Origin of the sequence: Maritalea porphyrae (genome assembly GCF_030159895.1) — a bacterium.
In the GTDB taxonomy this organism is placed as follows: domain Bacteria; phylum Pseudomonadota; class Alphaproteobacteria; order Rhizobiales; family Devosiaceae; genus Maritalea; species Maritalea porphyrae.
The window spans coordinates 632,187-675,991 of the sequence record NZ_BSNI01000001.1 but is presented as its reverse complement, the minus strand read 5'-3'; the positions used below and the strand labels follow the sequence as shown (position 1 = coordinate 675,991).

43 protein-coding genes and 1 tRNA gene are annotated in these 43,805 nt (G+C 50.1%); 25 read left to right on the top strand and 19 right to left on the bottom strand.

Annotated features, from left to right (window positions below; all coding sequences use genetic code 11):
- Nucleotides 1–240: 240 nt before the first annotated feature.
- The 3 genes from nirK (at nucleotide 241) to QQL65_RS03385 (ending at nucleotide 2,941) form a co-directional block, all read left to right on the top strand.
- The gene (gene nirK, locus QQL65_RS03395) at nucleotides 241–1,347 is read left to right on the top strand and encodes a copper-containing nitrite reductase (protein WP_284362037.1); all 1,107 of its coding nucleotides are present in this window, start codon (nucleotides 241–243) and stop codon (nucleotides 1,345–1,347) included.
- Between the two features lie 76 nt (nucleotides 1,348–1,423).
- Nucleotides 1,424–2,338 carry an SUMF1/EgtB/PvdO family nonheme iron enzyme gene (locus QQL65_RS03390; protein WP_284362036.1) on the top strand — a complete coding sequence of 305 codons (915 nt, stop codon included), beginning with the start codon at nucleotides 1,424–1,426 and terminating at the stop codon, nucleotides 2,336–2,338.
- Nucleotides 2,339–2,398: 60 nt separating this feature from the next.
- Nucleotides 2,399–2,941 carry a hypothetical protein gene (locus QQL65_RS03385; RefSeq protein ID WP_284362035.1) on the top strand — a complete coding sequence of 181 codons (543 nt, stop codon included), beginning with the start codon at nucleotides 2,399–2,401 and terminating at the stop codon, nucleotides 2,939–2,941.
- On the opposite strand, the gene QQL65_RS03380 is transcribed toward QQL65_RS03385, so the two are convergent.
- Together QQL65_RS03380 and QQL65_RS03375 are read right to left on the bottom strand one after the other, a co-directional pair.
- Nucleotides 2,907–4,121, bottom strand: a complete 1,215-nt coding sequence (locus tag QQL65_RS03380) for an MDR family MFS transporter (protein ID WP_284362034.1) — start codon at nucleotides 4,119–4,121, stop codon at nucleotides 2,907–2,909. The two genes, QQL65_RS03385 and QQL65_RS03380, sit on opposite strands and share 35 nt — an antisense overlap.
- Nucleotides 4,122–4,308: 187 nt before the next feature.
- Nucleotides 4,309–5,247 carry an SMP-30/gluconolactonase/LRE family protein gene (locus tag QQL65_RS03375; RefSeq protein ID WP_284362033.1) on the bottom strand — a complete coding sequence of 313 codons (939 nt, stop codon included), beginning with the start codon at nucleotides 5,245–5,247 and terminating at the stop codon, nucleotides 4,309–4,311.
- A gap of 65 nt (nucleotides 5,248–5,312) precedes the next feature.
- Between QQL65_RS03375 and QQL65_RS03370 the strand changes: the two genes are divergently transcribed.
- Entirely contained in the window at nucleotides 5,313–5,660 is a 348-nt protein-coding gene (locus QQL65_RS03370) for a winged helix-turn-helix transcriptional regulator (protein WP_284362032.1), read from the top strand.
- 9 nt (nucleotides 5,661–5,669) lie between these two features.
- On the opposite strand, the gene QQL65_RS03365 is transcribed toward QQL65_RS03370, so the two are convergent.
- Nucleotides 5,670–6,572: a LysR family transcriptional regulator gene (locus QQL65_RS03365; RefSeq protein ID WP_284362030.1), complete on the bottom strand. Its 903-nt coding sequence runs from the start codon at nucleotides 6,570–6,572 to the stop codon at nucleotides 5,670–5,672.
- Between the two features lie 137 nt (nucleotides 6,573–6,709).
- On the opposite strand from QQL65_RS03365, the gene QQL65_RS03360 reads away from it, so the two are divergent.
- The 3 genes from QQL65_RS03360 to QQL65_RS03350 all read left to right on the top strand — a co-directional run bounded on the left by QQL65_RS03360 (nucleotide 6,710) and on the right by QQL65_RS03350 (nucleotide 8,997).
- On the top strand, nucleotides 6,710–7,114 hold the full coding sequence (locus tag QQL65_RS03360; protein ID WP_284362028.1) for a DUF427 domain-containing protein: 405 nt from the start codon (nucleotides 6,710–6,712) through the stop codon (nucleotides 7,112–7,114).
- A 141-nt stretch (nucleotides 7,115–7,255) separates the two neighbouring features.
- Nucleotides 7,256–8,182: a pirin family protein gene (locus QQL65_RS03355; protein WP_284362027.1), complete on the top strand. Its 927-nt coding sequence runs from the start codon at nucleotides 7,256–7,258 to the stop codon at nucleotides 8,180–8,182.
- A gap of 170 nt (nucleotides 8,183–8,352) precedes the next feature.
- Nucleotides 8,353–8,997: a nucleotidyltransferase family protein gene (locus QQL65_RS03350; protein WP_284362026.1), complete on the top strand. Its 645-nt coding sequence runs from the start codon at nucleotides 8,353–8,355 to the stop codon at nucleotides 8,995–8,997.
- Here QQL65_RS03350 and QQL65_RS03345 read toward each other — a convergent pair.
- The 7 genes from QQL65_RS03345 to QQL65_RS03315 all read right to left on the bottom strand — a co-directional run bounded on the left by QQL65_RS03345 (nucleotide 8,965) and on the right by QQL65_RS03315 (nucleotide 14,241).
- Nucleotides 8,965–10,092, bottom strand: coding sequence for a DNA alkylation repair protein (locus QQL65_RS03345; protein WP_284362024.1), 1,128 nt, complete (start codon nucleotides 10,090–10,092; stop codon nucleotides 8,965–8,967). The two genes, QQL65_RS03350 and QQL65_RS03345, sit on opposite strands and share 33 nt — an antisense overlap.
- Nucleotides 10,093–10,095: 3 nt before the next feature.
- Nucleotides 10,096–10,593: a lysozyme inhibitor LprI family protein gene (locus QQL65_RS03340; protein WP_284362022.1), complete on the bottom strand. Its 498-nt coding sequence runs from the start codon at nucleotides 10,591–10,593 to the stop codon at nucleotides 10,096–10,098.
- A 1-nt stretch (nucleotide 10,594) separates the two neighbouring features.
- A complete protein-coding gene (locus tag QQL65_RS03335) occupies nucleotides 10,595–11,272 on the bottom strand; it encodes a DUF599 domain-containing protein (RefSeq protein ID WP_284362021.1) in 678 nt (225 codons plus the stop codon).
- A 70-nt stretch (nucleotides 11,273–11,342) separates the two neighbouring features.
- A complete protein-coding gene (locus QQL65_RS03330; RefSeq protein ID WP_284362020.1) occupies nucleotides 11,343–12,089 on the bottom strand; it encodes a hypothetical protein in 747 nt (248 codons plus the stop codon).
- Complete coding sequence (locus QQL65_RS03325) at nucleotides 12,086–12,787, bottom strand: fluoroquinolone export ABC transporter permease subunit (RefSeq protein WP_284362019.1); 702 nt, start codon at nucleotides 12,785–12,787, stop codon at nucleotides 12,086–12,088. The genes QQL65_RS03330 and QQL65_RS03325 overlap by 4 nt, the downstream gene beginning before the upstream one ends.
- Nucleotides 12,784–13,629, bottom strand: coding sequence for an ABC transporter ATP-binding protein (locus QQL65_RS03320; RefSeq protein ID WP_284362018.1), 846 nt, complete (start codon nucleotides 13,627–13,629; stop codon nucleotides 12,784–12,786). The genes QQL65_RS03325 and QQL65_RS03320 overlap by 4 nt, the downstream gene beginning before the upstream one ends.
- Nucleotides 13,630–14,241, bottom strand: coding sequence for a TetR/AcrR family transcriptional regulator (locus QQL65_RS03315; RefSeq protein WP_284362017.1), 612 nt, complete (start codon nucleotides 14,239–14,241; stop codon nucleotides 13,630–13,632).
- Nucleotides 14,242–14,617: 376 nt separating this feature from the next.
- On the opposite strand from QQL65_RS03315, the gene QQL65_RS03310 reads away from it, so the two are divergent.
- Entirely contained in the window at nucleotides 14,618–16,261 is a 1,644-nt protein-coding gene (locus QQL65_RS03310; protein ID WP_284362015.1) for a hypothetical protein, read from the top strand.
- 28 nt (nucleotides 16,262–16,289) lie between these two features.
- On the opposite strand, the gene QQL65_RS03305 is transcribed toward QQL65_RS03310, so the two are convergent.
- On the bottom strand, nucleotides 16,290–16,886 hold the full coding sequence (locus QQL65_RS03305; RefSeq protein ID WP_284362014.1) for a TetR/AcrR family transcriptional regulator: 597 nt from the start codon (nucleotides 16,884–16,886) through the stop codon (nucleotides 16,290–16,292).
- 101 nt (nucleotides 16,887–16,987) lie between these two features.
- Between QQL65_RS03305 and QQL65_RS03300 the strand changes: the two genes are divergently transcribed.
- Entirely contained in the window at nucleotides 16,988–18,025 is a 1,038-nt protein-coding gene (locus QQL65_RS03300; RefSeq protein ID WP_284362013.1) for an alpha/beta hydrolase family protein, read from the top strand.
- On the opposite strand, the gene QQL65_RS03295 is transcribed toward QQL65_RS03300, so the two are convergent.
- Nucleotides 18,026–19,066, bottom strand: coding sequence for an aldo/keto reductase (locus QQL65_RS03295; RefSeq protein ID WP_284362011.1), 1,041 nt, complete (start codon nucleotides 19,064–19,066; stop codon nucleotides 18,026–18,028).
- A gap of 224 nt (nucleotides 19,067–19,290) precedes the next feature.
- On the opposite strand from QQL65_RS03295, the gene QQL65_RS03290 reads away from it, so the two are divergent.
- The 7 genes from QQL65_RS03290 to QQL65_RS03260 all read left to right on the top strand — a co-directional run bounded on the left by QQL65_RS03290 (nucleotide 19,291) and on the right by QQL65_RS03260 (nucleotide 27,744).
- Nucleotides 19,291–19,367, top strand: a tRNA-Met gene (locus QQL65_RS03290).
- Between the two features lie 142 nt (nucleotides 19,368–19,509).
- Complete coding sequence (gene hrpB, locus QQL65_RS03285; protein ID WP_284362010.1) at nucleotides 19,510–21,981, top strand: ATP-dependent helicase HrpB; 2,472 nt, start codon at nucleotides 19,510–19,512, stop codon at nucleotides 21,979–21,981.
- 132 nt (nucleotides 21,982–22,113) lie between these two features.
- Nucleotides 22,114–23,523, top strand: a complete 1,410-nt coding sequence (locus tag QQL65_RS03280; protein WP_284362008.1) for a sigma-54 interaction domain-containing protein — start codon at nucleotides 22,114–22,116, stop codon at nucleotides 23,521–23,523.
- A gap of 264 nt (nucleotides 23,524–23,787) precedes the next feature.
- Nucleotides 23,788–24,864, top strand: coding sequence for a TRAP transporter substrate-binding protein (locus QQL65_RS03275; protein WP_284362006.1), 1,077 nt, complete (start codon nucleotides 23,788–23,790; stop codon nucleotides 24,862–24,864).
- Between the two features lie 73 nt (nucleotides 24,865–24,937).
- Nucleotides 24,938–25,546: a TRAP transporter small permease subunit gene (locus QQL65_RS03270; protein WP_284362004.1), complete on the top strand. Its 609-nt coding sequence runs from the start codon at nucleotides 24,938–24,940 to the stop codon at nucleotides 25,544–25,546.
- 2 nt (nucleotides 25,547–25,548) lie between these two features.
- Nucleotides 25,549–26,916, top strand: a complete 1,368-nt coding sequence (locus tag QQL65_RS03265; protein WP_284362003.1) for a TRAP transporter large permease — start codon at nucleotides 25,549–25,551, stop codon at nucleotides 26,914–26,916.
- A gap of 15 nt (nucleotides 26,917–26,931) precedes the next feature.
- A complete protein-coding gene (locus tag QQL65_RS03260) occupies nucleotides 26,932–27,744 on the top strand; it encodes a 3-hydroxybutyrate dehydrogenase (RefSeq protein WP_284362002.1) in 813 nt (270 codons plus the stop codon).
- On the opposite strand, the gene QQL65_RS03255 is transcribed toward QQL65_RS03260, so the two are convergent.
- Nucleotides 27,741–28,967, bottom strand: coding sequence for an APC family permease (locus QQL65_RS03255; RefSeq protein WP_284362001.1), 1,227 nt, complete (start codon nucleotides 28,965–28,967; stop codon nucleotides 27,741–27,743). The two genes, QQL65_RS03260 and QQL65_RS03255, sit on opposite strands and share 4 nt — an antisense overlap.
- A gap of 256 nt (nucleotides 28,968–29,223) precedes the next feature.
- Here QQL65_RS03255 and QQL65_RS03250 point away from each other — a divergent pair, with 256 nt between their 5' ends.
- Genes QQL65_RS03250 through QQL65_RS03235 form a run of 4 tightly spaced genes read left to right on the top strand, consistent with a single transcriptional unit; the run spans nucleotide 29,224 to nucleotide 32,683 of the window.
- Nucleotides 29,224–30,174 carry an MBL fold metallo-hydrolase gene (locus QQL65_RS03250; RefSeq protein WP_284362000.1) on the top strand — a complete coding sequence of 317 codons (951 nt, stop codon included), beginning with the start codon at nucleotides 29,224–29,226 and terminating at the stop codon, nucleotides 30,172–30,174.
- Nucleotides 30,175–30,210: 36 nt separating this feature from the next.
- Nucleotides 30,211–31,821 carry an FAD-dependent oxidoreductase gene (locus QQL65_RS03245; protein WP_284361998.1) on the top strand — a complete coding sequence of 537 codons (1,611 nt, stop codon included), beginning with the start codon at nucleotides 30,211–30,213 and terminating at the stop codon, nucleotides 31,819–31,821.
- 11 nt (nucleotides 31,822–31,832) lie between these two features.
- On the top strand, nucleotides 31,833–32,024 hold the full coding sequence (locus tag QQL65_RS03240) for a DUF2783 domain-containing protein (RefSeq protein WP_284361996.1): 192 nt from the start codon (nucleotides 31,833–31,835) through the stop codon (nucleotides 32,022–32,024).
- Nucleotides 32,025–32,062: 38 nt separating this feature from the next.
- Nucleotides 32,063–32,683, top strand: a complete 621-nt coding sequence (locus QQL65_RS03235; protein WP_284361994.1) for a GyrI-like domain-containing protein — start codon at nucleotides 32,063–32,065, stop codon at nucleotides 32,681–32,683.
- On the opposite strand, the gene QQL65_RS03230 is transcribed toward QQL65_RS03235, so the two are convergent.
- A complete protein-coding gene (locus QQL65_RS03230; RefSeq protein WP_284361993.1) occupies nucleotides 32,672–33,040 on the bottom strand; it encodes a nuclear transport factor 2 family protein in 369 nt (122 codons plus the stop codon). The genes QQL65_RS03235 and QQL65_RS03230 overlap by 12 nt on opposite strands.
- A 147-nt stretch (nucleotides 33,041–33,187) precedes the next feature.
- Here QQL65_RS03230 and QQL65_RS03225 point away from each other — a divergent pair, with 147 nt between their 5' ends.
- Together QQL65_RS03225 and QQL65_RS03220 are read left to right on the top strand one after the other, a co-directional pair.
- The gene (locus QQL65_RS03225; RefSeq protein ID WP_284361992.1) at nucleotides 33,188–33,841 is read left to right on the top strand and encodes a TetR/AcrR family transcriptional regulator; all 654 of its coding nucleotides are present in this window, start codon (nucleotides 33,188–33,190) and stop codon (nucleotides 33,839–33,841) included.
- A 99-nt stretch (nucleotides 33,842–33,940) separates the two neighbouring features.
- Nucleotides 33,941–34,891 (top strand): oxidoreductase, encoded by a 951-nt coding sequence (locus QQL65_RS03220; protein WP_284361991.1) that lies wholly within the window; start codon nucleotides 33,941–33,943, stop codon nucleotides 34,889–34,891.
- Nucleotides 34,892–34,952: 61 nt separating this feature from the next.
- On the opposite strand, the gene QQL65_RS03215 is transcribed toward QQL65_RS03220, so the two are convergent.
- From QQL65_RS03215 to QQL65_RS03205, 3 genes are all read right to left on the bottom strand, one after another.
- On the bottom strand, nucleotides 34,953–36,308 hold the full coding sequence (locus tag QQL65_RS03215) for a phosphohexomutase domain-containing protein (protein ID WP_284361990.1): 1,356 nt from the start codon (nucleotides 36,306–36,308) through the stop codon (nucleotides 34,953–34,955).
- A 155-nt stretch (nucleotides 36,309–36,463) separates the two neighbouring features.
- Nucleotides 36,464–37,867, bottom strand: coding sequence for a diguanylate cyclase domain-containing protein (locus tag QQL65_RS03210; protein ID WP_284361989.1), 1,404 nt, complete (start codon nucleotides 37,865–37,867; stop codon nucleotides 36,464–36,466).
- 86 nt (nucleotides 37,868–37,953) lie between these two features.
- The gene (locus QQL65_RS03205) at nucleotides 37,954–38,412 is read right to left on the bottom strand and encodes a MarR family winged helix-turn-helix transcriptional regulator (protein WP_284361988.1); all 459 of its coding nucleotides are present in this window, start codon (nucleotides 38,410–38,412) and stop codon (nucleotides 37,954–37,956) included.
- Nucleotides 38,413–38,512: 100 nt separating this feature from the next.
- Between QQL65_RS03205 and hmgA the strand changes: the two genes are divergently transcribed.
- From hmgA to maiA, 3 genes are read left to right on the top strand one after another with little or no spacing between them, the layout of a single operon-like run.
- Nucleotides 38,513–39,832: a homogentisate 1,2-dioxygenase gene (hmgA, locus tag QQL65_RS03200; protein WP_284361986.1), complete on the top strand. Its 1,320-nt coding sequence runs from the start codon at nucleotides 38,513–38,515 to the stop codon at nucleotides 39,830–39,832.
- Nucleotides 39,833–39,836: 4 nt separating this feature from the next.
- A complete protein-coding gene (locus QQL65_RS03195) occupies nucleotides 39,837–40,850 on the top strand; it encodes a fumarylacetoacetate hydrolase family protein (protein WP_284361984.1) in 1,014 nt (337 codons plus the stop codon).
- Between the two features lie 18 nt (nucleotides 40,851–40,868).
- The gene (maiA, locus tag QQL65_RS03190) at nucleotides 40,869–41,513 is read left to right on the top strand and encodes a maleylacetoacetate isomerase (protein ID WP_284361983.1); all 645 of its coding nucleotides are present in this window, start codon (nucleotides 40,869–40,871) and stop codon (nucleotides 41,511–41,513) included.
- A 10-nt stretch (nucleotides 41,514–41,523) separates the two neighbouring features.
- Here the strand turns inward: maiA and QQL65_RS03185 are convergent, their stop codons facing one another.
- Nucleotides 41,524–41,901: a DUF4189 domain-containing protein gene (locus QQL65_RS03185; protein WP_284361981.1), complete on the bottom strand. Its 378-nt coding sequence runs from the start codon at nucleotides 41,899–41,901 to the stop codon at nucleotides 41,524–41,526.
- Between the two features lie 74 nt (nucleotides 41,902–41,975).
- Nucleotides 41,976–42,938 (bottom strand): alpha/beta hydrolase, encoded by a 963-nt coding sequence (locus tag QQL65_RS03180; RefSeq protein WP_284361980.1) that lies wholly within the window; start codon nucleotides 42,936–42,938, stop codon nucleotides 41,976–41,978.
- Between the last annotated feature and the right edge of the window lie 867 nt (nucleotides 42,939–43,805).

The following is a 43,805-nucleotide window of genomic DNA, read 5'->3' as shown; positions in this document are numbered from 1 at the left end:
GGTCGTCGCCAAGTCTGCTAAAAACAAAGAAATTCTCTTCACGATATTAAATAACAAAACGCCCCGTTGGTTCGCCAGCGGGGCGTTTCTGCGTCAAAAGGGGAGTTTGCGAAAACGCAAACAACAATCATTTTCTTGATACGTTGCGGAGCCCTGTTTGCGAAATGGCAAAGAAGGTTGTGATGAGAAGCCTAGCGTTTCGGCCGTGAAGAAGACCGATACAGCTTACAGGAGAATGTTATGGTCACTCGTCGCCAATCAATCGTGGGAGCAATGGGCGTAGTATTCGCTTTAGCCTCTGCCACCAGTTTCATTCCAACAGCATTTGCACAAGATATTGCAGATCAACTTGAGCGACGAACGGTCGAGTTGGTTGCGCCGCCATTTGTTCATCCGCACGATCAGGTTGCAACGGGCCCGGCACAGGTCGTTGAGTTCACCATGGTCATTGAAGAAAAAGAAATGGTGATTGATGACGACGGCACTGTCGTTCGGGCGATGACTTATAATGGTTCGGTGCCGGGGCCAATGATGGTGGTACACGAAGGGGATTATGTTGAACTTACCCTCGTGAACCCCGAAACCAATGAAATGCCGCATAATATTGACTTCCATGCAGCGACTGGTGCGCTCGGTGGTGGGGCGTTGACTGAAATTAATCCGGGTGAACAAGTTGTCTTGCGCTTTAAGGCGACCCGTCCCGGTACATTTGTTTATCACTGTGCCCCTGGTGGTTCCATGATCCCATGGCACGTGGTTGCCGGGATGAGCGGTACGATTATGATCTTGCCGCGTGACGGACTAAAAGACGAGGTGGGCAATCCCCTTCGTTATGATCGCGTCTATTATGTCGGCGAAAATGACTTTTATATCCCTAAGGACGAGGACGGCGAATATATGCGGTTTGACTCAGTGGGTGAGTCCTTTTCAGACACGATAGAAACGATGCGCGGTCTAATTCCGAGCCATGTGGTGTTCAATGGCGCGCGCGGTGCCTTGACCGGCGATAATGCAATGACAGCATCTGTGGGTGAGGCTGTGTTGATCGTTCATTCACAAGCCAACCGCGATAGCCGCCCCCACTTGATTGGTGGCCATGGCGACTATGTTTGGGAAACTGGTAAGTTCAACAACCCGCCAGAAAAAGACCTAGAAACATGGTTCATTCGCGGCGGTTCTGCAGGTGCAGCGCTCTATACATTCTTGCAACCAGGTGTTTATGCCTATGTCAATCACAACCTTATTGAAGCGGTGGAATTGGGCGCAACCGCTCACTTTATCGTTGATGGTGAGTGGGATGATGACTTGATGAAACAGGTGCAAGCGCCAGCGCCGATCGCTGAATAGGACTTGATCCGTTTGATCGATTTGGCTCGCGTTTTGCTTTGCAATCTGCGGGCCATTTTTGGTTTGTGAGGCGATGATGACAGTTACACAGACATATGGATTACGCCAAGTCATCTCCCTAGTTGTGCCGCTTTGCTTGCTCTGTGTTTTGATTTGGGTCATCACACAACAGTTGCGCGGCACCACCTTTTCAGGGATGCCGGAGACGGTACTGCCGTTTGAGATTGAAACTATTATTGTGCCAGCGCGGCGCTATTCTTATCGTCAGTCCGGCAAGTTTCAGACAGATAGTCATCAAGTTGCGGCCCCTTTGATATCAGTGACGGCGAGTGGGCCAATTGAAATTATGAAATATGGCGTGCAGGCACGCCATTTTGCCCATTGTGTTGAGAGTGGCGCGTGTCGCAAGACAAATAGATCGCAATCAAATGTGGCGGGTGCGCCCGCGACTGGCATTAGTTTTAATGATGCGCAGGATTATGCTGCATGGCTATCAGATCAAACGGGCGAAGTGTGGCGCTTGCCAACGGATATGGAATGGGCACAGGCCGCTGGTAGTCAATTTATTGACGATGTGGTTGATGGTGCGCGCGGCGAAAATGACCCTTCAGCGCTTTGGCTCAGCGCCTACACCAAAAATGCGGAATTGCGCGCGGCAGCGGACCCCCTTGTGAAGGTGCAGGGCTTTTACGGGGAGAATGAATTTGGCGTGGCTGATATGCATTCCAATGTGTGGGAGTGGACCAGCACTTGCTACAATCGTACAACATTAGATGCCAATGGTGCGGTGGTTAGCGTTGTGGAGAATTGTGGCGTTCGCGCTGTGGAGGGCGCACATCGCGCCTACGTAAGTGGGTTTATCCGTGATCCAAAAGGTGGCGGATGCTCTGCGGGCGTGCCGCCAGATCATTTGGGGTTCCGGTTGGTGAGAGATGAACAGCATCATTTTTTCCTAGACTGGGCAGTTGGATGGATCCGCAGGAATGAGTAAAGTGACAATGTGTGAAATGCTGGCCGCATACATGCGGTGAACATTTGGTATTAGGGGAATATGACATTGATTGTTGGGCTGGTTCTTCTGCTTCTCGCTGTCGTCCTTTGCCTAACTGGCTCTCCAATTTGGTGGTACAGTTTCTACCTCGCCGCTATATATATATTCGCCAAAGGCGATCAAAATGCATGGCTTCCAAAGTATCGTTTGGGCGGCGTTTTGCGCTTTTATTTGGTAACTGTTGTGACTGGCGTTATCGTTGAAAGCACTCGTGTTTCTTTGGATTTGTGGGATTACCATCCCCTGCTAAATGGTGTTTGGGGCGTTTTGGCGTTCGTGTTGTTTGGCTACTTTTTTATGATGTTGGCGATGGCGTCCGCGTACGCCGTTGCGCGTAACGCTGTGAAGCACCGTATTTTTGCTGCAGTTCTTGTTTTGGGTGTGCTCGTCGTTCCCGCAGAAATTGCGAACAGATATGTACCTGTTTGGTATGAACCAACGAATGATTGGGTGTTGTTGCTGTTTGTCGTTGGCTACATTTTGGAAATGCTGATTGCCATCTTTGCATTCAATCGATTTTTAGTGGGCGGCTCGCGGGTCTGATCCTTGCAGCCAATCCATACAAACTAGCGACGACTAATGCCAATGCGGCCATCGACAACCAAAGTGTAAAGCCGCCAAATTGGTGGAGAAAAAAACCACCGACAATTGGCGCTGATACAAAGCCCATTGATGCCAAGGATGCCGCGCCGACATAGCTTCCCTTCAGGTGGTCTGGGGCCATTCGATCTGTAATAATATTGAGGGTCGGGAATAGAATGGTTTCACCTAAGCTTAGGATGAACATTGCGCCAAATAGCCAATAACCAGGGTCGGTTGGGGCGAATGCAAAGCCCAAAAATCCTGCCGCAAAAAGGACAACGCCGCCCATTGCCCGCAATAGAGGGCGAACATGTTCTAGCAATTTTAGGAATGCGAATTGGAAGACGATAATCGTTGCGCCGTTGATGAAGATCAACGTTGCATAGAGCGTCGCTAAGTCCACCACATTTTCTTGTCGAAGATATTGAACTAAGCCGGCATCTATTTGACCATAGGCGATATGGGAAATAAGCGTGGCGGCCACAAACAACATGAAGGCACGGTCTTTGCGCAATACATGTAGCGCGTCGACAAAACGGAGGGCTGTTCCAGCTTTTGTTCGTTTGAGTGGACGCTCAATGCGAAAGACTATTGCGGCAATGAGGAAGTAAACGACATAGAGTGCCGAGACGATTAGAAATGTTGATTGCTGGCCGGTTGCGCCCACAAAGGTACCCAGCAATGGCCCGGTTGCTGCGCCAATATTAAGGAAGAAATAGCGCATATGAAGCGCCATATCTTTAACTTCACGGTCTTCCACCATGTCTGTCATCAGGGCTCGGCCTGGGCTCTCCACCATGCCGCGCCCAAAACTTTGCAGCACAGTCCCCGCGAAAATCCACCAAAGTTGGTCTGAGATACCCAAGACAAACATGGCAACAATGTTGAGGACCAACCCGATTAGAATGATCTTGCGCCGCCCCACAATGTCGGAGAGGAAACCGACATAAAAGCCAAAGAAGACGCCAACAGCCGCGGAACCCGCCAAGAACATGCCGATTTGAAATTCGTTTAGGCCAAACTTTTGGTACAGCAAAATGGCAAGGAACGGCCACACCATGAACAGAACAAAGCGCGATGCGAATGTGGCAAAGATGATCAACCAAATGGTTTTATTGAAATGGCGCACTGCGGCAAACATGGCCGATTATCCAATCAAATATAAATCTCAAACAAACTTGGCACGGTGCGCCAAACAAAGGGGAGGAAAGCGCGAGTGCGCCTGCCCTTTAATTATGCATTTGAAATGTGGGAATTTCAATAGAAAAAGTGTTTGCTTGTTAAAATATTCATTGTCTCGCTGATCGGTTGAAACAAACGCTAGTGATTCATCGGCTTGCTGGTCGTGCAAAATCTGAGATACCTGATACGGGAAGCAAGATGCAATAAAGGCTGGACGATGCTGTGATGAATAGTTTGTTAAGCTTGGGACCACCAAAGCATAGGTTGGAGACTTCTTCTGGAATGTGGATCTTACCAATCAAGGTTCCGTCAGGGTCGTAACAATGGACCCCATCCTGTGCACTTGTCCAAATGCGGCCCTTGTTGTCCAGTCTTAACCCATCAAACACACCGGTTGTGCATTCGGCAAATACATCGCCTCCCTCCAACATGCCATCGTCACTAACAGTGAATTTGCGCATGTGGCGTTGACCGGAAGGGTATTTGGAGCCGCACGAGTCAACGATGTAGAGAAATTGTTCGTCGAGTGAAAATGCCAAACCATTTGGGCATGCAAAATCGTTGGTAACTTGCTTGATGGTGCCGTCTTTGGGATCGATGCGATAAACATGTTCGCCGTCCACTTCTCGCGGTGCTTCAAATCCCTCATAAGGACTATCAATGCCATAGGCAGGGTCAGTGAACCAGATGGAGTTATCTGATCGGACCACCACATCATTGGGGCTGTTAAAGCGCTTGCCGTTAAAATGTGACGCGAGGGTTGTGATGGTTCCATCATGCTCGATGCGCACAACAGACCTTGTGCCTTGCTCACATGTGACCTGACGCCCTTGTCGATCCATAGTTGCGCCGTTTGTGTAGCAGCCAAGGTTGCTACGGAAATCTGATACTACGCCCGAAAGCTCGTCCCATCGCATACGGCGATCATTGGGGATGTCGCTGAAATAAAGGCATCTATGGGCGGCTGAGTAAACAGGACCCTCGGTCCATTTGCCGCCAGTCCATAATTGCTCAAGTGGCTCGTCTGTTTGCACGCAGCGCTTAAAGCGATCATCAAGGATTTCAAAATGTTTGATCTTTGTCATTGTGGTTGTCCGTATTTGCTATATAATTTGAAGCATCGATAACACGCTATAGAAAGTATAGCAATATGGTAGATATTCCTCGCCCAGGGCAGCCGGTACGCGGTTCGAAAACGGGCGCGCCAATTATGGCGTTGTTTGATTTGTTGGGTCGAAATTGGTCGATGGGTATTGTTTGGGTGCTCAGCGAAATCGGACCATGCACATTCAGGGAGTTGCAGGCTCATTGCGAGTCAATTTCACCTGCTGCACTCAATATGCGATTGAAAGAACTGCAAGTGGCGTGTTTTGTTGAACGCGTGGCAGATGGTTACGTGCTTACCCCTTTAGGTAAAGAGCTTTACGAAGACCTTGTGCCGCTTGGTGCGTTAGCAAAAAAATGGGGCGAAGAGCTATTGTCTCAACCCAACAAATGAACCGAGCGGTCAAACAATGCCACGGAATGTCGCTTTGTCGGCTAAAATTCGGTCCGCTAAGTAATCAACGAATGCGCGAATACGACCAGTGCCACGCAAGTCATTGTGCAACAACAACCAGATTGATCGGTCTGGCAAAGGCGCACTGTATGGCGCGCGGATAAGGCCAGGATATTGATCAGCGATAAAACATGGCAGCATCGTCAATCCCAGCCCAGAACTTGCCAGGGTGAGTTGCGGTGCAACTTCGTTGGCGCGGTATTTAAGCGTTGCTTTGGGGAAAGCTGACTTTAGGGTCCAAGGGACATGTTGTGCCCCCACTTCTTCTGCCCAACCGATCCAGTGCAATCCATCGCCTTGGTTGTCGAGCACCTTTTCTGCATATTGCGGGGTGCAATAAACAGCCTTGTTGCAGCGCACCAATCGGCGGCCCACCAGGTCATCGGTGACTTCTTGTGCATATCGCAAAGAAACGTCTGCCTCACGTTTATGCAGCTTTGCAAACGCATTTGAGAGGTGCAGCACCACCTCAATTTGCGGATATTCACGGGCAAAGTCTGCCAAATATTGACTGATTGGCGAAAGCACCAAGGACGGCGGAAGTGAGAAATACACAACCCCTTCGTGACGATGATCCCGACCTGTCACCAAGCGCGATGCCGCAGCGATCTCGGCCTCAATGTTTTGAGCAAAAGGCAATAATTCTTCGCCAATTGTGGTCAGGTTCAAGCCGGTTTTTGTGCGGTCAAAAAGGCGGGCACCAACTTGATCTTCCAGGGTATTGAGGTGACGCGCCATTGTGGCATGATTGATCCGCAACTCTTCTGCGGCGCGACGAAGGCTGCCGCCTCGTGCGATGGCGAGGAAGATTTTGATGTTTTCCCAATTCAGGCGTTGGATGGCAGTCGTCATTGATGGGGTCTCGCATTGTCTGGTTCATATTTGAACCATAGTGCATTTTTGTTGCATATTCCAACCGAGAGCGCACGCTTGTATTCTGGCCCTTAGATTATGAATTAAGAAGATACGGATAGGCATAGGAGCGCCTAATGATCAACGATATCGCACCGAACGCGCGCAGTGTTTTTGCTGACGCAATAGTTCGTAATCCGCGCAACCGAGATCACTATATGCATATTCAGCCGGTTGGTGTGTTGGTTGAGATTTATGTGGTCGATGAATTGATTGCGCAAAGTGAACAGGCAGTTTGGTTGCAAGAGACTGGGAAGACCATTTATCCGCCCCGCATTTATTTGCCGAAGACAGATTTGCGCCAGGAATTGTCGGTATTGGACAAGAAAACGCATTGTCCACTGAAAGGTGATGCATCCTATTATAGTTATTACGGCAAAGAAATCGCGTGGAGCTATGACATTCCCTTCAACTTTGCGCGAACCATCAAAGGTTTAGTCTCGTATTGGCCCGAGCGGGTTCGTATGGAAATTGGCGTTTAACGCGACAAAGGCACATTTTTGTTTCCACCTAATCTGGGAAAAGACTGTTTCCGTTTTGGCGGTTAATCTTATTTATTGTGCACTTATATTGACCGATAACAGGGGCGGCGCATGGACTGCCCCACATATCGGGAGACAAAGATGTCTATTCGACCAGTAAAGAAAACAGTTTCCGCGCAACCCACGATGGAAGGCGCAGGCGTTAAGTTGCATCGGGCGTTTGGCTTTCATCAGCCGCGCGAGCTAGATCCGTTCTTGTTGTTCGATGATTTCCGCAATGAACATGAAGAAGACTATATTCAGGGCTTTCCTTGGCATCCGCACAGGGGCATCGAAACCATTACCTATGTCCTTTCCGGTTCCGTGGAGCATGGCGACAGCTTAGGCAACAAGGGCGAGCTAAACGCCGGTGATGTGCAATGGATGACCGCTGGCTCTGGCATCATGCATCAAGAAATGCCGAAAGGTAACGAGAATGGGCAAATGCATGGGTTTCAATTGTGGGCTAACTTGCCCGCTTCAATGAAAATGACAGCGCCACGCTATCAAGATGTGGAAGCAAGCGACGTTCCAACAATTGTCGATGATGATGGTACATCCGTACGGGTGGTTGTTGGCGAATTTTGGGGCAAAAAGGGCCCTGTGGATGGCATTGCCGCTGATCCACAATATCTTGATATTTCTGTGCCCGCGGGCGTGAGGAAAACGTTCAAAGTTGATACATATCGCAATACTTTTGCATATGTGTTTGCCGGCTCCGGCAGTTTTCGTGACGCCTCCAAACCTGTTGGTGTGCTTACTGAAAAAGAAGTGGCAGGTGAGGAGCTACATATTCGCGACATGAGCGGCGATCGTACCCTTGTTTATTTTGACACCGGCGACGAGGTGGTTGTGCAAGCTGGTGACGAAGGTGTGCGCTTTTTGCTGATTTCGGGCAAGCCGCTGCAAGAGCCGGTGGCGTGGCATGGGCCAATTGTTATGAATACACGGCAAGAGCTCATCGATGCGGTAAATGAATTGCAGGCGGGCACATTCATTAAACAAAGTGGTGCCGATTGGCGCGGCTAATGCGAATAATCATGCTCTGACGGGACCAAAGTTTGTTCCGTCAGGGTCGAATTACTCACTTCGAAAACTTACTTTGGAATCAAAGGCTTTGCATTTTTCAAGGTCTAAAACTGCAAAATCGTCAAATTTGTTCTCTATGTGTTCTTTGTGAAATATGCCATATGGTGGCCATGAAACATTTGAGATTTGCTGATTTACCATTTGATGAACAGAGCTGCGCGCTCAAGGAAATTATTCGTTCTTATCCTTTGATGATGGACGTTCTAAAGCGCGCACGCGATATGGAATTGCCCGATCATTGGATTGTATCGGGTGCAATTTACAATAATATTTGGAATTATTTGACCGACCGTCCTTTCATGCAGGGCGTGAAGGATATTGACCTATTTTACTTTGATCGCTCAGATTTGAGCTATGAAGCCGAGGATTTGGTGATTAAGCGAGCAGAACAAGTTTTTGCTGGCATCAATCCGCCGGTTGAAGTGCGCAATCAGGCGCGGGTGCATCTTTGGTACAAAGATCATTTCGGTCAGGACTATGCGCCACTGACTTCTGCTGAAGAGGGGATTGACCGTTTTGCGTCGATTACCCACGCAGTGGGTGTCCGCATGCGGCAGAACGATCAGCTGGAGCTTTACGCGCCATATGGATTGAACGAAATCTTTTCGTTCCGCGTGACGCCGAACTATGTTCTGGCGAATGAGAAAACACACATCACTAAAGGAGTGCGTGCGTTGCAGCATTGGCCTGAATTGACGATCGTACCCTGGGATGAAGAAGCGTCACAGGGCGAGATCAAACGACAGGCGTCCTAGCGTTTCGCCATTGCACAATATTTCGATGGCGTGCTCGCCAGCATAGAAAGTGCGTGTCGTGATCTGTTTGATCTTGTGCGCCTTTTCAACCTGCATTTTCTGGCCGGCATCTAACGTTCCGGTTTTTAGTTTGAAAACTTTTGGCGAGAGCGAGCCGTTGGCCATTTTGAAATAGATGGCATAGTCCAGAATAATGGGCTGTGCGACATCACTTTTGCTTTCCAATTCGAAGCTAAAGTTCAGGTTCTCGCCTAGTTTGAGTTGATCGGCTTTGAGCTGAAAGCTATTAAAATCTGCTTTGATTTCGCCATAACCTAGGGCAGTGAGAGTCGGTTTATGTCCCTTTTTGATCAGCGTCCGGCACGCGTGACGGACGAGGCGTTCGCGGTTTTTGTCCGCGCCTTTCAGCCATTGTTTGGCGATTTGCGCCACCAATTCGGGTTGGTTTTTGGCAATGTCATTGATGTTGTTCGCTACAGAACGGCGCACATATTCTGTTGGGTCGTCTTTCAACTTTTCCAATATTGGCAGAATTGGCGTGGGGTCTTTGACGAACTGCTGAATACGCAGGCCCCAGGGCAACAAAGGTCGACACCCTTCTGATGCAAGGCGGCGCACATGTGGGTTATCATGCGTTGCCCAGCGGGCGAATTGCTTCATGGCTGCATCAGGGTTGGCGATGATGAATGGGCGCACGGCAAATTCAGCGCTAAAGCGCTTGGTGAGCTCCTCAAGAACGGCGAAACTCTTGTCAATTTCATCGTGCCCAATTTCAGCAACAAAGTCAGCCATTGGCATAATGGCAAAACCGCTTAGGCCCTTGGCGCCTTCTTGGGTTGTACCGCCATCAACTGGCGCTTCGGGGCCCAAGGATTGGACTAAAATCGGGCCCGCAACGTCAATATCATTTGGCAAAGTTGCCACCATTGCGTCGCGAATTTGATTGGATCTTTGTTTGAGCTCAAGCGCTTCAAAGTCTTTGGTGGCAAGCTCAACAAATTGCGCTTGGTCAAATGTAGGGTCGGCAGCGCCAAACAGCGCTGCCATCTTTTCAATCAATGGAATATTGAAAAAATTCTTGAACGGTTCTGGCATAGGTTAGAGGTTTATCCATTCCAAGTAACCTTCAAGCTCAATCGCACGGCTCGCTGTTTTGTCCAGAACGCAGCTTGTGTAGAAAGTTGAGCGGATCGTGCCTTCTTTCCAATATTCATAATTGAAGTCGCAGTCTGCATCACGGAACTTGATCCAAGCGCGCTGAGCGTCCCGCAGTTTGGTGAACTGTTCGCTGGTTAGATTGTCTTTGAGATCTTGATAGAGGAAGTTGAGGTGCTGATCCCACCACGCATTTTCGTGCATGGTACATTCACTCATGCCCACTGTGCTGCTGCCACCTGGTTCGTCCATGCAAACGCGCGAAGCCGCACCAATGCATTCCCGCATGGAGATGTTTTCACCATCCGCTTGGTATTGATGCACGGTCTCAATGCATTGCTGCATGTTGATTTCGTCTTCGGTGGTAAATTCTTGCGCATGGCTTGTGTTGGTCATGCTTAGCGCTGCAATGGCCGCGAGCGGCAATATCAGTTTGGTCATTTTAGTCCTCACTTGAGTTATTGGCGCCTGGCAATAAAGAAATTGCGTTGCGCGCGGCAGAAAAATATTCGCGGTAAATAATGAAGCCAATCGTGCCGATGGCCATGATCATGCCGATTTCACTGGAAAGAAACCAGCCCACATTGGCGAGAGAAAAATAGTAGGCTCGAATGCCATTATTGAAGTGTCGCGCGCCTTGCGCGTTTAGGTTGGCCATAGCTTCAACTTCTGCCGGATCGCTATTGACTGAGTGATCAGCGGCGCCGAGCAAAATACAGAAATGGTTGAAGTGGCGGAGCGACAAGGTGAAGGATAAAAATGCCATCACCGTCATGACAAGCATCACCACGAAGTGGAACTGATAGTCAAAGTCCGTGTATGCCTCGCCCCAACTCATTGACCGGATCGTTGGCAGCAAATCGTTGAGTTGGCCAATGACCGCAAACATCGCCAAAATCAACAGCACAGATGTTGATGCAAAGAATGATACGGCACTCATGATGTTGCCTGTCAAAATGCCGTCAATCGGGGTGTCGCGGCGCACTGCATTTTGAACCCACCGCAAGCGTTGCGTGGCCATAAGAGCTGACATTGAAGCACGGCGTCGGCCTATAATCCGGCTAAACAGCCCGTAAAAGGCCCAAAACAACAGGGGCAGTAGTGTCGATAAGAGCGTCATGCGCTTGTGGCCTCACCATCTTTTTTGCCCGATCATAGCGCAAAAATTGAATGTGGCGAGGTCATTTTGGCTATAAATGTTCATAGCGGCGGATCGAAATGGTCAGCATTGCCGCAAGCCAAATTAGATGCACCCCAAATGCGATAAAAATTGAGATTGCTGTTGGGATGTAAGTTGCTGTGGAAAGCATATAAATTTCACCAATCCAATAGCTGGGGAACACCCCGCCAAATAGTCGCCAAGGGCTGGGGAAGGCGGCAATGATGGGGAAGAGTATGCCCATGTTAAGCAGCTTTGAAAGCGCCAAGCCCTCAACCTTGTTGCTGGCCAATGCCAACAAAATTAGCGCAACAGTTGCTGTTTGTGCCCCAACAAGGCCGCAGATCAAAATGGTCAACTCAATGGGTTGGTTGGGAAAAATCAGAAACGACGTGAACCAAGTAAGCCCGCCGCCAACCATTGCCGCGAGTATGAGGCGGTAGCTAAAGAAGCCGATTTTGCCAAAAGACGTGGTTTCGATGGCTAGAAGTGTGTGATCATCTCTGTCTTCAAGCAATAAGAAGCCGGAAACCCAACCAAGCAAATAGGCAGGCAGCAAAAGGGCGCACGGGGCAAGAAATGTTGACAGGGTTTCAACGGAGAAATGTGTTTGTCCAAACTGGTCTAGGTCTGTTGAAAATCGCGCGAAAAGTAGCGGCGGGATGACGCTCAAAATCGTCACCATCAGCAAAATTGGATCGCGTGAAATGTTGAGTGCGTCTGATTTGAATAGATGCCAAATGCGGTTTGGAAATGGTGTTTTTTGCAACGAGTTCATTTGTCACCTAGCTCAGATTTAAGAAGGTGCTGCGTGAAACAAAAGCTGCCTATAGCACCACTCATGCAGCTCAACACGCAGACAGTTATCACCGCCAAGCTCGCGCTGCCGACACTAAATCCGACAAGCAATAATTTGAGTTGTGCGGTTGGCGGCAGGATGAAGGCATAAAGCGGTAAAGGGTCAATCAGGTTGAGAGCAGCGGGGGCGATGAGTGGCGTGACAAATGGCACCGAACCGATCAGATATCCATTGATGGTTTTGAAGCGTAAGGCAACAATCGCCCCAATTGAAATAAACATGATGGATGTGGTTGCCGTTGCAAACAGGATTATAGGCATCGCCTGGATCGGCGTTTTTGCGCACAGCGCAATCACCACCACTGCACCTAGTGCAATAATGGTGAGGCTTATTGATTTTGCGGCAAGATATTGTGTTGGTGAGATCGCTGACATGGCCAGCGCGGTGCGCACATTTTCTCCCTTTTCGAGCATCATCAAGCCGCCAAGAAAGAAGAAACCTAAAACTGCTGGATCAGAGTAGATCAGAATGGCGATTGCCCAGTTTGGCAACGCATCCTGGGCCGAAATGATGATTGTGGCATAAAGGGCGACAACGACAATATAGGCGGCGATAATGCGATATCGCCATTGCAGGCGAAAGTCATTTTGGATTAGGGCGACAAGTTTCGGGGTCATTGGTTGACGACCTTGATAAAAACATCGTCCAAGCTGGCTTCCTTGGTGTGCAAGCTTAGAATGTCGTCATTGTGCATGAGCTCCAAGAACTCTTGGTTGCGACCAATATCCTGCATTGCAAATTCATAGATTTGGTTTGGCTGCGCACTAGCCGTGGTAACTTCTAATGTGCGTTTGCCGAACCTGTGTTTTAAGTCCGCCGGACTTCCAATCAGTGGAATTCTGCCATTGTGCAAGAACGCGACCTGGTCGCATATTTCATCTGCTTCTGCCATATTGTGTGTGGTCAAGAAGATGGTTTTTCCTTGTGCCTTTAGACGCAGAATCAGATCGCGCGTTATGCGTGCCCTTGCAGGGTCTTGCCCGGTTGTTGGCTCATCAAGAAACAAAAACTCGGGATCGTGCAATAAAGCGCGGCACAGATTGAGCCGCATTTTCATTCCCTTGGAAAAACTCTCCACTCGTTTGTCTGCATCTTCCTCAAGGTCGACCAGTGCAAGGCATTCATTCACTGGCATGGTTGCCCCGCTATAAAGTGCACTAAACAGTTGGAGATTTTCGCGCGCCGTTAAGCGCTGGTATAGAGCGGGCAGTTCAAAACTCACCCCGATCCGATCGTAAAATGTACGGTCAAGGTCCGTAATGTTTTGGCCAAACATTTGCACTTTGCCATCATAGCCGCGCAATTGGCGCATCAATATGCGTTGGGTTGTGCTTTTGCCTGCACCTGAAGGTCCAAGTAGCCCGAACACCTCGCCCTTATCGATTGAAAATGTGACGTCATGCAGCGTTGGTTCGCTGGCCTTTGCATAGCGAAATTTGAGATGTTCTACGTTCAGCATCTAGTTTCCACCCTTGTCTACAAGTTTGAACTGGAACAAATCGCGTAAGTGAGAAAGGGACGTGTTGAACATCTCTTTGGGTAAGAGGTCTCTTTGCATAAAGGTGCAGAACACCAGCACGGACAGTTCGGTGATTAAGGTTGGGCTTGCTGACTTGAAGTAGCCGCGGGTTTGCAGATCAGCGGTAAGAGAGGCGAAAAACTCAATATCACCCTGCTGATGCGCGGCCATCTGTTCTGGGCCAATTTTGCGTGCGAGATGTTCCATCTCGCCTGGTTGCATCATCACAGCAATGAATGGATCGGTTTCGATTGAACTTGAAATTGCGTCAAATATGACGCCGATTAGGTCCGTTTCTTTGCCGCTAAAATCTTGTGCAAGGCGGGTGAGTTTATCGCGGTGCACGGCTTCGCGTTTTTCAATTATGGCAAGAAACAACTGCTCTTTAGCTGGAAAGAAGTTGTAGAATGACCCCTTGGAAATACCTGCGGCGCGGCAAATGTCTTCAATACGTGCAGCGCGGAGCCCGCGCAAGGTGAACTCCTTGTGGCCGATTTCACAAAGCTGTTCAATAATTTGGGCGCGCTCTTTTTCGCTAAAGTGTTTCGCCATTTTTTTTTGGTGTCCAACGGTTATGTTTGTTCATCGCGTTTGGGCGCTTCAGCTTTGCCTTTTTCAAAATCAGCCGGTCGCCCAAGCGAGTTTTGCGGCTGTTTCAGTTATCCTGCACCTGTGTTCTTGAGGGCAAGAGTTGTTATCACTCACATAAACAAGCAAGCACAATTGCAACGCCTGAGTCAATGACCAAATAAATCATTTGGTCATTGTGGTAGGGTTGTGGGGGCTTTATCGCGGTGTAGTCGACTGGCGTTCGGTGTGGACGCTGCGGGTAGCGTTGTCGGAAACCGCACGGCGGTGCCAGTTGAAGGAAAAGTAATTTTAAACTAGGCTTTGCTGGATTTTACACTCTAGTTTCAGCGGTTACAAAATGCGCTTTCTCATTGCCTTCGTTCTATTATTGTCTGCTCCTTCTATCGCACTTGCGCAAATTTCCAATTTTGCAAAAAGCGGCAATTGGACGATAAATCACTACGCATCAAATGATAGCTGCGAGGCATTTTCTAACGGAGCGAGCGAATATCTCACCTTCGCGGTGCGCCCAAACGGCAGTCGGAATTTCTATTTCACCAGTAAGAAGCTGAGCTGGGTCGACAAGGACAAAAGCTACAAGGTCAAAATATCGACCGATAAATACTATTGGAACGGTACGCTTTCAGCTTATCGCAGTGATGATGGCACAGGCACTCTATATATGACTGCCGTGAAGGCAGAGTTCTTCTCCGACCTAAAACGCTCAAATAGACTGCGGCTTGATGTTGATGGCGCCACATATGGGCCAATGTCCCTCAAAGGATCATCTAAGGCGATTGAGATATTAATGGCGTGCGCCGAAGCCGCCAAGGCAGGTGCGTTTAAACCGGCAAAGCCGATTGAGCTGCCTTACGCGACACTTTCAAATTGGGATGGCGACAGTCTGGGGAAGAGGTTCTCTGTATATGATTGGACCATGCGGGTAGAGCGGGAAGAAAACTTAGACGGTTCTGCTGATGTTTATCTGATCGCTTCGCACAAGAAGGGGCCTGAGCGGACAATCAAACTTGAGGATTCGTCGTTCCCTTCCGGCGCTTGGGGTGTGTTTCCGTTCGAATATAATAGTGAAGCGCTTTATTTCACATCGTTCACCGGCGGCGCGCATTGTTGCACCAAGGCCGTGCTGCTCAAACCGGATGGCAATCATATAGATGTTGGCACGTTCGATGGCGAAGGGCCCGCGATCAAGGATTTAGATCATGATGGGGATTATGAATTCCTCACATATGACCACCGTTTTCTTTACGCGTTTGCCTCATATGCTGAATCATTTGGACCGCTTGAAATCTTGCGGTTTGATGGTCGTGAATTGCGTAACGTAACGATGGATCCAAGATTTTCAGATTTCTTGATGCGCGACTTTATTGATGATCTTCAGCAAATTTCGAATGATGAGGCTTTGCGACAGTCTCAAGGTTTGGTCGCAGGTGTTTTGGCAAAGGCGGCTCAATTGGGTATGTACCAAGCCGTTGCGCCGAACTTTGAAGATTTGCTCGGCAAGCTGTCAACGGACTGGGATTTGTCGTGTTCACCACCAACTTGTGGGCAAAAAACTGAGTTCCAAAGTTTTGGCGCAGCGCTGGTATTTTGGTTGAACGAGTGGGGATATCAAACCAATGACGCCCTGCCCGATGAGGCGTTGGACTATTTCGAAACACTTGCTGGACTTGGTCCTGAAAAGTCGTCGGAAGGTGCAGAAATGGCCTGCGGCGACCGAAGTTTTGAGTTTGTTGTGGATCGAAAAAATCGAATGGCAAGGTCCTTAGGTTGGGAACATCGCTGCACTGTCACCAAAGCGATTGTCATGGGTGATAGCGCCTTGGCGCATGCGCTTTGTTGGGGTGAAGGAATGGTTTGGTCTGAATATCATCAACTCGAACATGATGGAGATGATCTTTATATGACCACTTGGGATCAACATCCGACGACGGTGTTTGGTCGATCTACAAGCAAAGCAACAGCGCGAAAAATCTGTCGCTAGATAAATCTAATCTGATTGGTGCAATGTTCTATTGCTGAAATAGGGTGGCGATCATTTTGTCCAGGTTGCTCGTTAGTTGTTTTCGGTCAGGAGCAGCGTCGTTGGCGGTTTGGCTTGTGATGCCATCAAACAGAGCTAGGACAATGTAAATGGCTTCCGGCACGTTGACGGATTTGGGTAAGCCTTTGTTTTGTTGGGCTGAAACAAAGATTTCAATAAGCTCGCGTTTGAATTGATCTTCTACCTCGGAAAACACACGATGCACGTCCTTGTTGCGTGACGCTTCTGTGCTGATTTCGATCATTAGCCGGGCAAAGTCTTTGTTCAACAGCGTGTCCAACGTGTCAGGTAAGGCCTGCTGTAGGCCGACAACCGGATCTTTTGCGTCTCTGAGGAACTCAATCAGTTCTTGGTTTTGTTGATGTTCGTGCGCAGCAATCGCTTCAATGATCGCCTGCTTCGACGGATAGTAGCGGTAGAGTGCGCCAGGACTGATTTTGCTGGTTTTGCAAATTTCCTGCATCGAGGTTGTGTGTATGCCGTTGGCAATAAAGCATTTTCGTGCGGCGGCCAAAATTTGGCTTTTGCGCTTTACATGCAGGGCTTCGTTTTTCGTGCGGGCCATTGGAACTCACTTCAATTTGTCGAATGACTATTCTAAAAAAGAATTGCGCCAATCTCAAGTTGTGTTATTACGAGAATGATTATTCTGATTATGGGGCAGGTATGCGCATAAAATCTTTGCCGCTTGGGTTGGGCGTCTTATTGGCGCTGTTGTTGGTTCTAGCCAGTTTTTGGTTTTTATCGCCTGACAGCAGCTATGAGGAAACGGCATTTGTCTTCAATCACGAAGGACAGCCTATAAAGGGAAAATTGATCAAGCCTTTGGGCTCCAAAATTGGGCCGATCGATTGCGTGGTGATGGTGCATGGCGATGGGGCGATGACCTATGATGCGCACGGCTATTTTGCCCCATATTTTTCTTTTTTTACCCAGCGCAACATTTGCGTTTTATCTTGGGACAAGCCTGGGGTCGTTGGGGCGCAAGGGAACTGGCTTAACTATTCGATGGCGGACCGTGCGACGCTGGTTGGTTCTGCGGTCCAGGCGCTCCGCCGCCACCCCCAGCTTGATGTTGGCCGCGTTGGATTGATGGGCTTTTCCCAAGCGGGATGGGTAATGCCAAAGATCAATCCAAGGGAGCAAAATATATCTTTCTATATATTTGTATCTCCGGCGGTGAATTGGATGCGTCAGTCCAGCTATATGAGCGAGTTGCGGCGTGGTGCTGAACCGCAACCTATCGAAGAAAAACGCGCTGATCGTGCTTTGGATCAGTTGCTTCTTAGGGGCGCATCATATGACGCTTTTTTGTCGCTTGCGACTGAAGAAGCCAGCATTGATGCGTCGTGGTTCTCAAAGGAGCGGTGGGCGTTTGTTGCCGAAAACGCAAGGTCTGATTTATCTGAAGACTTGAAACAATTGCGCCACAAGCCAGTCTTGCTTTTGACTGGCGCTCGCGATGGACAAGTTGATGCAACTGAAACCATGGCTGTGTTTAGCGATATATTAGGTGATCAATTGACTGCGCATATATTCGAGACAGCGGGTCATTCGATGATTGGAGTTGATGAACGCAAGCCAATGGACGATGGCGATGGGCTTTGGTTGTTGCTGCAAGTTATGTTGCAGGGCCAAGATGCTTTTGTGCCAGGCTATTGGGCGGCAATAGATGATTTCATCGCCGCCCAGAAATTCGATTAATTAAATTGGGCGCGGGAATTGGCGATAAATCTCAGCAATTCCTTTATTTACCTCGTCGCTCAACGTGATGTCTTTCGCTGCGATATCGGTTTTGAGTTGCTCCATATTGGTGGCGCCAATAATCACCGACGTCATAAAGGGGCGATCAAGGGCGAACTTCAGCCCCATTTGACAAACATCTAGGCCATGCTTTTGCGCCAGTTCGATATAGGCTTGAATGGCAGGCTCGGAATGGGGGTTGTTGCGATAGGTTGCACCAGCAGCCAATTCGCCGCGAGAGCCTTTTGGGATTTCGCCACCCAGATACTTGCCAGACAGAGCACCGGCTGCAAGTGCAGAATATGCAAGCAGCCCCACATCTTCATGATGGCTAACTTCGGCCAGGTCATGGTCGAAATAGCGGCGCAACAAGCCATATTCATTTTGGATGGAGACCATGCGCGGCAAATCGTGTGTTTCTGCAAGCCGCAAATATTGCATCGTGCCCCACGCTGTTTCATTGGAAAGCCCCACATGGCGGATTTTTCCATCGCGCACTAAAGCGTCAAGAGTTTCCAAGACCTCAAGCATGTTGACAAGTTCTGCCGCGGTGTCTTGGGTTGAAGGGTTGTAGCCATATCCATTTTCGAAATGGTAGTGACCACGGTTGGGCCAGTGCAATTGGTATAGATCGATGTAATCAGTTTGCAAACGCTCAAGGCTGCCTTCAACGGCTTTGCGGATTGAGCTGGCTTCGATCTTTTGACCATCGCGAATCCAAGAAACCCCTTTGCCGGCAACCTTTGTGGCGACGATAACGTCTTGCCGTCGTCCCGTTTTCTTGAGCCATGTGCCAATGTATTTTTCAGTTAGCCCATAGCTTTCAGCCGTAGGCGGCACAGCGTAAAGCTCTGCGGTATCAATAAAGTTCACCTGTTGGTCGAGCGCATAGTCGAGTTGCTCGTGTGCATCTTGTTCGGTGTTTTGACGGCCCCATGTCATGGTGCCCAAGCAGATTTCACTGACCTTAAGGTCAGTACGACCAAGTTTGTTGAATTTCATCTCATGTCTCGCAATTTGGGTGGGGTTGCCAACCTAACCTATATGGCGCGTATGGCACAAGATTAGAGCTGCTCAAGGGGGATAAAAAAGTTTTTTGAAAAAGAGTGTCATTAAGGGTTCACATTCAGATCAAAGCACCCTATATAGGCGCAGTCCGGTGATCGTCGGACGACAAAACGGCCAAGGCCGTTACTTCTTAAAGACAGCGACTGTCTTGATTTTGGCGCGGGGTGGAGCAGCCCGGTAGCTCGTCAGGCTCATAACCTGAAGGTCGCAGGTTCAAATCCTGCCCCCGCAACCAAAATCTCTTTTTCTTCACCACTGATTTGTCGATTTCTTCGCTTTTGTTGAGCTGCGCGCACTTTATGATTTCGCGGCTGTTTTGGATGCGCCGCACGCCACGCCTTCTTTGCTTTGCATGGGATTTCCCATATGTAGTGTGAATGACCATCAACTTTTCGCCCCTCCCTATTGATGATGTTTTAGATCAGCTTCGTGAAACGCTGAACGATCAGTCGTTTGCCCTGCTGGTGGCTGCGCCTGGTGCAGGTAAAACCACGCGTGTTCCCCTTGCTTTGCTTGATGCAGAATGGCGCAAGGGTGGGCGTATCATCATGCTGGAGCCAAGGCGGATTGCCGTAAGGGCGGCGGCACATCGCATGGCGCAGTCGTTTGGGGAAAAGGTTGGAGAGACTGTTGGCTATCGGGTACGGCTTGATGCGCGCGTAAGCGCAAAAACCCAAATCGAAGTGGTCACCGAAGGGGTATTCACCCGCATGATTTTGGATGATCCCGAGCTGGAAGGGGTCGCCGCTGTCCTTTTTGATGAATTTCATGAGCGGAGCCTTGATGGTGACCTCGGCCTTGCGTTAGCGCTGGATGCAGCGATTTTGCGGCCTGAACTGCGTATTCTCATTATGTCGGCAACACTTGATAGCGCACAAATGTCCAAACAGTTGGCGGATGCGCCACTGATTGAAAGCGAAGGGCGTGCCTTTCCGGTTGAAACAATATATGCGCCTTCAAAATCGGACGTTTTGCTGGAAGATCATTTGGTTCGCACAGTTCTGGACGCACTTGATAAAGAGCGGGGCTCGATATTGGTGTTTTTGCCAGGGCAGGCAGAGATTCGTCGGGTTGCGGCACGGTTGTCGGCGGCGGCGCCTGATGATGTTGATGTCGCTCCGCTTTATGGGCGGCTGACGCCGGACCAACAGGACTTGGCGATTGCGCCAGCGAAGGTGGGGCGACGCAAGGTTGTGTTGGCCACATCTATTGCGCAAACATCTTTGACGATTGAAGGTATTCGGGTTGTGGTTGATAGTGGGTTGGCGCGGGTGCCCGTTTACGAACCGGCCACCGCATTGACGCGTCTTGAAACGCGTACGATTTCGCAAGCGGCTGCGACCCAACGGCAGGGCCGCGCAGGTCGAGTGCAAGCTGGGGTTTGCTATCGCTTGTGGGCAAAAGGGCAAAATGCGGCTCGCCCGGCTTTTGATACACCAGAAATATTGGCCGCCGATCTGACGTCACTTGTGCTCAACCTTGCGCGGTGGGGTGTGTCAGACCCAAAGCAAATGCAGTTTGTTGACCAACCCCCGACGTCTGCATGGGCGGAAGCGGTTGTCTTGCTTAAAGATTTGGATGCGCTGGATGAAAGCGGGCAGATCACCGCGCATGGGCGGGCGCTGGTAGCATTGCCCATTCATCCCCGGCTCGCACATATGATCCAAAAATCTGCAGCAATTGGATATGGTCAACGCGCCGCAGATATCGCGGCGCTGGTTTCAGAACATGGTCTGGGTGGTGAAGTGACAGACCTTGAGAATCGACTGCAAAACTTCTTGTCAGATCGCAGTGGTCGCGCAAATGAAGCAAAATCGCTTGCACGTCGATGGGCTAAACAAGTGGGTGGTGGGGCTGCCGCAAAAGAAGAAGTTAGCGTTGGCCGGTTGATTGCTTATGCCTATCCGGATCGTATTGCGCAGGCAGCTGGAAAGCCTGGTCGTTTTCGACTGGCGAATGGGCGCGCTGCAGCACTTCCAGAAACAGATCGGCTTGCACAGGAGAAATTTCTGGTGGTGACGGATATCACTGGGCAGGCTGCAAATGGGCGAATTCGGGCCGCTGCGCGGATTGATCTTGATGAAATTGAGGCGGATTTTTCGTCCCATATTGTTGAGGAAACACGGCTCGAGTTCGATGCTTCGTCGCGCTCTGTCCGCGCGCGGCGCGTGCGCGCGTTCAAGAAACTGATCTTGGCCGATGCGCCGACCAAAATTGAGGATTTTGATGAGGCGGCAAGAATGCTTTGTTTGGGCATTCAACAGCTGGGCGTTGAATCTTTACCTTGGACGAAGGCGCAAAAAGCGATGCGGGGTCGAGCGACTTATTTACATACGACACTTGGTGCGCCCTGGCCCGACCTAAGCGATTTGGCACTGCAAGATGATGTGACGAGCTGGTTGGCGCCATGTCTATCTGGCGTGATCTCAATTTCAGGAATTGAGCCGCAAATGTTGGATAATGCGCTGATGGGGTTGTTGCCATGGAACTTGCGCAACCAAATGGACCAGTTGTTGCCCTCGCATTTTGAAGCGCCAACCGGTTCGCGCATTGCAATAGATTATGGCCATGAAACAGCTCCGGCAATTGAGGTGCGGGTGCAAGAATTGTTTGGCCTCACAAAGCATCCCGCTATTGCTGATGGCAAAATCCCATTGCTTGTTATCTTGTTGTCGCCAGCACATCGCCCAATCCAAATGACGCGAGATTTGCCCGGGTTTTGGCGCGGTTCTTGGGCGGATGCGGCTAAGGATTTGAAAGGGCGCTACCCGCGTCATTTTTGGCCAGATGATCCGGTGGCGGCAAAGCCGACTTCGCGTGCAAAACCAAACAACGGTTCGCGGCGTTAGAATTATCCATAAGGCACTATTCTTGATGTGGCGCTGCCGATTGCATATGAATGAGGACTTGATGCTTGATTTTTCAAGGATCCAATGTACCGCTAGACAATGATCCGTTCGTTGCGAAATTGAAAGCTGCCTGTGTCCCAAATCGGTGAGAAACCCTTTAGCCCAGAAATGTTGCAGAGCCTGCTTGAAGAAATGGGCGACGGCGCAATCGCGATTGATGCGAAGGGCAAGATCACTTGGATCAACAAGAATTATCATATTTTGTTGGGCATATCGGCTGATGTTGATCCGCGGGGCGAAGATATCGAGGCGCTTATTCCTGAAAGCCGTCTCAAAGAAGTGGTGCGCACGGGCAAATCGATACTTATTGACATCATGAATTTTGATGATCAGCAATTCGTGGTCAGTCGTTTTCCGTTGAAAGACGCTAATGATGAGATTGCTGGCGCAATTGGTTTTGTGCTGTTCGACAAGGTGGAGCCACTGGCGCCCTTGATGCAGAAATTTGAAGTGCTGGGTAAACGTCTCAGTTTGGCTGAGAAAAAGCTGGCAGAGGCCCGGCGTGCGAAATATTCGGTTGCGAGTATAATCAACCGCTCTCTCAAAATCGACAAGGTGAAAGAACAAACACGTGCTGTCGCTCAACATGACAGCCCGGTGTTGTTGCGGGGTGAAACAGGCACCGGCAAAGAGCTGTTCGCGCATGCCATTCATAATGCGTCAGCGCGGCGCAATGGCCCGTTTGTTGCGCTCAATGTTGCGGCAATTCCAGAGGCCTTGTTGGAGGCTGAGTTTTTCGGCGTAGCTCCCGGCGCTTACACGGGCGCGAGTGACAGGCAGCCGGAAGGCAAGTTGGCGTTGGCGCGGCATGGCACGCTGTTCTTGGATGAAGTTGGCGACATGCCGCTTGCCTTGCAAGCCAAGCTTTTGCGTGTTCTGGAAGAAAAAGAATTTGAGCCCGTTGGCTCCAATGTCATCCAGCCGGTGGATGTGCGGATTGTGGCGGCGACGTCGCTCGATCTTGAAGCGATGGTGAAAAAGGGCACGTTTCGACGCGATTTCTATTATCGACTAAATGTTCTCAAAATTGACATTCCGCCGCTTCGGGAGCGGATCGAAGACGTGCCGGTTTTGTGCGACTATTTCTTGGAAGAGTTTTCGCAGCGCAGCGGCGACCCTGTGCGTTTGATGAGCGATGGTGCCGTTAGCCATTTGTGTGCATATGATTGGCCAGGCAATGTGCGTGAACTGCGCAATGTGATTGAGCGCGTGTGCGTCCTCTCGCAGGCCCCGGTTCTAAATGAAGATGCGTTCGCAGATGTTGTGCCCATAGACCAAGTGACCAACGATGCAGTTCGGCCACTAAGGGCAGGCGAGGCGGTTTCCGCTGAGAACCTTCCCTTGCAAATTGCGCAGTTGGAACGTCGCGCGATTGGTGAGGCGTTGCGCATGTGCGGCGGGCACAAAGGTAATGCGGCAAAGCAATTGGGCATCTCGCGCTCACAGCTCTATGACAAACTCAAACTTCATGATTTGTCTTGATTTCACACAAAATTGTCTGATTTCCACGCAATTCACTTTATCCTAGCAATTTCAGTCACTTGTTGGTCGGTTTGGTGTTTTTGTATGGAATTCATACAAAAATTGCTATTTTGTCATCGAACCTCAAACTAATATAAGTCTTTGAAATAATTCATTTTTCCCTCCAGATTGTCAGTTGGCATGGCCATTGCACTGCATGGGGCAAGATCGTGCGCGTCGAATGGAAAGGCGTGCGCGCATCTTTTCCATTCAAGGGAGGATAATATGGAAGCGATAAATCTAAAATCAGTGGCCAAAAAAGTGGCGGCGCCAGCAATGGCTGCGCTGGTCATGTCTTCGGCTATGGTGCCAGCACAAGCGGGTGAGCCGATGCGTTGGCGCGTGCCGGTCGCGTTTGGCACGCATTTGCCAGCTCTGGGCGATAACATCAACTATGTGGCCGAAGCGCTGGACGCAGCAACAGCTGGCGAAGTGCAGTTTAAAGTGTTTGAGCCGGGCAAACTGGTTGCGCCATTGTCAATCACCGAAGCGGTGAAAGACGGCAAAATGCAAGCCGGCTATACGTGGCTTGGTTACGATCAGGGCCGTATTCCAGCAGCCCCATTGTTGGCGGCGCGCCCGTTCGGCATGGAGCCTTGGGAATATACAGCTTGGTGGTACGAAGGTGGTGGCAAGGCGCTTGGTGAAGCGGTTTATGCTGAGCATGGCGTGCACCCAATTCTTTGCGGTATTATTGGCCCAGAAACCGCTGGCTGGTTCCGCGATGAAATCAAATCACTTGATGATATTGATGGTCTCAAAATTCGCTTTGCTGGCCTAGGCGGTAAAGTGATGCAAAAGCTTGGTGCGTCGGTAACGGTGTTGCCAGGCGGGGAAATCTTCCCAGCTTTGGAAAAAGGCGCGATTGATGCGACCGAATTTTCTATGCCAGCAATCGATCAGTTGCTTGGGTTTGATAAGATCATCAAGAACAACTATTTCCCAGGTTGGCACCAAACCTACACAGCCTTCCACTTGGTTGTGAATTCAGACCTTTGGGCTAGTTTGCCTGCGGATCGCAAAGCTTTGCTTGATATGGCGTGTACTGCTGGTGTGATGCGCAACATTTCAAAAGGTGAAGCGATCCAAGGTGCGGTCATTGCTGGCTTCGATGAAAAAGGCGTAACGGCGAACACATTGCCGGACGAGTTGCTGCGTGAATTGCAGGTCATCACCAATGAAGTAATGCAAGAAGAAGCGGCGAAAGATGATCATTTCAAGACCATCTATGAGTCTCAAGAAGCCTTCTCAGCGGAATACAAAAACTGGAAAAGCCTAGCTTATTTGCCACGCGATTTTTGATCGATAGGCAGAATTGAGCTTTGGGGCAAAGCCTTGTTTTGAGGGAGGTCTGCTTTTCGAGCAGAAAACATAAATGACAATAAAAAAAGATCTGGAACATCCAGAACATATGCTCGAAGAGCCGGGCCACGCTTATGGCGAGTTTTTGCCCACAACGGCTTTTTCAAGAATAGTCGATCGCGCATTGCGTGCGATCGGCAACGGTGTCAGCTGGGTTTGGATTTTGCTGCTGGCAACCATCGTGATCAATGTGGTGTCGCGCTATGTGTTTGGCAAAGGCCGCATTGAGTTTGAGGAAATCCAATGGCATTTCTATGCCATCGGTTTTTTGATCGGACTTTCTTATTGCCTTACAACCGACGATCACATTCGGGTAGATGTGATCGCTGAGATCTTCTCGCAAAAGGTCAAAGCTTGGGTGGAAACGTTTGGCATCATTTTCTTGCTGCTCCCGTTTTTGGTTTTCGTGATCATCTATGCGGTGCCGTTTTTCACCTATTCGCTATCAATCAATGAAGTTTCAGGCTCACCAGGCGGATTGCCTGCGCGCTGGGCGATCAAATCGTTCCTTATTATCGGCTTTGTGTTGCTGCTGTTCGCTGCTTTGTCGCGTCTATCGCGCACCCTCGCTTATTTGATGGGGCGCCGCGCCACATCTGTTGAACAGAGCGGAGGGCGATGATCATGGAATTCAATGAGATATTGTGTATTTCGATGTTCGCAGCGTTCATCGCGCTGCTGTTCACCGGCTTTCCAGTCGCTTGGATTTTGGGCGGATTGGCCGTCGCATTCACTGCGCTTGGTTGGTATTTGTCTGCCTATACCGATCTGTTTGCCAACAGCTTTTATTCCGTGGATTGGGCCTATAGTTCGGCCACAGTCGATCGGATTTGGGACGTTATGCACAATTGGGTGCTGGTTGCGTTGCCGATGTTTGTGTTCATGGGCTTAATGCTTGATCGTTCAGGATTGGCGTCAAAGCTTCTAACCGATTTTGCCAAATTGTTTGGTCGGGTCAAGGGTGGCTTGGCGGTCACTATAGCGCTGATTGGCATCTTGCTCGCGGCATCCACTGGGATAATTGGCGCATCGGTTGTGTTGCTCTCGGTGCTTGGTTTGCCGGTGATGATGCAAGCAAAATACTCCAAATCATTTGCATCAGGCGTTGTATGCTCGGTTGGAACTTTGGGTATTCTGATCCCACCTTCGATCATGCTCGTGCTGATGGCCGATCGCTTGGCGATTTCAGTTGGTGACTTATTCTTGGGGGCTTTGATCCCCGGTGTGTTGCTTGGCTCGATTTACATCATCTATATTTTGGTGGTCGCAAATTTCTCAAAAGATATGGCACCGCGCCCCGACAATGTGGAGCCGATTACGGGCAAACTTGTTTGGAATGTGTTTTTAGCCGTGCTGCCACCTGCTGGTTTGATATTGGCAGTGCTTGGTTCCATTTTTGCCGGCATTGCGACGCCAACAGAAGCATCTGGCGTTGGCGCGTTTGGGGCACTCTTGCTCGCGTTTTTCTCGGGCAAGTTGAATTGGCAAGTGTTGAAAGATGTTTGTCGCGAAACCACTAAAACAACCGCCTTTATCTTTGCCATTTTCCTTGGGGCAACTGCGTTTTCGTTGGTGTTCCGGGGGCTTGGTGGAGATGAGTTGATCGAAGGTGCGTTGCTTGGGCTGCCGTTTGGGCCAACAGGTATTATCATCACGATTTTGGCATTCACATTTTTGCTTGGCTTCTTCCTTGATTGGATTGAAATCACCTTGATTATTTTGCCGCTTGTTGGACCCGTAGTGGCCGGTCTCGGGTTTGATTTGGTGTGGTTTACGGTTCTGTTTGCGGTATGTTTGCAAACCTCGTTTTTGACCCCGCCTGTAGGCTTTGCTTTGTTCTATTTGAAAGGCACTGCCCCTGAAGGGATTAGCGTAAAACACATTTACGCAGGCGTTTTGCCGTTTATTGGCTTGCAATTATTGGGACTTGTGCTTGTCTTTGTATTTAAAGACTTGGTGACATGGTTGCCTTCAATTGCGTATTCGAATTAGCGGCGGATAGGTTTTATGACAATTTCGATGTTGGACGGCTCGTCAGCACTTGCGGGTAAGTGTGCACTGGTTACTGGTGGTACAAGTGGCATTGGTTTGGGGATTGCCAAGCGATTGAAGACTCTTGGCGCCAGCGTGATCATCAATAGTCACGAAACGCCTTCTGATGTGCAACCTGCACTAGACGATTTGAACAAGCATGATGGGCCCGATGTGCGTTTCGCGCAGGCGGATATGTCAGCGCATGTCAATATTGATGAGATGATGGATGCGCTCAAGCGTGACCAGATCAGTTTTGATATTTTGGTCAACAATGTTGGTATCCAACATGTGAAGCCTATTGTGGATTTTCCAGTTGAGAAATGGCAGCAAATTCTCGAGATCAATTTGTCCTCATCGTTTTACCTGAGCAAACATGTGTTGCCACATATGAAAGCGAAGAAGTGGGGACGGATCATCAATATTGCTTCGGCGCATGGATTGGTGGCGTCGGCCTATAAGTCGGCCTATGTGGCGGCAAAGCATGGCATTTTGGGCCTAACCAAAGTCGCCGCGCTGGAGCACGCAGAAGATGGCATCACCTGCAATGCCATATGTCCTGGATATGTTTGGACACCTTTGGTTGAGCAACAGCTAGCAGATCAATGCAAGGTGCATGGCCTGAGCAAGCAAGAGGTGATTGAAAACATCATGCTGCAACCCCAGCCCACCAAGAAATTCGTGCAAATTGACGAAGTGGCGGAATTGACCGGGTTCCTGTGTGGCGATCTTGCTGGCTCGATCACCGGCACCTCACTGGCCATTGATGGCGGATGGACCGCCCGCTAAGTCCAGTTTGATAGTTGGTTGATCATCTCGATTGCCAGCAAGCCAGCAGACAAAAATGCACCCACTAGTCCTAGCAACTTCCAGCGTTGAAGGCTGGGTGCTGCATCTTTGCGGCTGCCAATGCGCCACAGCGAGAAGTTGACCAAGGTGAATACCACCAAGATTACTGCTGACGTAGTGCGGGCCAAGCCGCCCAGTGGGAAAATCAGCGCTAAAATAGCGATCAAAACGGTCACCAAAATGGTGGCGCGGATCGGGGTTTGGCGAGTTGGGTGCAGTTTGGAAATCGCTTTGGGCAGCAAACCTTCTTTGCCCATGCCAAACATCACCCGTGATGCCATGACGATTTGCACCAAAATGCCGTTGACCATCGCGATCGTGGCTGCTGCTGCGATCAAGTCTCCATTGCCGCCGGTGAGCTGGGCAAACAAAGTCGCCAAAGGTGCCTCTGAATTGGCTACTGCATCCGGGTTAGGCGCGGATACGGCAACAAGCGCAACAAGGGCGTAGATCAACACCGTGATGATGAGCGTGCCGATGATGGCGCGCGGTACATTGATGTGTGGGTCGATTGTTTCTTCCGCCATGTTTTCAATATCTTCAAAGCCCACAAAGGCAAAGAATGCCAAAAGTGAAGCAGAGAAAATCGCAGGCCAAAGTGAAAAATCGGTTGGGGGAGCGAGGCCGTTCACCCAGTTGGCCGGCACGGTCAAGTGTTCAGCACCAAACCACACAATGACAATGAGTGCGCCAAGTTCGATGGTGGTGACGATAGCGGCAAAAATAACGCTGTGGGTGACGCCAAGGCATGCAATCGTTGCCATCGTCACAAGGATCGCTAGCACCAGAATAGGCGCTGGAATGGTTATGAGTTGTCCCAAATAACCCGCGAACGAAAGTGCGATAACAGCGCTTGAAACTATGGCAGTAATAGTGACGCCAATGCCCACCAAGCGAGCCCAGTTGGGGCCCATCCCGATATTGACAAAAACCGCTTCGCCCGCGGCGCGTGGGTAAACTGCTGCCAGTTTTGCATAAGACAATCCTGTTGCCGCGGCGATGATGCCTGCAACCACAAAACCAATTGGCGCTTTGTTGCCAGCGATCAGCATGGCTTCGCCGATCAGCGCAAAAATGCCCGCGCCAATTGTTACCCCGACGCCATAGAAAATCAGCATCGGCAAATTCAGCGTTCGTTTTAATGTTGTTTGTTGTTCTGACATTTTCAGCGTCCCCATCGATCTAACTAGTAAGCTAGCAGCAATTTTGACGCTTGTTTTGATTCATCTCAAGTTGAGGCATAGGTCGAAAGCATAACAAGTTGCACTTGACATAGTTGCGATTGAAACTAATCTTGTGCGCGATTACTGATTGAGCGAATAGGGGATGATCGCTTGACGGTTGCAAATTGCTCGGGCTTGAACGCTTGAGATGATTTGCAACGGGCAAGTGCTCGTTTGCGCGAGGAGGACAGACAAAATGGCAAAAGCTTTCGCTTCCACTAACGATATGGAAGACAAGAAAATTTCGTTCACCGAGGTTGGGCGCGATCTCTATGCGTTTACCGCTGAAGGTGATCCAAACACAGGCGTGATCATTGGCGATGATAGTGTGATGATTATTGATGCGCAGGCGACCCCACGTTTGGCCAATATGGTCGTTGAAAAGGTGCGCAGCGTTACTGATAAGCCGATCAGCCATGTTGTTCTCACCCACTATCACGCTGTGCGCGTTTTGGGGGCATCTGCCTATGGCGCAAGCCAAGTCATAATGTCAGAAAAAGCGCGCTCGATGGTTGTTGAGCGGGGCCAGGAAGATTGGGACAGTGAATTTGGTCGCTTCCCACGTCTGTTCCAGGGTCACGAAAGCATTCCGGGCCTTACTTGGCCGACAACGACATTTAACAAGCGTATGTCGGTTTATCTGGGCAAACGACGTGTTGATTTGATGCATTTGGGTCGTGCGCACACTGCCGGAGATATCGTTGCCTATGTGGGCGACGAGAATGTGATGTTCACCGGCGATATCGTTGAATATCATTCCGCATGTTATTGCGGTGACGGTCATTTCCACGATTGGCCTAAAACCATTGAGGCCATTCGGTCATGGGACGTGGATGCGATTGCGCCGGGCCGTGGTGATGCGCTGGTGGGCAAAGAGATGGTCAATGCCGCGCTCGACAACACTTCGGATTTTGTTCGCTCGACTTATTTGCCAGCAGCGCGCGTTGCCTTGCGTGGCGGGTCGCTAAAAGAAGCATGGGACGCTGTGCGGGCCGAGTGTGATCCAAAGTTTGGCGACTACGCAATCTATGAGCATTGCCTGCCATTTAACGTATCACGCGCTTATGACGAAGCGCTGGATGTGGATACACCGCGCATTTGGACGGCGGAACGCGACTTGGATATGTGGAACAAGTTGCAAGGCTAAGCCATCAGTTCAAAATCGTTCTTTTGGGGAGGAAGAATGACCAAGATCTTTGAAACACCGCTTTATCCGTACAAAAAACATGCGGACCAAGACAGTGCCGACATTGTGCGGCATCCGGTTATTGTGGTTGGTGCTGGGCCCATTGGACTCGGCGCTGCGATCGATCTGGCGATGCAAGACGTGCCAGTTGTTGTGGTCGACGATAATGACAAGGTGAGTTGGGGGTCGCGGGCGGTATGCTATGCCAAACGACCGTTGGAGATCTTGGATCGATTGGGCTGCGGCGACGAGTTTGTCGACAAGGGCGTTGTTTGGAATTTGGGCAAAGTGTTCTTTGATGAGCGCCAAGTCTATGATTTTGACCTGCTACCTGAAGGTGGTCACAAGCGCCCAGCTTTTATCAATTTGCAGCAATATTATTTTGAGCAATATCTGGTTGAGCGGGCTTTTGAGTTGCAACGCCAGGGCAAGCCGATTGAAATCCGTGGGCAGAACAAAGTCACGCAAGTCGACCCTAAGGATAATGGCGCGCGCATTTCTATTGAAACGCCGGATGGGCCGTACCAGCTCGATACAGATTGGTTGATTGTGTGCGATGGCGCTGCGTCTCCCATTCGCCAAATGCTCAATCTTGATTTTGACGGGCGGGTGTTTGAAGACAATTTCTTAATTGCAGATGTGATTATGGAAGCGGATTTTCCGGTGGAACGGTGGTTCTGGTTTGATCCGCCATTCAATAGAGGGCAGTCCGCATTGTTGCACTCGCAACCCGACAATGTGTGGCGGATTGATTTGCAGCTTGGCTGGAACATCGACAAAGAAAAAGAGAAGCGCGAAGAAAACGTTGTGCCGCGCCTGAAAGCGATGCTGGGCGAAGACGCCAAGTTTGAGCTTGAATGGGTTTCGATCTACACATTCCAATGTCGACGGATGGAAAAGTTCCGGCACGGGCACGTGATTTTTGCTGGAGACGCTGCGCATCAAGTATCGCCCTTTGGCGCACGTGGGGCCAATTCTGGATTGCAAGACACGGACAATCTGTGCTGGAAGCTAAAGCTTGTTATGGACGGACACGCGCCTGAAAGCCTGCTCGATAGTTATGACTGGGAGCGCATTTATGGGGCAGATGAGAATATCCTCAATTCCACCCGATCAACCGATTTCATCACCCCTAAGTCCGATGTAAGCCGATCCTTCCGCAATGCGGTCTTGGACTTGGCCGAGCATTATGAATTTGCGCGTCCATTGGTAAACTCGGGCCGCTTGTCCGTGCCTGCGGTTTATGATGGTTCACCCCTTAATGGGGACGATGATGAAGCGTTGCCGCTTCGCACCCGGCCCGGCGCGCCTTATGTGGATGCACCTATTGCGAATGGTTGGCTGGGCGACCAACTCGGCAACAAATTTCAGTTGATCGCGATCAATTGTGACGTGCCAGACCATTTGGATGTGTGTGGCATTGGCGTTTCGACATTGTCAGTGAATACAGCCTCGTTGGACGACGATGGATTTGCGACGCGCTATTTGGGTGATCAGTCAAGTGCGGTTTATTTGATGCGGCCCGATCAGCATGTGGCGGCGCGCTGGACCGCATATGATGAAGCCAAAGTGCGTGCGGCATTGGCCAAAGCAACCGGTCGCGGGTGAGGAGAGCATAGATGTTGAACACCAAACCAAATATTGCTGGTGCTGATGATTTTTACGCCGATCTTCTGGCGCTGCATGAGGGGAAATCAGAGAAAGAAAGCGCTGACATCAATGCGCGGCTCATCTTGTTGCTGGCCAACCATATAGGCGACAAACAAGTGCTGGCCCACGCCCTAGAAGCGGCGGCAAAACCAGGCGGCTAAGTTTTGCAGGCATCATTGGGATGAAAGAGGAGCGAGATATGGCTTTTGAGGAACTCAAAGCGCAATTGAAAGAGCTGTACCTCCTGCCAAGCGACAAGTTCTCATCTGTCACGGTGCCACGACTACCCTTTGCCATGCTTGATGGGGCAGGGGACCCGCAAAAAGGTGATTATGAAGCGAAACTGAAATGGATATTTGCAGCGATCCAGCCGATCCGACGTGATGGCAAAAAGCGCATGGGTAAGGACTTTATCGAGCCGCCGCTGGAAACTTTGTGGTGGGCGGATGATATCAATGATCTGATTGAAGGAAATCGAGACAAGTTCAAATGGAGTTTGATGATCCCAATGCCAAGTTGGATCGATCAACAGCAGTTTGAAAGTGCTCTCAAGGAGGCATCAGAAAAACTCAAATCATCACCACCTGAGGGTTTGCGCTTAGAGTGGTTTGAAGAGGGACTGGCGGTGCAAATTATGCATATTGGCCCAAACGAAGAAGTTCGGCCCACACTTGATCAGCTTTATCACGAATATTTGCCGGAAAATGGCTTGGAGGCACATGGGCACTATCACGAGATCTATCTTGGCGATCCGCGCCGTATTGCACCAGAAAAACGCAAAACCGTTATTCGACAGCCTGTTCGAGCGCTAATGCGATAGGCCTTTTGATTTCTGCTCAACGGTGCCCTGATGGAAGCGCATCTTCCATTCGCCGCCGCGCTTTTGCCAAATTGAAGTGCGCTGGGTCGTTGTTTCTGGAATGCGATAATTCACGATCCATGTATCTTCGGATAGTGGCTTGGCAAAAAAGTTCTCAACGGATCGCGGGCCGTCAAAGCCGGGCTTGTCGCGCAAGTGCTCGATAATGTTGGCACGCGTGTAGCGTGTGCCGGATGCGCCGATTTCCAAAAAGTCCGGAGTGAGGATGTTCATTAGGAAGTCGGTGTTTGCACGATTGTTCGGCGCCAAAATGGCGCGTTCAAGATCGAGCAGTGTTTGATGTATTTTCATTGACATAAAGATTTCCATATCAGGCTTGTCGCTTTGTGCCAATGAAACTTTCAGCCAATTACGACACTGTTTGATTTTAGTGAATAACAAGTTCGTTCAGCTGTGATTGACTGCTCAGTCATTGGTTCCTATATGGCAGCTATGGAAAAGAAAATGCCTCGAAATGTGATTGTTTTTTCGCCCGCTGATGTGCGCGCTACCAATGGCAGTGGACGCAAGGGCAATGGCGACGGCCGAGCGGCGAAGCGCGATGTGCTTTTGGAAGCAGCGATTGAGCTTTTTGGTGAAAATGGGTTTTGGAACACGTCCACCGCGTCTGTGGCCAAACATGCTGGTGTAGCAACGGGCACTCTATTTAATTACTTCCCGACAAAAGAAGACTTGATCCGTGAAGTGATGATGTATCTCAAGCGCGAAATGATTGGCGCTGCGTCCGTTGGGTTTGACCCAATTGCGGACCTTCGCGATCAACTCGAGTTGTTGTGGTTCAACGGGTTGAAGTGGGGCATGTCGAATTGGACGCGGTTCAATTTGATGGAGCAAATTCGTGTTTCTGAAAGGCTGACAAAAACTGACCTTGATGCAGTTGGTGAGCCGTATCAAGAAATGATGACATTGTTTAGCGGTGGAGTAGAAGGCGGCCGGTTGCAGCACTTAGCCCCAGAACTCATTGCCGAGATTATGTTTCGGCAGGGCCAAGCAGTTGTTGAGTACCTATTGTGGAACGAGGCGTTTTCGGACGCCGAGCGCAACGCGCATCTCGAAACAAGTTTCGACGTCTTTTGGAACGGCATTAGCAAAAAATAAACGATCAGAAATCTCAAGCGAGAGATCTTGAATTGCAAAAAGTTCAACACATATAGAAAATGACTGACTAATCACTCAGTTTGATAATTGGAGAAATTGATGACGAAATACAAATTGCCATTTGGCAAGAATGGTTGGGGTTATGAGCGCACCCCAGATATGAGCGGCAAGACTGTTGTGATTACGGGCGGCAATTCTGGCATCGGCCTGGAAGCCGCAAAAGTCTTGGTTAGCAAAAATGCGCATGTGACGATTTTTTGCCGAAATGAAGAGAAAGCAAAAGATGCTGTTGCCCAAATCAATGAACATGCAACGCCAGCAGCTTCTATTGACTATGTGCTCATGGACCTAGCCTCCTTGGAGAGTGTGCGTGCAGCGGCAGATACCTATCTGAAAACGCATGAGACGCTCGATGTGTTGCTCAACAATGCAGGCCTTATGATGATCCCAACGCGCACCCTAACAAAAGATGGGTTTGAAACGCAGTTTGGCGTCAATCATTTGGGGCATTTTTTGTTTGCGCAAATGCTCTATCCCCTCGTGGAAAAGGCAAAAGGGCGCATTATTGCTGTCTCCTCTATTGCCCACCGTTGGGGGTTGGAGCGCATCAAGTTTGAAGACTTGAATTTTGACGAAGGTTACAGCTCGACCGTTAGTTATGGCCAGAGCAAGCTCGCCAATATGCTTTTCATCCATGAACTGCAACACCGTTTGAAGGCAGCTGGCAGTGCAGTTGATGCCTATGTGGTGCACCCAGGTTATGCGGACACTAATTTGCAACGCACAGGTCCGGGCGGCATCGAAAAGTGGCTAATGGTGGTGTTTGGACGGTTTTTGTCTCACCCACCATCCCATGGCGCAAAGTCATTGGTGTTAGCCGCAGCTGATCCTGAAGCAAAGCCAGTGACATTTTATGGTCCGGTAAAACGCGGCGGATTGGGTGGTCCAGTTGGGGAAACACCCATTGCTCCTTGGGGGCGCGATATGGATGCAGCCGCGAAGCTTTGGCACGTCTCGGAAGAGTTGACCGGCGCGAAGTGGGATATCTAAGCAAAAATTTGATTTAGAGAGAACTTTTGGCCGCCCCGGCTTCAGGCCGGGGTTGCTAATTCTACGCTTGGATCAGGTCTGTAAGTTCTTGCACCTTGGCGTCGACCAAGTCTTTGTCGCCGCGTGACTCCACATTGATGCGCAATAGGGGCTCAGTGTTTGAAGAGCGTACATTGAAACGCCAGTTTTCAAATTCAACACTGACCCCATCAATATGCTCGACTTTTAATGCATCAGGGGCATAGGTCGCTTCGATTTTTGCCAAAATGGCAGGTGCGTCGGCCACCTTGAAGTTGATCTCACCCGAGCATGGGAATTTTGCAATTCGTTCTTCAACCATCTGCTTGAGGGTTTTGCCGCTGGTTGAGATTTCGGACACGATTGCCAACCACGGCACCATGCCGGTGTCGCAATAAGAGAAATCATCGAAATAGTGGTGTGCGCTCATTTCGCCGCCATAAAGGGCGTTTTCTTCGCGCATGATTTGTTTAAAGAATGCGTGGCCAGTTTTGGAAATAATCGGCACGCCGCCTGCCGCTTCTACCACATCAATAGTGTTCCAGGTCATGCGTGGATCGTAGACGATTTTTGCGCCCGGATTTTTGTGCAGCAGTGTTTGCGCGATTAGACCTACCAAATAGTAGCCCTCAACGAATTCGCCTGTGTGGTCGTAGAAGAAGCAGCGGTCGAAGTCGCCATCCCAGGCAATGCCCAAATCGGCACCATGCTCTTTAACTGCGTTGGCGGCTTTGGCGCGTTTTTCTGGCAGAAGCGGGTTTGGAATGCCGTTTGGCAGGTGGCCATCTGCTTCATGGTCTACTTTGATAAACGTGAACGGCAGGTGTGGTTCAAGCGCATCGATGATTGCGCCGGCGCAGCCATTGCCCGCATGGCAGACGATTTTGAGCGGTTTAAGCTCCACGCCTTTAACTTGGTTGAGCAAGCGTTGCACATATTTGCTACGATCGAGAACCTCGCGTTTTTGACCGCGTTGTTCATAAGAAACTGGCGCGAATTGGGTGTCGCCCATCACCAATTCTTCAAGTGGCCCAAGCGCGTTATCTTTGGTCGCCGCTTGCGCGCCCTTAAGCACCATCTTGATTCCGTTATAATCTTGTGGGTTGTGGCTGGCGGTCACCATCAATCCGCCGTCCGCGCCAGAATTGTCTGTGTGGAAATAAACCTCTTCTGTACCGCACTGACCAACTGGCAATACATCAACGCCGCTATCCATCAAGCCTTGTGAAATGGCTTCGGCAAACGGCGCGCTATCAAGGCGCATATCATGACCAACAACAATTGTTTTTGCTTTGAGAAAATGCGCAACGGCTTGGCCAAATCGATAAGCGAAAGGCACATTCATCTGGTCAGGAATGATGCCGCGCACGTCATAGGCTTTAAACGGTGATTTGGTCATAATTGCTCACTCAAAAGATTTTAAGGACCGATCGGTTCTAACTCATATTCGTTAATTGAAATATGAGGCTGAACGGCTTTTACGCGTCAATTATGTCAGAATGAACATGATGGCAAGTTTTGGGCGTGTTATATGCACATACGTTTCGCATTTGACTAGCTGTCTGCAAGGCTAAATCTGTTGCCGCCTCGGTTTTTCGCATTATACATTGCAACATCCGCAGCGTGCAGTAATTGATCCGCGGATTTGTTGGCGCGCTCAAAGTCAGTCACGCCAATGCTTACGCCGAGTTGCAGGCTTCGACCGCCATATTCTATTGGGGTTGTGATTGCATCTATGATGCGTGTGCAAATGCGATAGGCAATGTCGCTGACATCTTCGTCAATCAGGCCCCTTTCGATGAGAATAGCAAACTCATCGCCACCAAGGCGTGCAATCATGTCAGACGAGTTTGTAATTTGGGCTAAGCGATGAGCTGTTTCACGCAAGATGAAATCACCTGCAACATGCCCCAACGAATCGTTGATCGGTTTGAAATTGTCGAGGTCGAGGAAAAACAGAAGCCGTCCAACACCTGGCTCTTCGTGATCCTTGGCCACCCAGCTTTCGATTTTTTCCAGCAAGGCTCTGCGGTTGGCAAGGCCCGTAAGTGGGTCTTGATTGGCGAGCTGTTTTGCTTTCTCGCTGTCCTCAACGACGCGCTGATGGGCCGCGGCAATGTCGCTCATGCTTTTTTCAAAGAACCGACGAGTTTCGAGGGTCAGTTGCCGCTCGCGCATTTTCATGTCGGTTATGTCGGTGTCGGTTCCAACAATACGTGCTGGTGTGCCATCGCTGTTCCACGCAATAATGCGCCCGCGGCTCATGATCCATATCCAGTTTCCGTCCGCGTGACGTTCTCGATATTCGAAGGAATTTTCAGTTAGTTCGCCACTATCCTGCGCGTGGACTTGTTCCAATATCTCATCCCTATCATCCGGATGAAGGCGCTTTTGCCAATTTTCGGCACCTGAGGCTTGGCTGTCACCAATTTCAAATCCGCGCATAGTGTACCAACGGCTTGAATACCATATTTCGCCACTATTCATGTCGCAGTCCCAAACCGCTTGCGCGGCGCTTTGTAAAGCAAACCGAATGCGGTCATCATGTTTGTTCGCAGTTTTCGTTGGGACGGCAGTTTCAACAAGTTCGTGAATTTCGACCAGCATCTGCGGTGCGGTTTGTAAGGCTTGCTCTGGCAGATGTACGGTTAACACAAACCGTTGTGGCTCGATTTTCTTGCTTGTGGATTCCGCTAGAAACGCGATCTTGTGTGGTGGGTTTTGGTTGGTTGATCCGCCTGCGAAAAGCGCATCAAGCTCAGCTGCGCGCAGAATATCACGGATGTCTTGTCCAACCAGACTTGTTTCGGAATTGTTGAGCAGGACCGCTAAATCACCAAAAACGGAAGCGATCTGACCATCAGTTGTGATCAGAAATATGCCTTTTGCTCGACCCAGAGCGTCAGCATTTGGGATCAAGTCAATCGGATCGACGATGCTCAATTCGCGACTTTGCATGTGTCGCAGCATAAGCGTATTTACTAAAGCATTGGAAAATTGGCGCGGTAAATAATTGCTTACGATCTTTCGGGCGGTATTTGGTCTTACCCTTCAAAGCGCCTTTCAATGGCATTTAACGCAGTAAGCAATAATTTGGCATCTTCACCGCCGATTGAATCAATGAAATTCTTTTCAAACTGACGGGCAACATTGACCATGTCTTTATAGGCGGTTTGCCCAACACTTGTGAGTTCGAGATGTTCCAACCGACGATCTTCGGGATCTTGGGTGCGTTTTACCCAGCGGCGCTTTTCCAGTGAGAAAACTGCGCGGGATACTTTGGTTTTGTGCATGGGGGAGTGATTGCAAATCTCGCGCGCGGTGATCACACCAAACTGCCCGATGGTGGCGAAGGTGCGCCATTCCGGCCGTGTCAGGCCATAACGCTTTTTATATTCCTGCGCGAACTTTTGGCTGACCTTTTCAGCGGCTTGATTGAGCCGGTAAGGCAAGAAGTTCTCCAAGGCAAGAATTTCAGCGTTTTGTTTGTTTTGATCATCCATTGTGTAAATCTCCCTCGTTTGATAGTTACATAATGGATGGTTACATGTGCAACCACTAATTTGACTTTGGAAAAGATAGATAGGGTCCAAGGGTTTTCAAATGAGCAAGAATGATCTCGATTATATGCCCGGTTTCGGCAATGATTTTGAAACCGAGGCTTTGCCGGGTGCGTTGCCGCAGGGGCAAAATAGCCCGCAAAAATGTGCCTATGGGCTTTATGCTGAGCAATTGTCTGGTTCGCCATTTACCGCGCCACGCGGCACCAATGAGCGGTCATGGCTATATCGCATTCGGCCAAGCGTTCGGCACACAAAACGGTTCAAGCCGTTCCAATTGCCGCTTTGGAAAACAGCGCCGCAAAAACTCGATGCTGAATTGCCGATTGGGCAGTTGCGTTGGGACCCGGTGCCGATTCCAGAGGAAAAAACTGACTTTTTGCATGGGGTGAAAACCATCACCACCGCAGGGGATGTGTACACGCAGGTTGGCATGGCCAGCCATGTTTATGCGTTCAACGCCTCGATGGAAGATGATCACTTTTTCAACGCGGATGCGGAACTGCTGTTGGTACCAGAAGTGGGCAGCCTGCACATCTTCACCGAGATGGGCAAGTTTGACGTGGCCCCAGGCGAGATTGTGGTGATCCCGCGCGGCATGGTGTTCAAGGTGAGCGTTGAGGGACCATCCCGCGGCTATATGTGCGAAAACTATGGTGCAAAATTTACGTTGCCAGATCGTGGTCCGATTGGCGCGAACTGTTTGGCAAACCCACGCGATTTCAAAACGCCGGTTGCAGCGTTTGAACAAAAAGATACGCCTTGTCGGGTGATCGTGAAATGGTGTGGTAATTTCTATGAAACAGAAATTCCACATTCGCCGCTCGATGTGGTCGCTTGGCACGGCAACTACACGCCATATAAATATGATCTTGCGACTTATTCGCCGGTTGGCTCAATTTTGTTCGATCACCCTGATCCGTCAATTTTCACCGTTCTAACGGCACCGTCTGGCGAAGAGGGTACGGCGAATATTGATTTTGTGATCTTCCCGCCGCGCTGGCTGGTGGCCGAGCACACGTTCCGTCCGCCTTGGTATCACCGCAACATCATGTCTGAATTTATGGGGCTTATCCAAGGTCAGTACGATGCGAAGGAAGAAGGCTTTGTGCCCGGCGGCATGAGCTTGCACAATATGATGTTGCCGCACGGGCCAGATTCGGGCGGGTTCTATAAAGCTTCAAATGCGGATTTGAAGCCGCAAAAACTTGATAATACCATGGCATTTATGTTCGAAACGCGGTTCCCGCAACTTCTGACAGATTATGCGGCGAAGCTTGAGACACAACAAGATAATTACATTGATTGCTGGGAAGACCTAAAGAGCCATTTTGATGGCACCCCAGAAGGAAAGTGGGACTGATTTTATGAAACTTGCAACTCTTTCAAACGGCTCGCGCTATGGCGAGCTGGTGGTGGTGAGCCGAGATTTGTCGCGCTATGTGAGCGCAAGAGATGTGGCCAAAACCATGCGTGATGCGATTGATGATTGGTCCAGCGTTGAAGCGGGCCTGCAGGCGCTTTCTGAGAAAATCAATGGCGATGCATCTGTTGGTGAAGCATTTGACGTTCAAAAAGCGATGGCACCTTTGCCGAACCCAAGCCAGTGGGCAGATGGGTCTGCTTACGTCAATCACGTTGAACTTGTGCGCAAGGCACGTGGCGCGGAATTGCCAGCGAGCTTCTGGGAAGATCCATTGATGTATATGGGTGCACCCGATGCAATGCTGGGCGCGCATGACGATGTGGAAGTTGGCTCGGAGAGCTGGGGCATCGATATGGAAGCCGAGATTGGTGTGATTTGCGATGACCTTAAAATGGGTCTTTCACCGGAGGAAGCGGCGGACAAAATCAAGCTGATCGTATTGCTCAATGATGTGAGCTACCGCGCTTTGATTCCAGGTGAGTTGGCCAAAGGCTTTGGCTTTTTCCAAAGTAAAGGCGCGACTGCTTTTGCACCCGTGGCGATTACGCCAGACGAGTTGGGCGAGAATTGGCAAGACGGCAAGGTGCATCGTGACATGCTGGTGCACTATAATGGCGATGCTTTCGGCAAAGCCAATGCAGGCGTTGATATGACGTTCAATTTCCCAAAGATCGTCTCTCATGCGGCAAAAACACGCCACGTTGCAGCGGGCGCGATTATCGGGTCTGGCACCGTGTCAAACAAAGATGCTGATGGCACGCCGGGCAAACCTGTGCGTGATGGCGGCTTGGGCTATTCTTGCATCGCCGAAATCCGTATGATCGAAACCATTGAGAGTGGCAAACCAACCACTGAATTTATGAAGTTTGGCGATCAGGTTCGTATCGAAATGCTCAATGATGATGGATCAAGTATTTTCGGTGCCATCGATCAGCAGATCGTTGAAACAAAATAGCAAATGCGGAGCGCCAATATGAGCGAAACTGTTCTTTATAATTATTGGCGCTCTTCCGCAGCCTATCGCGTGCGCATTGCTTTGGCCCTGTGTGGCATTGACTACAGGGATGTTGATGTGAACCTTTTGGAAGGCGCACATAAGGGCGAAAGCTATAAAATGCTCAACCCGCAAGGATTGGTACCCACTATTGAGCTTGATGGCATGTTGTTCACCCAGTCCGTGGCGATTATCGAGTATTTAGCGGAGGTGCATCCTGATAAGGGCTTGATGCCTGCTGATGCGCTGGATCGCCAACGCGTTCGCGCACTTTCACACGCCATTGCGATGGATATTCACCCTGTCTGTAATCTTGGGGTCACCCAACATATCACCAAAACATTTGGCGTGGACAAGGACGTGGTGCGCGATTGGTTTCATCACTTTATCGGGCAAGGATTGCACGCCTATGAAGGGATGTTGCAACAACAGTCCGACAGCAAATTCTCGTTTGGCGATACGCCAACAATGGCCGATTGCTGCTTGATGCCACAGCTTTACAATGCCCGCCGTTGGGAAGTTGACCTTTCAGCCTGCGAGCGGATTTTGGCGATTGAAGAAAATTGCAATGCCCATCCCGCGTTTCAGGCTGCTCATCCGGATAAATTTGCGCCGGAGAGGTGACAACAATATCCTACCTTGACGTGCAGGCCCAAACCGTCACGCGGCAATTGCGGTCATTTGGTACGCAATAGGCAATGGCGCTGCTTAGCGCTTCATCTTTGTAGACATTCCATGCCCAGCCCCAGCCACCATAATCACCTTGCGCAATAGCGCCGCATGAATTGTAGAAGGTTTTTATGGTAGTGCAGTTGCCACCACAGCGGCTTTGTACAGCCTGCGCCGCTGCATTTTGGGAAGGGTAATCATATGCGTTACCCCAAGCACCGTTTGGGCCAACGCCCACCGCGCCCCAGCATTTTCCATTTGCACAGGCAGCCATCGCCGGTAGCGGCAACGCTGTAACAAGCGCCAAAGCAATTGCGATGCATAGAGTTAAAAATCGTCTCATTGCCAGTTCCCCCAGTTGGTCTGATGCTGCCTATTTTGAGCCTCACAGAATTGGTGATTGCTGTCAATCAAGCACTAGCTACGCGCCTTTTGTGTCATTTGTTTTTCTTTTTGCGGGGCGAAGTGAGATTTGACGCTCTTTTCAAACATGGTAAGCAAGTAGTCCATCGCGATGCGTCCAGAATTTGAATCTGGCGCAAAAACTTCCACGCCATGGTATGCACCATCAATCAGTTTAAAGTTGGTCTGAACTCCCGCCGTTTCAAGCGCAGTGAAATAGGCAATGTTCTCTTGCATGAAAAGGTCGCAACTGCCTACAAAGCCGATTGCAGGTGGCAATTTTGCCAGATTATCTGTACGCGCGGGCACCGCAGTTGCGGGCATGTCTTTGTCTTCGGGTCCAACATAGAGGTCCCAAGCTAGTTTGTTCTTTCCAGGCGTCCACGACAGATCATTAAGCGCAAGATTTGTTGAAGTTGTGCGATTGTCCAGCATTGCATAAAGCGGAAATTGCGCAGCAATATTCACGTCGCCACGGTCGCGTGCGGCAATGCAAATCGCTGCGGCAAGGCCGCCGCCGGCGCTTTCGCCCATGACCATGATTTGGTCGGCACGTCCGCCCAATTGTACTGCATTGTCGCGAACCCAACAAAGTACATCATAACAATCTTCCAATGCAGCAGGGTAGCGCGCTTGAAAAGACCGGCGATAATGAGGTGCGATGATAATGCACGGCGCGGCATCAATTAACCTTGAAAACAAGCCTATATCTTGGCGCGGCGCGCCGATGGCATAGCCGCCGCCGTGAAAATGCAACAAAATCGGCAGTCCATCTCTTTCCGCTTTGGGTCGCGCAATGGTGATGGGGATCGAGTGCCCGGTTTTGCCATGAATTGCAGCACGTTCAATCGTGATGTTGCTGGGCGTTCTGCCGAGGTTGGCATAAGCCAAACAATGCATCAAACGCAGGCCAAGTTGGGTGTCTGGAATACGTTGAACGAAACGGAAAGCGGCATTATCTGCAGTTGGATCAATCATACAATTTCTGTATCAGGAAAACAAAAATCATAAAGCTCAAAAACAACCTTGCCTGCGTGCTGGCCAAAAACTTATCCCCGCCCTGTCTGAGCGCGTTACACTGCTTGCAGCTTTCTTGAAGACCTTGCGGACAACGGACGCGTTGTTGGGGTCGTGAAGAGGTATGGAATTGTGTAGGTCCCGTATCAGCCTGCGTGGCGCGAACGCCACTTAGTTGTACGGGACGGTTCGGTGGGTTTGGTAAATCCTATACATGAACCGCACCACCCCGCACTTGATGCGGGGTCACACCAAACCATTCATAAAGAAAGCTGGGTCAAATGAAGTGCAAGACGTTTGTGCTTCGCTTGGTTGCAAATTGTCCAGTCTGACGCCGAAGGCACCTGTCAGTCATTATTGGGTCTGTGCCCAATTGGAGTTTTTAGCTCCGCGTGATGACCACAGACATCACGGATGCAGGGAAGGGGATAAATGGGTGAGCACCTCGGGGCAGTTTGAAGTCAAGCAGCATTTGGCTGAGCGCGAGACATTGTTTGTCTCTACTTACTTTTTGCGCAACTACAGAGGCGTTCATTGTCTCGCGCTATCGCATCACTTGGTAAACTTCGCATGGAAACATGGCGGAGATGCTGGTGGTTGAGAGCTTTGCGTTGTTGCGTTGAAATGAAGCGCTTTGGTACTTTTGACATTCTTGCCTGGATCCCCGACTACGCGGGGATGACGGGAGAGGGTGTGGCCGGGGAAACACCATAGGCGACGGCGGCGTGAAAGAAGCCTCAACCTGAGCTTGTCGAAGGGCGAGGCGGACTAATAAAGGCGAGGTGGGCCATCAACAAGGGCCCATCCTTCGACAAGCTCAGGATGAGG

What these genes read in the sequence shown, in the direction of transcription:
- nirK (WP_284362037.1), top strand. Translation starts at nt 241, where the DNA reads ATGGTCACTCGTCGCCAATCAATCGTGGGAGCAATGGGCGTAGTATTC.
- QQL65_RS03390 (WP_284362036.1), top strand. Translation starts at nt 1,424, where the DNA reads ATGACAGTTACACAGACATATGGATTACGCCAAGTCATCTCCCTAGTT.
- QQL65_RS03385 (WP_284362035.1), top strand. Translation starts at nt 2,399, where the DNA reads ATGACATTGATTGTTGGGCTGGTTCTTCTGCTTCTCGCTGTCGTCCTT.
- QQL65_RS03380 (WP_284362034.1), bottom strand. Translation starts at nt 4,121, where the DNA reads ATGTTTGCCGCAGTGCGCCATTTCAATAAAACCATTTGGTTGATCATC.
- QQL65_RS03375 (WP_284362033.1), bottom strand. Translation starts at nt 5,247, where the DNA reads ATGACAAAGATCAAACATTTTGAAATCCTTGATGATCGCTTTAAGCGC.
- QQL65_RS03370 (WP_284362032.1), top strand. Translation starts at nt 5,313, where the DNA reads ATGGTAGATATTCCTCGCCCAGGGCAGCCGGTACGCGGTTCGAAAACG.
- QQL65_RS03365 (WP_284362030.1), bottom strand. Translation starts at nt 6,572, where the DNA reads ATGACGACTGCCATCCAACGCCTGAATTGGGAAAACATCAAAATCTTC.
- QQL65_RS03360 (WP_284362028.1), top strand. Translation starts at nt 6,710, where the DNA reads ATGATCAACGATATCGCACCGAACGCGCGCAGTGTTTTTGCTGACGCA.
- QQL65_RS03355 (WP_284362027.1), top strand. Translation starts at nt 7,256, where the DNA reads ATGTCTATTCGACCAGTAAAGAAAACAGTTTCCGCGCAACCCACGATG.
- QQL65_RS03350 (WP_284362026.1), top strand. Translation starts at nt 8,353, where the DNA reads ATGAAACATTTGAGATTTGCTGATTTACCATTTGATGAACAGAGCTGC.
- QQL65_RS03345 (WP_284362024.1), bottom strand. Translation starts at nt 10,092, where the DNA reads ATGCCAGAACCGTTCAAGAATTTTTTCAATATTCCATTGATTGAAAAG.
- QQL65_RS03340 (WP_284362022.1), bottom strand. Translation starts at nt 10,593, where the DNA reads ATGACCAAACTGATATTGCCGCTCGCGGCCATTGCAGCGCTAAGCATG.
- QQL65_RS03335 (WP_284362021.1), bottom strand. Translation starts at nt 11,272, where the DNA reads ATGACGCTCTTATCGACACTACTGCCCCTGTTGTTTTGGGCCTTTTAC.
- QQL65_RS03330 (WP_284362020.1), bottom strand. Translation starts at nt 12,089, where the DNA reads ATGAACTCGTTGCAAAAAACACCATTTCCAAACCGCATTTGGCATCTA.
- QQL65_RS03325 (WP_284362019.1), bottom strand. Translation starts at nt 12,787, where the DNA reads ATGACCCCGAAACTTGTCGCCCTAATCCAAAATGACTTTCGCCTGCAA.
- QQL65_RS03320 (WP_284362018.1), bottom strand. Translation starts at nt 13,629, where the DNA reads ATGCTGAACGTAGAACATCTCAAATTTCGCTATGCAAAGGCCAGCGAA.
- QQL65_RS03315 (WP_284362017.1), bottom strand. Translation starts at nt 14,241, where the DNA reads ATGGCGAAACACTTTAGCGAAAAAGAGCGCGCCCAAATTATTGAACAG.
- QQL65_RS03310 (WP_284362015.1), top strand. Translation starts at nt 14,618, where the DNA reads ATGCGCTTTCTCATTGCCTTCGTTCTATTATTGTCTGCTCCTTCTATC.
- QQL65_RS03305 (WP_284362014.1), bottom strand. Translation starts at nt 16,886, where the DNA reads ATGGCCCGCACGAAAAACGAAGCCCTGCATGTAAAGCGCAAAAGCCAA.
- QQL65_RS03300 (WP_284362013.1), top strand. Translation starts at nt 16,988, where the DNA reads ATGCGCATAAAATCTTTGCCGCTTGGGTTGGGCGTCTTATTGGCGCTG.
- QQL65_RS03295 (WP_284362011.1), bottom strand. Translation starts at nt 19,066, where the DNA reads ATGAAATTCAACAAACTTGGTCGTACTGACCTTAAGGTCAGTGAAATC.
- hrpB (WP_284362010.1), top strand. Translation starts at nt 19,510, where the DNA reads ATGACCATCAACTTTTCGCCCCTCCCTATTGATGATGTTTTAGATCAG.
- QQL65_RS03275 (WP_284362006.1), top strand. Translation starts at nt 23,788, where the DNA reads ATGGAAGCGATAAATCTAAAATCAGTGGCCAAAAAAGTGGCGGCGCCA.
- QQL65_RS03270 (WP_284362004.1), top strand. Translation starts at nt 24,938, where the DNA reads ATGACAATAAAAAAAGATCTGGAACATCCAGAACATATGCTCGAAGAG.
- QQL65_RS03265 (WP_284362003.1), top strand. Translation starts at nt 25,549, where the DNA reads ATGGAATTCAATGAGATATTGTGTATTTCGATGTTCGCAGCGTTCATC.
- QQL65_RS03260 (WP_284362002.1), top strand. Translation starts at nt 26,932, where the DNA reads ATGACAATTTCGATGTTGGACGGCTCGTCAGCACTTGCGGGTAAGTGT.
- QQL65_RS03255 (WP_284362001.1), bottom strand. Translation starts at nt 28,967, where the DNA reads ATGTCAGAACAACAAACAACATTAAAACGAACGCTGAATTTGCCGATG.
- QQL65_RS03250 (WP_284362000.1), top strand. Translation starts at nt 29,224, where the DNA reads ATGGCAAAAGCTTTCGCTTCCACTAACGATATGGAAGACAAGAAAATT.
- QQL65_RS03245 (WP_284361998.1), top strand. Translation starts at nt 30,211, where the DNA reads ATGACCAAGATCTTTGAAACACCGCTTTATCCGTACAAAAAACATGCG.
- QQL65_RS03240 (WP_284361996.1), top strand. Translation starts at nt 31,833, where the DNA reads ATGTTGAACACCAAACCAAATATTGCTGGTGCTGATGATTTTTACGCC.
- QQL65_RS03235 (WP_284361994.1), top strand. Translation starts at nt 32,063, where the DNA reads ATGGCTTTTGAGGAACTCAAAGCGCAATTGAAAGAGCTGTACCTCCTG.
- QQL65_RS03230 (WP_284361993.1), bottom strand. Translation starts at nt 33,040, where the DNA reads ATGTCAATGAAAATACATCAAACACTGCTCGATCTTGAACGCGCCATT.
- QQL65_RS03225 (WP_284361992.1), top strand. Translation starts at nt 33,188, where the DNA reads ATGCCTCGAAATGTGATTGTTTTTTCGCCCGCTGATGTGCGCGCTACC.
- QQL65_RS03220 (WP_284361991.1), top strand. Translation starts at nt 33,941, where the DNA reads ATGACGAAATACAAATTGCCATTTGGCAAGAATGGTTGGGGTTATGAG.
- QQL65_RS03215 (WP_284361990.1), bottom strand. Translation starts at nt 36,308, where the DNA reads ATGACCAAATCACCGTTTAAAGCCTATGACGTGCGCGGCATCATTCCT.
- QQL65_RS03210 (WP_284361989.1), bottom strand. Translation starts at nt 37,867, where the DNA reads ATGCAAAGTCGCGAATTGAGCATCGTCGATCCGATTGACTTGATCCCA.
- QQL65_RS03205 (WP_284361988.1), bottom strand. Translation starts at nt 38,412, where the DNA reads ATGGATGATCAAAACAAACAAAACGCTGAAATTCTTGCCTTGGAGAAC.
- hmgA (WP_284361986.1), top strand. Translation starts at nt 38,513, where the DNA reads ATGAGCAAGAATGATCTCGATTATATGCCCGGTTTCGGCAATGATTTT.
- QQL65_RS03195 (WP_284361984.1), top strand. Translation starts at nt 39,837, where the DNA reads ATGAAACTTGCAACTCTTTCAAACGGCTCGCGCTATGGCGAGCTGGTG.
- maiA (WP_284361983.1), top strand. Translation starts at nt 40,869, where the DNA reads ATGAGCGAAACTGTTCTTTATAATTATTGGCGCTCTTCCGCAGCCTAT.
- QQL65_RS03185 (WP_284361981.1), bottom strand. Translation starts at nt 41,901, where the DNA reads ATGAGACGATTTTTAACTCTATGCATCGCAATTGCTTTGGCGCTTGTT.
- QQL65_RS03180 (WP_284361980.1), bottom strand. Translation starts at nt 42,938, where the DNA reads ATGATTGATCCAACTGCAGATAATGCCGCTTTCCGTTTCGTTCAACGT.